This is a genomic window from Chloroflexaceae bacterium, from assembly GCA_025057155.1.
GTDB lineage: Bacteria > Chloroflexota > Chloroflexia > Chloroflexales > Chloroflexaceae > JACAEO01.
This window is the reverse complement of sequence record JANWYD010000010.1, coordinates 172,364-230,034: the sequence shown is the minus strand read 5'-3', so window position 1 is coordinate 230,034 and position 57,671 is coordinate 172,364. Positions and strand designations below refer to the sequence as shown.

Annotated in this window: 42 protein-coding genes and 1 tRNA gene (2 of these 43 running past the window's edge); 40 read left to right on the top strand and 3 right to left on the bottom strand. The window is 61.8% G+C overall.

Annotation, left to right across the window (positions count from 1 at the left end; translation table 11 throughout):
* The 5 genes from NZU74_11510 to NZU74_11490 form a co-directional block, all read left to right on the top strand.
* Positions 1-333: part of an aldehyde ferredoxin oxidoreductase C-terminal domain-containing protein coding region (locus tag NZU74_11510; protein MCS6881951.1), annotated on the top strand (this coding region is incomplete at its 5' end). 26 nt of the annotated region lie to the left of the window's left edge; the window shows 333 of its 359 annotated nt.
* Positions 334-445: 112 nt separating this feature from the next.
* Positions 446-724 carry a MoaD/ThiS family protein gene (locus NZU74_11505; GenBank protein MCS6881950.1) on the top strand — a complete coding sequence of 93 codons (279 nt, stop codon included), beginning with the start codon at positions 446-448 and terminating at the stop codon, positions 722-724.
* Between the two features lie 318 nt (positions 725-1,042).
* Positions 1,043-1,669 carry a DUF998 domain-containing protein gene (locus NZU74_11500; protein ID MCS6881949.1) on the top strand — a complete coding sequence of 209 codons (627 nt, stop codon included), beginning with the start codon at positions 1,043-1,045 and terminating at the stop codon, positions 1,667-1,669.
* 815 nt (positions 1,670-2,484) lie between these two features.
* Entirely contained in the window at positions 2,485-2,874 is a 390-nt protein-coding gene (locus NZU74_11495) for an ATP-binding protein (GenBank protein ID MCS6881948.1), read from the top strand.
* Positions 2,875-3,075: 201 nt separating this feature from the next.
* Positions 3,076-5,241, top strand: a complete 2,166-nt coding sequence (locus tag NZU74_11490; protein MCS6881947.1) for a hypothetical protein — start codon at positions 3,076-3,078, stop codon at positions 5,239-5,241.
* 248 nt (positions 5,242-5,489) lie between these two features.
* On the opposite strand, the gene NZU74_11485 is transcribed toward NZU74_11490, so the two are convergent.
* The 3 genes from NZU74_11485 to NZU74_11475 form a co-directional block, all read right to left on the bottom strand.
* A tRNA-Arg gene (locus tag NZU74_11485) sits at positions 5,490-5,565 on the bottom strand.
* Between the two features lie 271 nt (positions 5,566-5,836).
* Complete coding sequence (locus NZU74_11480; GenBank protein ID MCS6881946.1) at positions 5,837-7,270, bottom strand: DNRLRE domain-containing protein; 1,434 nt, start codon at positions 7,268-7,270, stop codon at positions 5,837-5,839.
* Positions 7,271-8,060: 790 nt separating this feature from the next.
* Positions 8,061-9,083, bottom strand: a complete 1,023-nt coding sequence (locus tag NZU74_11475) for a GHMP kinase (GenBank protein MCS6881945.1) — start codon at positions 9,081-9,083, stop codon at positions 8,061-8,063.
* Between the two features lie 565 nt (positions 9,084-9,648).
* Here NZU74_11475 and NZU74_11470 point away from each other — a divergent pair.
* The 35 genes from NZU74_11470 to NZU74_11300 form a co-directional block, all read left to right on the top strand.
* The gene (locus NZU74_11470; GenBank protein ID MCS6881944.1) at positions 9,649-10,575 is read left to right on the top strand and encodes a hypothetical protein; all 927 of its coding nucleotides are present in this window, start codon (positions 9,649-9,651) and stop codon (positions 10,573-10,575) included.
* 199 nt (positions 10,576-10,774) lie between these two features.
* Positions 10,775-11,416: an HAD family hydrolase gene (locus tag NZU74_11465; GenBank protein ID MCS6881943.1), complete on the top strand. Its 642-nt coding sequence runs from the start codon at positions 10,775-10,777 to the stop codon at positions 11,414-11,416.
* A gap of 18 nt (positions 11,417-11,434) precedes the next feature.
* Positions 11,435-13,483 carry a lipopolysaccharide biosynthesis protein gene (locus NZU74_11460; protein MCS6881942.1) on the top strand — a complete coding sequence of 683 codons (2,049 nt, stop codon included), beginning with the start codon at positions 11,435-11,437 and terminating at the stop codon, positions 13,481-13,483.
* Positions 13,480-15,090, top strand: a complete 1,611-nt coding sequence (locus NZU74_11455; GenBank protein MCS6881941.1) for an exo-alpha-sialidase — start codon at positions 13,480-13,482, stop codon at positions 15,088-15,090. Before NZU74_11460 ends, NZU74_11455 begins: the two co-directional genes overlap by 4 nt.
* A gap of 298 nt (positions 15,091-15,388) precedes the next feature.
* Positions 15,389-16,657, top strand: coding sequence for an exo-alpha-sialidase (locus NZU74_11450; GenBank protein MCS6881940.1), 1,269 nt, complete (start codon positions 15,389-15,391; stop codon positions 16,655-16,657).
* A 116-nt stretch (positions 16,658-16,773) separates the two neighbouring features.
* A complete protein-coding gene (locus NZU74_11445) occupies positions 16,774-18,780 on the top strand; it encodes a hypothetical protein (GenBank protein ID MCS6881939.1) in 2,007 nt (668 codons plus the stop codon).
* Positions 18,781-18,965: 185 nt separating this feature from the next.
* A complete protein-coding gene (locus NZU74_11440) occupies positions 18,966-21,437 on the top strand; it encodes a hypothetical protein (GenBank protein MCS6881938.1) in 2,472 nt (823 codons plus the stop codon).
* A gap of 210 nt (positions 21,438-21,647) precedes the next feature.
* Positions 21,648-22,814: a heparan-alpha-glucosaminide N-acetyltransferase domain-containing protein gene (locus NZU74_11435; protein MCS6881937.1), complete on the top strand. Its 1,167-nt coding sequence runs from the start codon at positions 21,648-21,650 to the stop codon at positions 22,812-22,814.
* Between the two features lie 91 nt (positions 22,815-22,905).
* Positions 22,906-23,649, top strand: a complete 744-nt coding sequence (locus NZU74_11430; protein ID MCS6881936.1) for a class I SAM-dependent methyltransferase — start codon at positions 22,906-22,908, stop codon at positions 23,647-23,649.
* A 476-nt stretch (positions 23,650-24,125) separates the two neighbouring features.
* Positions 24,126-25,121 (top strand): glycosyltransferase, encoded by a 996-nt coding sequence (locus tag NZU74_11425; GenBank protein MCS6881935.1) that lies wholly within the window; start codon positions 24,126-24,128, stop codon positions 25,119-25,121.
* Positions 25,122-25,316: 195 nt separating this feature from the next.
* The gene (locus NZU74_11420) at positions 25,317-26,099 is read left to right on the top strand and encodes an ABC transporter permease (GenBank protein ID MCS6881934.1); all 783 of its coding nucleotides are present in this window, start codon (positions 25,317-25,319) and stop codon (positions 26,097-26,099) included.
* Between the two features lie 12 nt (positions 26,100-26,111).
* Positions 26,112-27,401, top strand: coding sequence for a polysaccharide ABC transporter ATP-binding protein (locus NZU74_11415; GenBank protein ID MCS6881933.1), 1,290 nt, complete (start codon positions 26,112-26,114; stop codon positions 27,399-27,401).
* Positions 27,398-29,050, top strand: a complete 1,653-nt coding sequence (locus NZU74_11410; GenBank protein ID MCS6881932.1) for a glycosyltransferase family 2 protein — start codon at positions 27,398-27,400, stop codon at positions 29,048-29,050. Before NZU74_11415 ends, NZU74_11410 begins: the two co-directional genes overlap by 4 nt.
* Before the next feature lie 12 nt (positions 29,051-29,062).
* Entirely contained in the window at positions 29,063-30,475 is a 1,413-nt protein-coding gene (locus NZU74_11405; protein MCS6881931.1) for a glycosyltransferase, read from the top strand.
* A gap of 91 nt (positions 30,476-30,566) precedes the next feature.
* Positions 30,567-31,697 (top strand): glycosyltransferase, encoded by a 1,131-nt coding sequence (locus NZU74_11400; GenBank protein MCS6881930.1) that lies wholly within the window; start codon positions 30,567-30,569, stop codon positions 31,695-31,697.
* A gap of 367 nt (positions 31,698-32,064) precedes the next feature.
* Positions 32,065-33,132: a glycosyltransferase family 4 protein gene (locus tag NZU74_11395; GenBank protein MCS6881929.1), complete on the top strand. Its 1,068-nt coding sequence runs from the start codon at positions 32,065-32,067 to the stop codon at positions 33,130-33,132.
* Between the two features lie 230 nt (positions 33,133-33,362).
* Positions 33,363-34,838 (top strand): flippase, encoded by a 1,476-nt coding sequence (locus NZU74_11390; GenBank protein MCS6881928.1) that lies wholly within the window; start codon positions 33,363-33,365, stop codon positions 34,836-34,838.
* Between the two features lie 114 nt (positions 34,839-34,952).
* Entirely contained in the window at positions 34,953-36,125 is a 1,173-nt protein-coding gene (gene rffA, locus NZU74_11385; protein MCS6881927.1) for a dTDP-4-amino-4,6-dideoxygalactose transaminase, read from the top strand.
* 113 nt (positions 36,126-36,238) lie between these two features.
* Positions 36,239-37,240, top strand: a complete 1,002-nt coding sequence (locus tag NZU74_11380; GenBank protein MCS6881926.1) for a GNAT family N-acetyltransferase — start codon at positions 36,239-36,241, stop codon at positions 37,238-37,240.
* 56 nt (positions 37,241-37,296) lie between these two features.
* A complete protein-coding gene (locus NZU74_11375; GenBank protein MCS6881925.1) occupies positions 37,297-38,643 on the top strand; it encodes a glycosyltransferase family 4 protein in 1,347 nt (448 codons plus the stop codon).
* Between the two features lie 320 nt (positions 38,644-38,963).
* On the top strand, positions 38,964-40,292 hold the full coding sequence (locus tag NZU74_11370) for a glycosyltransferase family 4 protein (GenBank protein ID MCS6881924.1): 1,329 nt from the start codon (positions 38,964-38,966) through the stop codon (positions 40,290-40,292).
* Complete coding sequence (locus NZU74_11365; protein MCS6881923.1) at positions 40,292-41,203, top strand: glycosyltransferase family 2 protein; 912 nt, start codon at positions 40,292-40,294, stop codon at positions 41,201-41,203. The genes NZU74_11370 and NZU74_11365 overlap by 1 nt, the downstream gene beginning before the upstream one ends.
* A gap of 147 nt (positions 41,204-41,350) precedes the next feature.
* On the top strand, positions 41,351-42,568 hold the full coding sequence (locus tag NZU74_11360; protein ID MCS6881922.1) for a glycosyltransferase family 4 protein: 1,218 nt from the start codon (positions 41,351-41,353) through the stop codon (positions 42,566-42,568).
* A complete protein-coding gene (locus NZU74_11355; protein MCS6881921.1) occupies positions 42,568-43,788 on the top strand; it encodes a glycosyltransferase family 4 protein in 1,221 nt (406 codons plus the stop codon). Before NZU74_11360 ends, NZU74_11355 begins: the two co-directional genes overlap by 1 nt.
* Positions 43,769-44,710 (top strand): glycosyltransferase family 2 protein, encoded by a 942-nt coding sequence (locus NZU74_11350; GenBank protein ID MCS6881920.1) that lies wholly within the window; start codon positions 43,769-43,771, stop codon positions 44,708-44,710. The genes NZU74_11355 and NZU74_11350 overlap by 20 nt, the downstream gene beginning before the upstream one ends.
* 17 nt (positions 44,711-44,727) lie before the next feature.
* Complete coding sequence (locus tag NZU74_11345) at positions 44,728-46,167, top strand: O-antigen ligase family protein (GenBank protein ID MCS6881919.1); 1,440 nt, start codon at positions 44,728-44,730, stop codon at positions 46,165-46,167.
* 114 nt (positions 46,168-46,281) lie between these two features.
* Positions 46,282-47,889, top strand: a complete 1,608-nt coding sequence (locus tag NZU74_11340; protein ID MCS6881918.1) for a hypothetical protein — start codon at positions 46,282-46,284, stop codon at positions 47,887-47,889.
* Positions 47,801-48,631: an alpha/beta hydrolase gene (locus tag NZU74_11335; GenBank protein MCS6881917.1), complete on the top strand. Its 831-nt coding sequence runs from the start codon at positions 47,801-47,803 to the stop codon at positions 48,629-48,631. Before NZU74_11340 ends, NZU74_11335 begins: the two co-directional genes overlap by 89 nt.
* 698 nt (positions 48,632-49,329) lie before the next feature.
* The gene (locus NZU74_11330; GenBank protein MCS6881916.1) at positions 49,330-51,273 is read left to right on the top strand and encodes a hypothetical protein; all 1,944 of its coding nucleotides are present in this window, start codon (positions 49,330-49,332) and stop codon (positions 51,271-51,273) included.
* Positions 51,274-51,577: 304 nt separating this feature from the next.
* A complete protein-coding gene (locus NZU74_11325) occupies positions 51,578-52,804 on the top strand; it encodes a LamG domain-containing protein (GenBank protein MCS6881915.1) in 1,227 nt (408 codons plus the stop codon).
* A gap of 166 nt (positions 52,805-52,970) precedes the next feature.
* Positions 52,971-54,488 carry a polysaccharide deacetylase family protein gene (locus tag NZU74_11320; protein ID MCS6881914.1) on the top strand — a complete coding sequence of 506 codons (1,518 nt, stop codon included), beginning with the start codon at positions 52,971-52,973 and terminating at the stop codon, positions 54,486-54,488.
* A gap of 159 nt (positions 54,489-54,647) precedes the next feature.
* Positions 54,648-55,616 carry an acyltransferase gene (locus tag NZU74_11315; GenBank protein ID MCS6881913.1) on the top strand — a complete coding sequence of 323 codons (969 nt, stop codon included), beginning with the start codon at positions 54,648-54,650 and terminating at the stop codon, positions 55,614-55,616.
* Between the two features lie 4 nt (positions 55,617-55,620).
* Entirely contained in the window at positions 55,621-56,709 is a 1,089-nt protein-coding gene (gene wecB, locus NZU74_11310; GenBank protein MCS6881912.1) for a UDP-N-acetylglucosamine 2-epimerase (non-hydrolyzing), read from the top strand.
* A 141-nt stretch (positions 56,710-56,850) separates the two neighbouring features.
* Positions 56,851-57,582 (top strand): acyltransferase, encoded by a 732-nt coding sequence (locus tag NZU74_11305; protein ID MCS6881911.1) that lies wholly within the window; start codon positions 56,851-56,853, stop codon positions 57,580-57,582.
* Positions 57,583-57,628: 46 nt separating this feature from the next.
* On the top strand, positions 57,629-57,671 hold the beginning of the coding sequence (locus tag NZU74_11300) for a glycosyltransferase family 2 protein (GenBank protein ID MCS6881910.1). 1,187 nt of this gene lie beyond the right edge of the window; 43 of the gene's 1,230 nt are visible here — the first part of the coding sequence; it begins with the start codon at positions 57,629-57,631; its stop codon lies off the right edge, out of view.

The window sequence follows — 57,671 nt, the reverse complement described above, 5'->3', positions numbered from 1 at the left end:
CTGTGCAAGTTCAGCGCCTTTGCGGAGGGGGCGGCGGAGTACGCGGCGCAGTACGCGGCGATGACGGGAGTGCCCTTCACGGCCGAGGACGTGCTGAAGGCGGGGGAGCGGATTTACAACCTGGAGCGCTACTACAACAACCTGGCGGGGTTCCGGGAGGGGAGCGACTACCTGCCGGCGCGCTTCACGCAGGAGCCCTCGACGATGCCGGGGTCCCAGGGGCACGTGTGCGAGCTGGAGCCGATGCTGGAGGAGTACTACCGGGCGCGGGGCTGGGTCAACGGCGTGGTGCCCGAAGCCAAGCTGCGCGAACTGGGCATTCTGGACGATTAAGGTGATTATGGGGTGAGCAGGGCAGCCAGGCCGCCCCGCTCACCTTGCCTGTGGGAAAGTCTGGGAGGGCTTCACCCTCCCAGACCTTTCGATAGTATCCCAAATAAAACCGATGCACATCAACTTTTACGCAACCCTACGCCCCATCGTGGGCGGGCGCACAGTGCAGTTCGACGTCCCCGAAGGCGTCACCGTGCGCGAACTGATTGACATTGTCGTTACACGCTTCCCCCCGTTGCGGCGTGAGTTGCTCAACGAACAGGGCATGCTCTATCCCCACGTGCATGTCTTCGTCAACGGGCGCGACGCGCCCTATCTCCCCGAGGGCGTAGAAACGATCATCTACAACAGCGATACGATTGACATCTTCCCCGCCGTAGCCGGAGGGTGATGGAGACGCGCATCCACGACCTTCACGGCTTGCCGATCCGCCTGCTGAGGGACTGGCCGGTGGATCTGGGCGGGGCGGTACAGGCCCGATAGCGCCAGCCAGCCCGGCGACGCCAGGCCGGCTGGCGCGTCTCAACCACATGCTGCCTCATCTCGCCGGCCAGTTGCGATCCCGGGCGGCAGGAAGCGCCGTTCCGCGGCCACTCCTGACCTTGCGGTATTGCCATTTGTTAGCCGCCATACAGTATTATGGAGTGGTCGTATAATCGAAATCGGACGAGAACATCAGAAATCTCGCATCCCAGGGGAATGAATACGAATGCACAAGCGCCAATTCCATAGTTTTCTTTCCGTCTTAATCATCGCGATATGCATTGACCTCATAGCGCCCGTGGCGCTGGCAACACGGTATCCCGGTTACAGTCATTTACATGACACTATCAGCACATTGGGAACTTCGCGCAGTCCCGTGCAACAGCAGCAAGGCGCCGCCCTGGCGGCGGTTGGCGGCTTGCTGCTTGTATTTGCCGTAGGACAAGCCCTGGCATTTCAGAAGATGCGATGGAGCCATGTCTTATTTCTTCTCGGAATTACTCTGTTTGGAATTGGCTCAATCCTTGCCGGAATTTTCCCCGAAGATCCCTCAGATGTCGAAGAAACAATATCAGGCAAAATCCATGGAATCGCCTCTGGAATTGGTTTTCTCTTTTTGATGTTGAATCCTCTCTGGGCCTTGTGGATTGATGAGTTTGGCCGGCTAAAGGTTCTGAATGCCATACTATTCCCCGCTGCAATACTCCCGTCTGCGGCATTCCTTCTGTCTGAGAGTCGCACTACCGGGATATTACGGTATACAGGGTTGTTTCAACGGCTCAATTTATGCATTTTATACGGCAATCTTCTTCTGAATTATCTCTGGCAACAGAAACGGCCGAACCTGCCGTGACTGAAAAACCCCATTGACCGGACGTGAAGCGGCTAACCATCGCGTGCTGCCGATATATTTCGCTGGCGCTCGGCGTGCGACTGCCGCGCCCCGGCAGGTTGCCCGCTACGGCCAGCAATCCGCCAGAGTCTCTCAAAACACCCTTGCCTCATCTGCTACGGCGATTGATTAGTGTGTAAACAGAGTTTTTAGCTAACCCCCCCCACCCCTCCCCAACCCTCCCCCGCCGGGGGAGGGAATCCGGCTCCTCCCCCCAACGGGGGGAGGTTGGGAGGGGGGCGGAAATGGCAGGAACCTTGCCTGACAGACCAGTGATGATTGTTCAGAAATCCATCCGGTCTGGCCCGCGCAGGCGGGCTTCGCATCGGTAGCCCGCGGCTGATTGGTCTGTAAACGAAGTTTTTCGGCAACCCCGCCCCCTCCCCAACCCTCCCCCGCCGGGGGAGGGAGTCCGGCTCCTCATTCGCTGCCGGGCTACATGGCGGATACCGGTTCATATTCGTAATCCTCATTCGCCACCGAGCTAAACGCATGCACAGCCCGCTCAGGGGCGTGCCACGGGACAGAGGGTGCGGGCCTTCAGCCGGGCCTTCGACGTGGCCCTGCCTCCCGTTCATACCTATGCAAACAGATCAAACTATGCTATGATCAGGGCGCTCCGGACCTTGACCGGCGCGACCCGGTGGCAACCATCGGCGGCGGTGACACCCGGCGGCGCCAGGCGCCGATCCGCATCCTGAACTGCCAGGCGCCATTCCCACCGGCGCGCTGCGCTTGCGGCGGCCTCCGCGAAGCAATCGCTCCATATCAAGCGTATGGGCGACGAACCCGCCACGCAATCCGGCCACGACATCACTCCATCAGGCGGCAACCTCACCCGGCCCGGCGGCGATTACGTCGGCGGCGAAAAGATCACCACTGGCGATGTCAGCGGCAGAGCCATCGCCATCGGTCGTGGCGCCCAGGCCATCTATCAGGAGATCCTGCGCCCCCTGCCGGTCAATCTCAGCTCGCTGGTGCGCCCGCTGATCGAGCACTACGCCGCCGATGTCTTCGGCGGGCGCGACGCGGAACTGGCCGCCCTCGACGCCTTTCTCGCCGACCCGCGCTACCCGTTCGGTCTGCTCGTCGCGCCGACCGGCATCGGCAAGACCGCCCTGCTCGTCCGCTGGATCGCCCGCGTGCAGCGGCAGCAGCCGCAGTAGCGCATCATCTTCGCGCCGGTCAGCATTCGCTACCAGACCGCCGGCGAGCAGACGGCCCTGAGCCTGCTCGCGCAGGGCCTCGCCGACCTGCACCAGGATCTGGAGCAGTTCCGCGCCTACGACCAGGCACCCACCAGCCTGCGCGCCCTGATCGCCGACTACCTGCGCCGCGAGCTGCCCGACGGCGCGCAGGCGCTGGTCGTGCTCGACGGCATTGACGAAGCGATTGGCTGGACGGTCGGCCCGCTCTGCGCCGCACCGCCGCAGACCGGGCTCAAGATCGTCGTCTCGGCGCGGCAACGGGCCAACGCTACCCGTGAGGACTGGCTGCACCATCTGGGTTGGAACGCCGCGGCGGTGCAGCAGCTCGACCTGCGCGCGCTCGACCTGCCCGCGATCGCCGCCCTGCTCCGCCAGAGCGGTCCGGCGCTGGCCGCGCGCGCCGCCGACCCGAACTTCGTCGCCCAGTTCTACCGGGTCAGCGAGGGCGACCCGCTGACCGCCAACCTGCTGATCAAGGCGCTCACCGGCGGCCAGATCGCGCCGGAGTCGTTGACCCGGCGCCCGCCCGGCCTCGAAGCCTTCCTCACGGACTGGGTGGAGACGCTGCGGCAGCGCCGGCAGGCCAGCCGGGCCATCCGCGAACTGCTGGCGCTGTGCGCGGCGGCCTACGGCCCGCTGACCAGCGACGATCTGCAGGCGCTGGCGCCGGAGGTCTTCGTTCAGCAGAGTGACATTGTTGATGCTGTCCACGATGATGAAGTCGCCCGCTTCGTCATCACCGTCGGCGAGCACACCTACGTCTTCAGCCACCAGCGCCTGCGCGAGGTCTTCCTCGAACAGATCTACCCGCCGAAGGATCGCGAGCGGCTCCAGCAGCGGCTGATCGCCTACGGCAATGCGTGGTACGCCGACCGTAGCCGGCCCCTGCCCGACTACCTGCGGCAGTTCTGGATCGCCCACCTGCGCAATGCGGGCGAATGGGAGAGCATACGGCGCGTGTTGACCGAAATGGCGCCAGGCACCGATGGGCAGCGTTACCTCCAACCCTGGCAGGCGGCGCGCCACGCCGCCGAGGGGAGCGACACCGGCTACCTGAGCGACCTCGACGTCCTCTGGCGCCATGCCGCGGAGCAGAACGACCTGGGGTTGATGCTGCGCTGCGCGCTGATCGCGGCGAGCCTGCGCAGCCGGGCCGGCAACCTGTTCCCGGAGTTGCTGGTACAACTGGTGAAGGTGGGCACACCGGAGGCCAAATGGAGCCCCGCGGCAGCCTTGGAGACGATTGCGCAGATGCCGGAGGCGCAGAAGCGGGCGGCGTGCCTCGATGCGCTGCTCGAAGAGGGCATCGCCCTGCCGTGGGAACGGGCGCTGGAGGTGGCGCGGGCGATTGACGATGAACAGTATCGCGCCGAGGCGCTCGCCGCCCTCGCCCCCCATCTCCCAGAACCACTGCTGGGCGCGGCCCTCGCCGCCGCCCGCGCCATCGAAGATGCGGGGAGGCGCGCCGAGGCGCTCGCCGCCCTCGCCCCCCGCCTGCCGGAAGCGCTGCTGGGCGAGGCCCTCGCCGCCGCCCGCGCCATCGAAGATGAGGGGAGGCGCGCCGGGGCGCTGGGCGCCCTCGCCCCCCATCTGCCGGAAGCGCTGCTGGGCGAGGCCCTTGCCGCCGCCCGCGCCCTCAAAGATGAGGAGAGGCGTGCCGGGGCGCTCACCGCGCTCGCCGCCCTCGCCCCCCGCCTGCCGCCTGCCGACCAGGTAGAAGTGCTGGGCGCGGCCCTCGCCGCTGCCCGCGCCCTCAAAGATGAGGAGAGGCGCGCCCGGACGCTGGGCGCCCTCGCCCCCCGCCTGCCGCCTGCCGACCAGGTAGAAGTGCTGGGCGCGGCCCTCGCCGCCGCCCGCGCCATCGAAGATGAGGGGAGGCGCGCCGGGGCGCTCGCCGCCCTCGCCCCCCGCCTGCCGCCCGCCGACCAGGTGCAGGTGCTGGGCGAGGCCCTCGCCGCCGCCCGCGCCATCCAGGATGAGGGGAGGCGCGCCGGGGCGCTGAGCGCCCTCGCCCCCCGCCTTCCCCCTGCCGACCGGGTGCAGGTGCTGGGCGAGGCCCTCGCCGCCGCCCGCGCCGCCGAAGGTGAGGATAACCGCGCCGCGGAGCTGGGCGCCCTCGCCCCCCACCTCGCCGAGGCATGCAGCGAAGCCACCGATCGCTTCGCCGAGATGTTGCGCTGCCTTGCCCGCCGCGGTCGCCCGGCGCTGCTCGATGATCTCACCGCGCTGGCGCCGTGGATCGTGGCGCTCGCCGAGCGCCACGGGCAGCCGGCAGTGGCGGCGCTGGCACGGGCGATCGTGGAGACGGGACGGTGCTGGGAGTGATATCCATTTTGGATTTTGGATTTTGAATTGACGTATACGGCTCATCCTTGCCGTTCCCTGGCACGCTCCGCGCTACATCTTCTCCGGCAGCGAGGCGCTGCGGAGGCGGAGCGACGACCGGGGCGAGGACGGCGACGCGCGCGCCCTCGCCCGGCTGGTACGGAGGGAATGAGCGATGAATTGCATCCTGGGCGAACAAACGACGAACGCGGCAACCGGGCGCGGGCCGGTTTGCCGCGTTCTGCTGCTGGCGCCCCCGAGCCGACTCGAACGGCTGACACGCGGTTTAGGAAACCGCTGCTCTATCCTCTGAGCTACGGGGGCAGGCACCGTGAGTGTACCACAGATGCCCCTGTGGCGCAATGCCGGCTGTTCTCACGGGGCCGCAAACCATGCCGCGCTGACCTGGACCTCTCGCAGGGTGAGGGGCGAAACGCATCCCGGGACAGGCTCAGGATGCGTTCCGCTATGCAAGGTAAACAGGGGTGAGGGAGAAAGCGGGTTTCTCCCTCACCCCCGGCCCGACACGCGACCGTATCCAGACTGTGGCTGCAACCCTGTCGCCTTTCCGATGGCGGGAAACGCTCTCTCCCGTTCACCGCGCCGGCGCGCCGATGGTCACCACCAGCGTCGGACGGGCCACGGCGTTCCAGTCGCCGGTGTCCGAGGATACGAAGTACTTGCCGCTGTGATAGGCGCTATCCGCCGAGTAGAGGGCCAGGCGCAGCGGCGTGCGCGCGGCGTAGGCCTCGGCTACGCCGCGCGTGACATCAATCTCGCGCCGCACCCCCGGCCAGCCTGAGAAGGTCGCCAGTGGTTCAACCCAACCCGCGCCAACGTTCTCCGTCGCCAGCGGCGCGTTGTTCCAGTTCGTGGTCCGCTCGTTCCAGTCGGCGCCAACGGTAAGGGCCTGGATCAGTGACGGCCGCGCCTGGCTCGGTTCTGAATTGCCGAACTGATGCAGCACCAGCCTGGCCGAGACGATTGCCCTGCCCGAGGGCAACTGGTCCAGGGGGAACGTTACGTAATACTTGGCGAAACACGGCCAGTCAGCAATATCCGACTGATTCTGGACGTTGAAATCGGGCTTGCCCGCCTCTCGCGTCGAAACACCCCACTCGCTCCAGAAATCCAGCCCGTCGCCGCATACCGCGCCCCCGCCTACACCCACGTCGGGAACCACGGCCCCGTTCAGGCCGTGACGGATCGTGATCGTCTGCGACGATGCAACCGCCGGAGGCGTATAGGCCGGCAGGCCGAATCTGAGCGTGCCCCACGTGGACGGCGCCTGGAAATCCGCCGCCGGGGGCCAGAACTGATCCGCAATGGGCGTTCCGGCCTGGTCGTCGCGGTCATGAAGGGCCAGCGCCATCCGCCACAGAGCCCCGTCGTCTGGCCGCCTGCTGAGACCAAGACTGCTGAAAGGAATGCGGAAGGTCATAGCCCAGCCGCGATCGTCGGTCTCGTCATTCATCCACTCCCCGCGCCATCCTGGACGGGTGGTGAAGGCCGTAGTGGCGGGGGCCCAGCCTCCGCCACTCGCGCGATACGCGGCCTGGTACTGCGCGCCGCCGCTGCCGCTGAACTGGGCCACAAACCGGTGGCTGTTCCCGCTTACCCTGGCGCCATTCGCAGTGTCCAGATAGAGCGTCACCGCGTCCCAGGCGCTCAGATCGGCGCGCTCCGGGGTCGTGTCGTACCAGAGCCGCCGGTCAAAGACCGCGACATATACATATAACTCTGTGTCGTTGTATCCCAGACGCACATCGGCGTAATTCTGGGTTGGCGTCACGGCGCCAAACCAGAAGATAGCCAGTTCGGAAAAGCGCTCATCAACGTCGGCTACCGCGAAGTACGGCGCATTGACCCGCAGCGCTCCCGCAGTCACGGGAGCGCTGCCCGGCGATCCAACCACGAGGGGCAGATAAACGGTTCGGGACGCCATGAGCGGCGCCGCGACGACGGTAATGATAGTTGCCAGCGTCAACAGCAGTCCAACAATCATCGGACCGGGTCCAAACGAGCGCATTGACACCTCCTGGGACAGGTTGGTTCGCAGGGATGCTGTCCCGTGGTCATATCACCAGGGCCAACTGCTCAGTGCAGGTAGAGCGGAGCCGGGGAGGCGCGCGTCCGATGTCTTCCGACGGAGAAGGGCGACGGCTGATCCGCAGTCTTCAGACATAGCAAGGATGACAGCGAAGATGTCAGGCGCGCACCTCCATAAGTACTCCGCTGGTATGGACCATACCACCGCCAGTTTGCCAGACGAGGGCGCTCGCCGCAATCGGCCAAAGGTCCCGTTTTAACTAATTTTTTACTATTACGCCCCGTGGCAGGGCCGGCAAGCCGCTGGCAACGGGTGACAACAACAAATCGGTACACCAGGTTTCCCCATACCTCTACCCTATCAGGCTCTGGGACGGCCGCACCCTCTGATAAACAAGCTGACTGAAAATAGCCGGTCGGAGGGGTGTGGGCCATTGCGCGGGTTCCCACGCCCTTGCCCCTCAAGAGCATGCCGAGAAAGCCGGCTCTCTGATTAGCATGCCGAGAAAGCCGGCTCTCTGATTAGTCTGTAAAGTAAGTTTCCTGGCATTTCCGCCCCCCTCCCAGCCTCCCCCCCTGGGAGGAGGAGGCGGGCGCCCTCCCCCGGCGGGGGAGGGTTGGGGAGGGGGTGGGGGTTGAGCGCAAGACTTTGTTTACAGACTACTGATCACCGCACCGGCCGGGAAACACAGACCCGCAACCCGGAGGGTTACGCGCGACGGACGCCAGTTTGTCCTCGCCCTGGTCGTGCAGCAGAACAGGAGCGGTCCTTATTTTGCTACGCTGCGGCCATCATGCGGATGGGTCGAGGATTCTTCGACGTAGATAATCTTGCTCCCCTGTGGCTCAAACAGCACCGGCACCTGCCGCAGGCCGGGCAACGCGGCCCGAATGGCCTCGTGGCGCTCCTCGGGAGCGTAGAGTAGCAGGAAGCCCCCGCCGCCGGCGCCGAGGATCTTCCCGCCTATCGCTCCTGCTTCTCGCGCCCGTTCGTACCAGACGTCAATCTGCCCGTTGCTGATCCCCGAGGCCAGGGTGCGTTTACGCATCCAACCCTCGTGCAGGATTTCGCCAAACGCCGTCAGATCATCCGCCACCAGCGCAGCGCGCAGATCGTGGGCCAGCGCCACCATCTCGCGCAGGGCAAGGCGCCGGGAGCTGTCCTGCTCAGTGTTGGCGCGCTGTTCCTTCAGGATCCCTGAGGTCTGTCGCGTTACACCGGTGTAGAGCATCATCAGACGGGCCTCAAGTTGCCGTTTGGTCTCGGGCTTACAGATCACCGGATCAACAAACACGCTTTCGTCAGGATTAAACTGAATAAACTGCAAGCCTCCGTAGGCGGCAATATACTGGTCCTGCTTGCCAATCGGCTCGCCACAGCGCTCGATCTCGATCCAGCAAGCCTCACGGGCCAGCCGCTCGGCCCCGGCATGCCGTCCGTAATAGGCATGCAAGGCATTGAGCAAACCAACGGTGTATGTGCTGGAGGAACCCAGCCCGGTGCCCTGGGAGGGGATGTCGGAGATTGAGGTGATCTCGATGCCACGCTTGCAGCCGACCAGTTTGAGCGCCTCGCGAATAAGCTGGTGCTTCAGGTCGTCAACATGGTCCACAATCTCGGTGACCGAATAGCTCGCGCGGATTTGATGATCAAACTTGGCATTAACCGTGATATAAATGTACTTGTTGATCGCCACGCTGACTACGGCCCCCGGTTCGTGACGGTAGAACGCAGCCAGGTCGCTTCCGCCTCCAACAAAGCTGATCCGCAGGGGGGTGCGCGAGATGATCATCTTGTGCCCTTTTCTTCGTTTATGGTGCGTTGTACTAGTTCAATGCTTCAAGAAGACGCCAGCGGCTCCTTCCCGCCCAACTAACGGACACCCGACGTTCGCATTATAGTCCTTCGTAGCGAAAGTGGAAGGCCTGAAGCGCCTCTGTAACAATATTGTCAATCATGTGATTGCTCTGCTTACATTCGGTTTAGATGCACCTTTGTTGGTTATTCAACCGGAACAAGGGGAAATTCGGTTTTGCCATCTTCGATGAAAGCGCCCCCGGGAGGGCTGCCCCCCTCCGATTCACCAGCCATGCAAGAGGCAGGAGGACTCAGGATGGGCGTGCCACCCGCTGCAGGCGGTTTTCTTCGATGAGGGCGTTCCTGGGAGGCCGCGCCCGCGCCGACTTTCACCATCAGAAGGTTTCCTGGGAAACGCAGGTTTCTTCAACCGACCCTTCAGCGAGGATTATGGGGAAGTGGGGGTTCTCCATTATTTTTTATATAGCAATGCGCTCGCAACGCACCGAGGGCTTGAGGTATAATCTGCCTGTGGCGACTACTAGCCAGGCTTGATGACCATGCGCATACATATCTCCTGGAAAGCGTTGCTGGCGATCATGCTCTTTCTGATGGCCCTCGGATTGCTGCTCCGCTCCGCCTCCCGGCTGTGGACATCGGAGGCGCATATGGTCGTGACTGCTACCCCGACCGCCCCCCAGAACATCGCTCAGACTCGCGTCGCCGAAACCGCGCTCACCGTAACTATTCCGGCCACCGCCACCCGGTCGCCATCGCCCGGCGCCGCTGCGGCGGCCACGCCAACCCTTTCCGGCGCACTTGCCGCCACCCGTACCATCATCGGCACGTCGGTCCCTTCGCCACAGCCGACACTGCCGACCCCGTCGCCGACGCCCGTGCAACCGCCGACCCGCGAACCAACCCCCGCCCCAAATCCGCTAACGGTTGTCTCTCAGGGCTTCGGGCAACGCGCTGGCACGGCAAGCTACGCCTTCGTGGTGAGTAATCCCAATCCCAATCTGCTCGCCCAGAACGTGCGCTACCAGGTTGCCGCCTTCAATGCCGACGGCGTGGTGCTGCTGGCCGACACCGATAGCATCGCCCAGATCGGCCCTGGCCAGCGAATGGGCGTGGCTAAACAGGTGAATTTGCCCGCAAACCTTACTGTTTCCCGTATCGAGGTTTTGATCCGCCCTGGACAGTTCGTACAGGCGCCACCGCTGCAGGAACTCCCCGTGTCCAACGTCGCCTTTATCCAGGGCGATCCGCCGTCTATCACCGGCATTCTCTCCAATCCCTTGAACCGTGATCTCGCCAATATCAGGGTCGTCGGGATCGCCTATGATGATGTCGGGATCATCGGCGGTGGGGCCATCGAGGTGCCCTTCGCGCCCGCTCGTGGCCAGGCCCCTATTAGCATTCCGGTGAGCACAAGCCAGACGGCTACCAGGGTCGAGTTTTTCGCTCAGGTTAGTGCGGCGCCTTAACCGCGCCACCTGTAAACGACGTGCTGTAACAGTTCTGTAAAATCTGCGCCGTTCGTGTTTAGACAATTTTTAGGAACTCTCGCTACCCTGCGTTATGCGCGCTACAGCAGGACCGTCTTTTCTTATCGAGCGTCTCTGGCGCCCTGGATCCAGCTCTGTCCAGGGACCTCGACCCCGGCGCTCGCAGCATTAACACAAAATGAACCGGCAACTCTCGAAGGTACAGCGGAATGTCTTTCTAGATCGCGACGGCGTCATCAATGAGAACCGCGCTGACCACGTGAAGTCCTGGGACGAGTTCCGCTGGTTGCCGGGGGCGCTCGAAGGGTTGCGCTTGTTGACCAAACACGGCTTTCGCATCTTTATCGTCACCAACCAGGCTGCTGTTAACCGTGGACTGATGACGCATTCCGCCCTGGCGGAGATTCACCATCGCATGATGAGCATCGCGGCATCGTACGGCGCGTCCATCACCGATCTGCGTTTCTGCCCGCATCGCCCCGACGAGGCCTGCGGCTGCCGAAAACCTCGGCCGGGGATGCTGCTCGATCTTGCCAGAGAGTACCAGGTGGAGCTTTCCACGGCCTATATGATCGGCGATGCCCCGTCCGATATCGCTACCGGGCAGGCTGCGGGCTGCCAGACGATACTGGTGCTGAGCGGCCGCTCGCAACCTGACCATCCTGAGCTGCATCGCCACCCGCCAACGCATATCGCGGCGAACCTGCTGGACGCGGCCCGCTGGCTTTGCTCGCGACCGGCCCTCGACCCGTTGCCCGCGGAACAACTGGCATCCGAGCACGACGCGCTGCACCACCCGGCGCCTATGCTTAGCCACTGACCGGATAGGAACTGGCCCATGCTTACCTGGCAAGATGTTCTAACATATATACGACTCTTCCTGCGCTGGTGGTTTGTGCTTGCTCTGTCGGTAGCGCTTGCCGTCGGCACGGCCTGGTATATCCTGCGTCAACAACCCGACATCTACCTTTCGCAGGCCACACTGATGGTGGGCAATAACTTCGAGGTCGGCGCGCCGAACCAGGCGCAGGTGGAATTGAGCAACGTCCTCGCCAGTTTTTATGCCGCACTGAGCAAGCGTGAGGTGATTCTTGCTCCTGTCGTTGAACGGCTCCAACTCCCTTTTCCTTGGCCGATCATCAGTGACCGTATGTTGTCCACCCGCGTTGATCGCGGGGCAAATTTGCTCGAAATCAAGATTACTGACACTAATCCAGAGCGCGCGGCTGCCATCGCCAACGCGATAGCGGAGGAGTTGATCGCCTATACCCCCAACGCTCCAGAAAAGGTCGCCGCCCAGCAGGCCGAGATTAGCCGCCGCATCGAGGAAGCGCAGGCCAACCTGCAAGCCGTGGACGCCAGGATCGCCGAGCTTGAGGAACGTCTCAAGAACCTCACGTCGGCGATTGATATCTCGGATGTTCAGCAACAACTCCAGGCGCTCCAATTGACTCGCCAGCGCTACCTTGATGAGTATACGAATCTCATTAATCTCAGTAACCAGACCTCGGCCAATACCCTCTCGCTCTTCGAGGCGGCTCGCCCTCCCTCGGCGCCCCTGCCCCAGAAGCGCGCTCTGACCCTCGCCACCGCCGGCCTCGGCGGGTTGCTGATAGCGATCGTCGCGGCCCTGGCCCTCGACCGCCTCGATGAGCGCTGGCGCACCAGCAGCGAATTGCAGAGCCGCACCGGCGTCAGAAGCCTCGGCGAACTTTCTGAGCTCCCCACCTATGCGACCAAGAACTGGCGGACCGAGAGTAGACGCCAGGAGCAACTCAACCGGCTGTATTCCAACATCGTTCACGCGGCGCGCAGCAAGCTGCCTCGAACGCTCCTGATTAGCAGTCCGCAGAACAGTACGGCCCGTAGCTTCGTCGCGATTGAGATTGCCAGAATGTATGTCCGCACAGGGCACCGCGTGCTGCTGGTCGACACCGAGAGTGATACGACCCACATCCCGCACCTCTTTGATCAGCGGGCGAACGGGCGCAATCGGAGCGACGCCAAAGGCAAGCCGTTCGGCGTTCCTGGCAGTCTGTGGGCCTATATCCGCGAGACGGCTACACCTAACCTGCTGGTGCTGTCGGGCCGAGAAGCCGGCTACTCACGCTTTTCCGAACTGATTCCGATGGTCTTCTGGCCGGATATGCTCGAACATCCGCGCAAGGCAACCGACGTGGTGATCTTCGACGGTCCGGCGGCCCTCGCAGGGCCAGACGCGGGGTTGCTGGCCCCCCTGGTGGATGGGGTCATTCTGGTGGTCAGCAGCCGTTCCGATAGCCGCTCGGTAGTGATCGAATCGCGCAAACAGTTGACCGGCGGGCCTGATACTCGCTTTCTGGGCGCCGTGATCGTCACCCCGGCCTCTCGCGCCGTCCAGGACGCTTCCACCGCGAGCGTGAACGACGGCGGCTTTCGGGTCTCTATTAACCGTAATGGCATAACGATCGCGGTCGGTGATCCGTCCGCCACATCGCCTTCACCCGCCGATTGGGCGCCTGTCCCGGCCTCGCGGCTGCTGACCGTCACCGACACGCCGCCTGAGACCGGCTATGCCAATGGCGCTCTCGACCCTGAGCCGCCGGAAACCATCACGCTGGAGGATCTGCTTGAACTTGAGCACGGCAACGCAACCGCCGCGCCGGATTTCCAGCGCCCCCGGACGCCGCACCCGGAGGTTATCATCACTCCGCCACCTGATGAACCACCCTCGATACGCGTTACCAGCCACAACTACCGAAGCGCCAACGCTCTCCCCCGCCGGCGTCGCGCGCGGATCCCTAACCGTCGTCACCCCACCGACGCGGTCAATCGAGATGATAGGGTTGCCAATGACGACAAGATTGCCAATAATGATGGCAAGAAAGGCACATCATCACACGCATGACAGACCAGCCCAACCGGCGCTTCATCATATTCGCCAGGCCTGGTGCGGCGCCCCGTAATGCTCTACGCTCACTGCGGCCAATCCTGCCGGTCTTTCTGCTCGGCATGCTGTTGCTCGGAGTAGCTGGAGCAGGACGTCCGGCCTTTGCATCCAGCGGCTGGAGCATCCTTTTTGACATCTCCGATGACCGCTTTGGCTGGTTCCCCGATATCGCCGCGGACAACCAGGGCGCCATCCACGTGATCTGGGGCAGTGGCGACCTCGGCGCGTCCCTCGATCCCAACGACCCCGATCTTTCCTCGCGCGATCTGCTACGTTACCGCGTGTTGCGCGACGGGCAATGGTCACCGATGAACGATATCGCCTTTACCTGTGTGGGTGGTTATACGGTTCGAAACAGTATCATCGCCACCTCCGACGGCTATCTGCATGTGCTCTTCCGAGGCTGCACCGACGTAAACGCCGTCCGCGCTCCGGCTGAGCAGGCCTGGTCTGCTGGCGCATGGACCAGGCCATGGCGCCTGGGTAGCAGTTACTACAATGCTATCGCCGCTGATAGTAAGGGGGTGTTGCATGCCTTCTACAACGAGGGTTTGAGCGGCACCGAGGAAGGCAACCGCTTGCTGAGCGAGATCTTCTATCGCCGCTCCACTGATGGTGGACAGACGTGGACGGTGCGCGCCAACCTCTCCCAACTGCCCGGCGGCGATGAGCGGATGCAGGTAAAGGTTGATGGACGTGACCGGGTGCACCTGGTCTGGGACCACGGCAGCGATTGGTACCTCGGTCTAGATCAACCGAACGTTGGCGTCTACCGCCGATCAGACGATGGCGGCAAGACCTGGCGCGATCCGGTGTTTTTTAGCGCCGCTGATGGGCCGGTAGTGCAAACCACCCTGGGACTGGCCGGAGACAATCCAATTGTGGTCTATCGGAGCGCCATTGGGACTACCGTGTATTACCAGAGTTCAAACGATGGAGGTACTACCTGGAACCCGCCGCAAATCATTCCTGGGGTGCGCGCTCGCGATCCCGAGGAACGCGGTCTTGACAGCTATGCCATGGCCACCGACAGCGCCGGCCGCGTTCATCTCGTGATGCCCGGCTTCCTTGAAGAGAGCATCACCCCCATTCCAATGCTGCTCCATCTCTCCTGGAACGGTCAGTCCTGGTCGACGCCGGAGATTGTGTCAGCCACAGCCAACCGGCCGATGTGGCCTCGTCTGGCGATCGCGAGAGGCAATCAACTCCACGCCGTCTGGTTCAGTTACACCGACGCGAGTGGTTGGGGTGAGCGGCGCGTGTTACACAGCAGCATCACGGTTGACGCACCCGCGCTGTCGCCAACGCCCTTCACCACACCTCCCGCGGGGCCGGGCGCGCTCGGTTCACCCCTTCCTGGTTCGCCAGACGGTCCCGCCACTCCCATCCCGCGCCAACCGCCCGCACCATCCGCGTTGCCCGATGAGATCCGTACGATTCCGCCGCCTTCGGTTATTAGCGGCACGAACCCGCTGTTCATTTACGGGCTCGCGCTTGTTCCGGTTATCGGTCTGGTTATCATCTTGGTCACCCTGACGCTCTGGCGACGCTCCCGGAATCGCTGACGATCAGATGGTTCACCTGCGCGTTACACTTCTATGGTGCCTGCTCTGTCTCGCAGCGCTCGTTCCGCTGTCACCAGCACGGGCCCGGCCCGCGGAGGCCTGGGAAGCGCCCGCACGCCTCTCTGACCCCGCCACGAGCGGCGTAGCCTTCGCTCCTGACCTGTCCGTGGATGGCGACGGCCGGCTCCACGTGATCTGGTATAGCGTCCTTACACGGATTTACGAACAGGCCAGATCAGTTGACGCCCTGATGTACCGTGCACGGGTTGACGGTGTGTGGTCCGCTACCGAGCCAATAATGCTACGCGAACGTCGTTCCTCCGGTGACACCTTTTCCCCTCTGGCCAGCGATGCGGCAATAAATAATCCGCGCTTTGCCATACGCGGCAACCTCATCAGCGCGCCCGATGCCAGGCTGCACATTGTCACCAATACTGAGAGCAGATTGCAGTACCTTCATACGCCATGGGACGATGTCGTACGCATGGCCCTGCTTCTCCCTCCGGCTACTCTCGGTGAAGGCAGCGCCGCTTCAATTGCCAGCAGCCCCGACGGAACGCTTCATGTCGTGTTTGCCGCATCCTCGCGCCGTTCCGAGCAGGCCGCCCGGCGCTGCCCCACCTGCCAGGACGTGCGCTATCGCCGCTCAACCGACGGGGGCCTCACCTGGTCGCGTGCTGAGAATCTCTCGCTCCTCGATGGCTTCAATCGCACCCCGCAGGTCGGCGCCGATGAACTGGGGCAGATCCACCTGCTATGGGAACATCAAGGCTCAGGACAACCCGGCGAAGCCGCCTTTCCGATCTACCGTCGTTCCCCCGACGGAGGCCAGAGCTGGGAGGCGCCGGTCCCGCTAGGTCCTCCCGACGACCAGCTCGCTCAAGCCACCCTTGCAGTGGGACGCGGCGGGCAATTACTTGCGCTCTATGCCAGCGCTATCTCCGGCAGTGTGTTCTTCCAGAGCTCGAACGACGGCGGGCGCACCTGGTCGCCACCCGGCCTCGTGCCTGAAGTGATTAGCCCTGGCCTCGCTACTGCCTCTGAACAACGCTTCAGTCTGGCTGCTGATGGCGCGGGACGCATACACGTGCTGATGGTCGGACTGGGAACCATCACCGGCGACAACGAGCAGCGGCTGTGGCACCTGACCTGGGATGGCCTGAACTGGTCGGCGCCGGAAGCCCTGACCGGACCGGGCGCAGCGCCCCGGTATCCGCGCCTGGCAGTAGAACGCGGCAACCGGCTCCATGCCGTCTGGATGACCACAGAAACCGATGGTGTTCAGGGAACACGCCAGACGATCTGGTACACCAGCGCGCTAGTGGCCGCCCCGGAAGTGGCGCCCCAGCCGACCTTTACGCCCATCCCCCAGATGCTTCCTACCGCCACCCCCATCCCCACAGCCGTGCCGACGCCAACCCCGCTGCCAGACGAAAGCCGGGACCGGCCGGTCATCGAGGGGCCGCCTCGCTGGGAAGGCGAGAGTCTCGAGATCCTGTTCATCGCCCTGGCGCCGGTGCTCCTGATTGTTGGCGTGGCTGCATGGTGGTTCAGCCGCAACCGATAACCCTCAGGCGCATAACAATCGTGTTAGTCAAGAGGGCGAGAAGTTTTATGCCTTGATTAGACGCCTCTGGTACCCTATCCTGCGAGATATTTGATCGCTTCTCGCAGGTATGTCGCATGACCCAGCCGCTTGCCACCCGCCGCCTGACTCGTCGCCAGTTGCTCGGTGTTGCCGCGGGCGCCGCGCTTGGCGGCGCCGCGCTCACGTATGGCCTGGAAGAGCGCCGTCTCGCGCCTCCCCTTGCCGGGGCCAGCGGCCTCGCTGATCCCCCGCCCTCGGCTGTTCCCGTCCCTGATGCGCCGCTGCTGGTGCTTACCAATCCGGCCGCCGATCCCGATTTCAGCCCATACCTGATCGAGATCCTGCGCACCGAAGGCCTGACAACCCTGCGCAGCGCGCCCCTGGAGCAAGTCGGTGCGGCGGAACTGGCAGGCTTCTCCGTCGTGGTTCTCGCGCCGGGGCCGGTCCGTAATGACCAGGTCGCTTTGCTGCGCGCCTATGTCGGGCGCGGCGGCGCGCTTGTCGGCATCCGTCCCGATGCGAAGCTCGCCAGCCTGTTCGGGGTACGCCCGCTGGGGGCTGCCGCGCCCGGCGATTATCTCTATATTGTCACCGGCCTGGCGGAACTCGATGGTCTCGAGGAAACCATTCTGCAACTCCATGGCCCCTACGACCGGCTGGCCCTCGACGGCGCGCGCATCGTCGCCCGCAGCGGCAACGGCGATCCGCTTGTGACCCTGAGCCGCTTCGGCGAAGGTATGACCGCCCTGTGGGCCTTCGACCTGGCGCGCTGCGTGGCCCTCATCCGGCAGGGCAACCCGGCTGCCGCGGGCCAGGAACGCGACGACCTGGAAGGGCTCCGCGCCACCGACCTCTTCGTGGATTGGATTGACCTCGATCGCATCGGCATCCCGCAGGCCGATGAGCACCAGCGCCTGCTCGCCCGCGTGATCGAAGAGCTCGCAGCGGCTGGACCGCCGCTGCCCCGGCTCTGGTACTTCCCCGGCGGCGCGCCGGCGCTGATCGTCGCTACCGGCGATGCCCACGGCAGCCGCGTCAGCCACATTGAACAACTGCTCGGCCCCGTCGAGCGACGCGGAGGCACGGTGTCAGTCTACTACACGCCACCCCGCACCAGCACCGTCCGACGGCTGGCCCGCAGAGCCCGCTGGAGCGTTGAGGAGATCCCCGTCCTGAGCAGGCTATTCAAAGACGATGATCCGATCCCCTCGCCGGCGACCCTGGCAAAGTGGCGCGAGCGCGGCCACGAGTTCGGGATGCACCCCTATGTGGAAGACGGTCTCGAAACCGGTTACAACCTGTACTGGAGCGAATTCATCAAGTACGGCTATGGCCCGCTGCCGCCGACCGTGCGCACCCACCGTATTCTCTGGTATGGCTGGGTGGATAATGCCCTCGTGCAGGCGCGCTACGGCGTGCGCATGAACCTCGACCACTACCACGCTGGCGGGGTCGTGCGCCGGGCCGACGGCACGTGGGCCGCCGGTTACCTCAGCGGCACGGGCCTGCCTATGCGCTTCGTCAATGAGCGCGGGACGCTGTTGAGCGTTTATCAGCAACCCACGCACCTGGTTGACGAGCACCTGATGAGCGTCTTTGACACGGGGCACGAGGCCGGATTCGATGGCGCGACCGCGGCCACGGTCACTATCGCTCAGATCGCCGAGAGCGTGCGCCGCTATCCGGCCGCCCTGGGCCTGCAATGCCACGTTGACCCGTTTTTGTTCGGCGGCGAGAAGGCAGCCAACGTCGGATACTGGCTCAACGAGAGCCTGGACTATGCCATTGCCCAGGGAATGCCGATCCTTTCGGCGGAACGCTGGCTGGCCTTCAGCGAGGCCAGGGCCGCCGCCTACGCGGAGCGCATAATCTGGGATGCAACTACTCGACGGCTTGCCTTTGAACTGGGCTTTCCGGCCAATCCCGGCGGCACGGCCGCGGTGCTGCTGCCACTGCGCCACGGCGGAGCAAGCCTGCGCGAAGTGCGCGTTCATGGCAGCGTTTCACGCCAGATGGAACGGCGCCTGGCGGGACGGCGCTACGCTCTGGTGACGGTTCCCGCAGGCCGCTCGCAGATCGAAGCCGACTATGGCGTCCTGTGAAGTGCAGGTTCCCGCCTGATGTGAACGGAGGAGATTTGGAGCATCGCGCAACTGCTTGAACAGGCAGGTCGGAGAGAGTAGAGCCCTCGCGGAAACCCTCTGTCTCGACCACCCATGGAACTTGCCGGACACACAGCGTAGCTATCTTGCAATCATTTTGAACGCATCGCTGAAAGGACGTTTTCATGCGCAGAACGCTCATCGCTGGGGGGAAGTACCTCGCCCTTGCGCTCGTCTCGGGCGGGGTGCTGGCGCTCCAGATCACCTTCACACGCATCTTCTCGCTCATGATCTGGCACCACTTTACCTACCTGGTGATCGGCGTGGCCCTCCTGGGCGGAGGCGCGGCGGGCACGTTCCTGGCTGTGCATCAGTGGGACAGGACCACTCTCAAACGGCGCCTGGGACTGCTGGCGTTGAGCTTCGCTCTGGCCAGCCTGATCAATCTGGTGGCGATCCGCTTCGTCGCCATTGATCCTCTGCGCGCGGCCCAGCTTCCCTGGACCATAGCGGGCCTGGCGATTTACTTCGTCTGCCTTTTCACCACCTTTTTCACCGGCGGTTTGACCATCGCCGCGGCCTTCAGCCAATGGCCCACCTGCTCCCACAAGTTGTACTTTGCTGATATGCTCGGCGCGGGCATGGCCACGATCTGCATCCTGGCGATCATCCAACTACTCGGGGGACCCGCGGCAATTGCGCTGATCGGCCTCCTGGGCGCTCTTGCGGCTGTACTGTTCGGGCTGGAGCTTCCGCGCCACCTGCGCTGGGTCGTTCCAGCTACGCTCCTTGGTCCGCTGGCCCTGGTGGCAATCCTGCCGGTGCGTCCGCTCGTGCTACCGGCACCCGAGTCGAAGGAACTCGGCTGGGCCATCCGCGCCCAGGGCGTTCAACCGGAATATACTCGCTGGAACCCGGTGGGCCGGGTTGACGTGATGCCGGAAATCGTAGTCACTGAGCCGATGATCGTGGGCGCAGTCAGTTCGGCTTACCCGCTCGACGGACGCCCCGAACTGCCGCTGCGCCTGGTGACCATTGACGGCACCTCGATGACCGGCATGTATCAGTTCGATGGCAGCGAGCAGGATCTCCAGCGCTTTCGCTTCCTTGACCATGCGGTGATCAGCGCGGTGTACCATCTGGGCATCGACAAGCCGAAGGCGCTGAAGATCGGCGTCGGAGGCGGTCTCGATATTCTGCTTGCCCGGCTCTACAGCGCCGATTCGATCACGGCAATCGAACTCAACCCGAGCATTGTCGAGCTCCTCACCGGGCCATATGCCGATTATACCGGGCGCCTGGCCGAGCACCCCGGCACCAGGCTGATCGTCGCCGAGGGACGCAGCTTCCTTAGCCGCACCCAGGAAAAGTACGACATCATCCAGGGCATCGGCCTCGACAACCTGGCCGCCCTCTCCGGAGGAGCCTACGTACTGGCGGAGTCGTACATCTATACCGTCGAGGCGCTCGAACAGTCGCTCAACGCCCTGACCCCGCGCGGCGTCTTCTCGTGGACGCGCGATGTTAACGCGCCCCCCCGCGAGATGCTGCGCCTCGCCGGGCTCGCCGCCGAGGCATTGCGCCGGATGGGCGTCGAGCGACCCGGCGACCACATCGCTATCGTGGCCAACGAGAGCGGCCAGAATGCCACACTCCTGGTTTCGCGCGCGCCGTTCACCGCGGCGCAGATGGAGCGGCTGCGCGCCTGGGCGGCGGCAAACAACTTCACTATGCTCCAGGATCCGCTGGTGCGCCTCGACAATACGTTCACCCAGTACCTCTACGCCGACAACCCCCGGGCCTTTGAGCGAGCCTATATCTTCAACATCTTCCCGGTCACCGACGATAATCCGTTCTTCTACAACTACTTTAAGTGGAGCAATCTGCACTTTAACGACGCCTACCAGGGCCGGTTGAACCGCTTCCCTATCGGCAATCTCATTCTGCTTACCCTGTTCACCCTGTCCGTCGCGACCGCAATCCTGTTCATCGTCGCGCCACTGGCGCGCTACCGGCGCAACGGGTTGCGCGCCGCGGGCGCCATGCCGATCCTGGCCTACTTCAGTCTGCTGGGCGCGGGCTACATCTTTGTGCAGATCGTGCTGATCCAGCGCTTTACGCTCTTCATCGGTTATCCCATTCACGCAGTTACCACCACGATTGCGAGCATGCTGGCCTTCTCGGCCCTGGGCAGCCTGCTCGGACGGCGCATCCTGCACAGCGTACAGCACCTCCAGGCAACCCTCGCGCTGATCGGCAGCCTGATCCTGCTGTACATTCTCGCGCTGCCACCGATCTTCGGCGCCTTGCTGCGACTCTCCGATGGAGCGCGCATCCTGGCGAGCGTGCTCTTAATCGCGCCACTGGCAACCGTTATGGGTATGCCCTTCCCAACCGGACTGCGGCAACTGGGTGAACGGGCGCCGCAAATGGTGCCCTGGGCCTGGGGTATGAACGGCGTTTTCTCGGTCGTAGGCTCGGTTGTGGTCATCCTGGTGAGCATGGTCAGCAACTTTACCGTCGCTCTGGCATGCAGCGCCGCATGCTATCTGGTCGCCAGCGGCCTGTGCGCGGCCCTCTGGCAGGCGCATCTGGCTCAGGCCCCTACCCCGGTGCAGGAGGCCCTGCCACTCGATAGCCGGATTGCGACGGATTAGGAGCGCCTATCCCGGATACCTCCTTCGGGAGCGTCCGGGATACCCTGGCCCTCCAGGAACCTTCATCTCTGGCTACGATGGTAAGCGACGTTGCTAAACTTACCGCGGGCAGCCAGTTGAGGGTGGGGAAACCTGGTTTCCCCACACCCCTGCGCCGCGTCAGACCGGCCAGCGAAAATCCGCGACCGGCAATCGTTAAGGAGCAAGGTCATGGCAGCAGGCATTACTACAGCCAACAGGAGCATAGCCATCCCGGGCGAGCGGGCGGCTTCGACCGCGCGCATCGTCGCTCTTGACGCGCTGCGGGGCGCGGCCCTGCTGCTGATGGCCCTCGACCACGCCAGCTTCTTCGTGGGCGCAGGGCTGCAGGCCGAGTCCTACGGCGGCCAGCCGGTGACCCTCCAGAGCGCGCCATACTGGATGAGCGGTCTGCTCACCAATCTGGCCTCGCCGATCTTCTTCCTCCTGGGGGGCTACAGCCTGGCCCTCTACGCCGCCGCGCAGCGGCGCAAGGGCCGTCCAGAACACGCCACCACCCGTTATATCTTGATCCGCGCTGGCCTGATCCTGGCGCTGGATCTGACCATCTGCAACCTGTTCTGGCGCGGAGCTACTCCCTACGTGCACGTGCTTACGGCGATTGCCACAACGATGGTCCTGCTGAGCCTGCTGCGCTTCCTGCCTCCACTTGTCCTGGCCGGGATCAGCCTGACCGTACTGGGGATGCACCAGATCGCCATCGGGGCGCTCGCTGGCGGGCTGGCCGCAGGCGAGCCGCAGCCGTTCTGGCAGGCTTTCTGGCTAACCTATAGCTACGATACCCGCCCGGCGCTGGGCTTTGCAGTGCTGGGCTGGGGACCGCTACTGTGGCTGGGGTACGCCGTCGGGACATTGCAGGGCCATCCGGCGCTGCTGCGACCGCGCACCTGGGTGGCAGCAGGGATCAGCCTGCTGGCATTCTGGCTGGCGCTGCGCCTGACAGGCGGGATCGGCGATCTGGGAGCGTTTGGCGTGGTGGGTAGCAGCGCGGCCCACTTCCTGGTGATGAGCAAGGCCCCGCCCAGCCTGACCTTCTTCGCCTTTAACCTGGGGATAGCCGCGCTCATGCTGGCGGGGTTCTATGCCTGGCCGCACCTGACCAACGAAGGACCCCTGCGCTGGCTGGTTCTCGTCGGTCAGGTTTCGTTATTCTTTTATGTGACGCATATTGTAATCTACAACCTGGTTTCGCAGATGCTGGAGCTTGCCAGCCTGCCCGGCCCGCGGATCATCTGGGGCTACGCCGCCTGGTTGATCGGCCTCGCCGTGCTGCTGCCGCTGGGCGCCTCGTATCGGGGGATCAGGAAGCGCTATCCGCGCGTGCTGGGGTATCTGTAGGCATGAAGCTGCCAGAGCGGCCTGCGCACCGAATTGGTGTCTGGTTGTCCGCGTGTGATAGGATAGCGCTGAACAATACGGAGGACAGCGAATGTCTTTGCAGCAGATCAAGCGGCAGTGGGATGCCCTCGGAAACCTGGACCCCTTCTGGGCGATGACCGGGACGAACAAGTTCAACGCCTGGGATCTTGAGGAGTTCCTCAAGACGGGGGATCATCAGGTTGAGCAGCTTCTTGACCACGTGAAACGATACAACGTGCCTTACGGCCATGAATGGGTGCTCGATTTCGGCTGCGGAGTCGGACGGATGGCTCGTGGCTTTCGCCGGCATTTCTCATACTATGTCGGATTAGACATTTCCCACAGCCTGATTATCAAGGCGTGCAATTTGTATAGATCAGATACAAATTCGTTTTTCTTTGTGAATACAACCCCTAAATTATCGTTACCTCTACACCATAAATTTGACTTCATCCACTGCTGGGGGGTTCTCCATCACATAGCTGATCAAGAGATCGTGCTACAGTATATCGAGGAGTTTGTGCGTCGCCTTGCCGAGAATGGCCTGCTCGTCTTTACGGTGTTGCATGAACTCAAACTTATCTATCGCATTCAGATCCGCCGCAGGTTGTATGCAATACTCAGCAGTCTGGGGATCGCGGATACAACGCTCTACCGGCGACTGAGACTGTATCCTCAGCAGGTTCACGCCATCCCTCAAGCCCGGGTCACTGCGAAGCTCAATACCCTTGGCGCACGAATCCTTGACATTACCCCCAACGGCTCGCCAAAGAGCTCACATCAATTCTGGACCTATTATGTGACGGGAAGATAAAACTGCCAGATGCTGGCGAGCCCTCCCCACGTTCCTCCCCGCCTTACCCTCCTCCGGGAAATATCAACTTATCCGACCGGCTCTGTTTGCCACCCCAGGCAAAGTGCAGGATCTGGTTCTGACGCAGCGGAAGATGGACGCTGCGTTTAGCGGGCTATCCGCCCGGCTGCGCGAACCTCCCCTCCATCGTTCTGGTATTGGACAGGTTCTGAGCAAGTGTAGTATATTAGTGGGCGTATGTACATGACGCGCAGTCGCCTGACCGGATAGTCGCGTGAGCAGCGCTCCGCCAGCCGGTCATTACTAAACTTACCCCTGCCACCTATCATCGCCACGCCTGGACGTACTGATCACGGCAGTGGCGGCAACCACGACAGGCCACGGGCACGTACACGGTTCGAGGAACCGCGCACAGTCGCGCTCCCTGTGAGTCTCAGACAGACTCGATATTCCCCCCCAGAAAGCAAAGCATTTCTATGAGATCACTTCCAAGCATCAGTGTCATTATCGGCGTGTATAACGGCGCCGAGATGATAGGGAAGTGTTTAGAGAGCCTCTTAGAGCAGAATTATCCGCGGCATTTATATGACGTTATCGTAGTAGAAAATGGCTCGCATGACAATACCATAGATGTTGTCCGGCGCTATCCGGTGCGGCTCTACCAGAACCCGGTGCGTGGCCTGGCGGCAGCCCGCAACTATGGCCTGGAGAGAAGCGACGCCGAGATTATCGCCACGACCGACGCTGATTGTGTGGCCCATCCGGCCTGGCTCCAGGAACTGGTCAAGCCATACGCCGACCCGGCGGTGGGTGGAGTTGGAGGTTATATTGGCGCTTACGTCCACAGCGAGCGTACCATTGTCGAGATGTTCCTGGACGAATATGCTCCGCTGGTCAATTTCATTAGCGGGGAGCACGAGTTCTTGCCGCATCTATACGGAGCCAATGCCTCGTATCGCCGGGAACTCTTATTGCAGATCGGCGGGTATAACGAGCGACTGATCACCGCTGAAGACGTTGATGTCTCCTGGCGGATCCAGCTCCAAACAGGGGCGCGTCTGGTATACGCCGAGCAGGCCATCATCTATCACCATCACCGGACGACCGAGCAGGGGCTGGCGCGCCTCTATCAGCACTACGGGTTCGGCGAGATCCTCCTCGACACGCTGTATCGCAAGTACACCGGGTACCCTCGCGATCTACGGTTTCAATGCCAGCGTATTATGGGCCAGATGGCGGCGCTCCCGCGCTACATGCTCTCGATGCTAGTGCGCCAGTGGCGTCTGATGCGCGGAGCCATCAGCCCGTATGAAGCTGAGGTTCCACGTCTCTGGCTGGTGATCGAATGGAGCAATATCCTGGGCAAACTGCGCGCCCTCAGGGCCACGCGCCTGATGCGCACCGCCGAGCCTATCCTGGCGATGGATCGCGGTGCGTTGATCCGTGAGCTTTATGGAACAATCCGCGAATAAGACAAGCTCGGCATCGCAACAGGTCTTCTCCTCAGCGCTGGACGCGGGGCGAGAGGCCCCCGCGGTATCCGTGAAAGGATAAGCGGTTGTCTTGAAGGAACCCAAGGCGATCTGGCTTCCCTCCGCTTCCGCTTGCCTGGAAACAGGCGGCAGCACAACCTTCCCGGTCGCGGTAGGAGATGCTCGACGAAGGCTATGCTGAACCATTTGCGAGAACTCGCCAGCGCCCGCGAACTGCTTTACATCTGGACGCTCCGCGATTTCAAGGTGCGCTACAGCCAGTCGCTGCTTGGCGCGGCATGGGCCATTCTGCAACCTCTGTCGCTGATGATCGTCTTCAGTCTGATCTTCGCCCTGTTTATCCATGTCCCAACCGACGGCGTGCCCTACCCGGCGTTCGCCTATAGCGCCCTGCTGGTCTGGACCTTTTTCGCCAATTCTCTGACTATGGCGATGCCAAGCCTGATAAACAACATCAATCTGGTGAGTAAAATCTATTTTCCGCGCGAAATTCTGCCCATAGCTGCGAATCTCGTCTCAATGGTAGACTTCGCGATCGCCGCGGTGATCTTTGCCCCGCTGATGATCGTATACAAGATTGCAGTCGGCTGGACGATTATCTTCCTGCCACTGTTGCTCACCATTCAGGTGCTCTTTACCGTGGGCATAAGTCTGGCCGCCGCGGCGATCAATGTATTTTACCGTGATGTACGGTTCATTATTCCGCTGGCATTACAGATCTGGATGTATCTCTCGCCCGTTATCTATCCAACGAGCCTTGTACCGGAACGTTTACAGTTCTTCTACTTCTTGAACCCTATGGCAACCCTGATTGAGAGTTACCGCCGGATCATCTTCTTTAATCAACCTCCCGACTGGTTCTACCTGAGCATCACCATCGCGATCACCACCGTAGTCGTCCTGATTTCGTACTGGTATTTTAAGCGAGTAGAGTGTCTGTTTGCGGATCTGATCTAGCCCTGGCAATCTATGCGCCTGATCGAGTTCAACCGGGTTTCAAAGGCCTACCGTCTTGGGATGGGACAAACCACTCTGCGCGAGGCGCTGGCCCGTCAGGCGCAACGCTTGATGCGCAGACACGGCCTCGCGCACGACCAGCACCTGTTCTGGGCGCTCAATGAGGTGAGTTTTCAGGTTGAACAGGGCGAGATTGTGGGGATCATCGGCCACAACGGCGCCGGCAAGAGCACCATCCTGAAGCTCCTCTCGCGCGTTACCTTCCCCACCAGAGGCCAGATCACGACACGTGGACGGATGGCCGCGCTGATCGAACTGGGCGCAGGCTTCCACCCCGATCTCACCGGTCGTGAAAACATCTACCTGAATGGCATCATTATGGGGCTAAAAAGGCGCGAGATTGACGCCCAGTTTGCGAACATCGTCGAGTTTGCCGGTCTGGAACAGTTCATTGATACACCGGTGAAACGCTACTCCTCCGGAATGTATTTGCGCCTGGCCTTTGCCGTGGCAGCCCATGTGCACGCGGATCTGATCCTCGTTGATGAGGTGTTGTCCGTGGGCGACGCAGCCTTCCAACAACGCTGCCTGACCAAGATGCATCAACTGCACCGCGATGGGGCTACCATCGTCTTCGTCTCCCATAACCTGTGGAGCGTCAGCACGTTCTGCACCCGGGCGCTGTTGCTGCGCGGAGGCCAGATCCAGGCCGATGGCCATCCGGTCGAAGTGATCCAGATGTACCGGCAACAGGACCGGGAAGCAGCGCTCTCGCGGCTGCGGAACCAGCTCGCCGACAGCGCCACGGGCAGCGGCACGGAGGACGATGCCCAGAGCATCGGCTTTGTTGTCAAAAGCGAACTGCTGAATGCCTGGGAACAGCCAGAACAGGCTTTTGGTCCTGATGAGGCGTTGATGTTGCGCATCAGCTATGTCGCTCCCCAACCGTTGGAGACACCGGCTTTCGTCGTGCAGATCCGGCGCGCCGATGGGGTGGTCTGCTGCTTTCTCAAAAGCCCCGCAGACGAAATGCGCCAGGGGATATACGGCGAAGGCAGCGTGGTCCTGTGGATCGATCCGCTGCAACTCGCGCCGGATATGTACATGATCGAAGTTCGTCTTGAAGACCACCGGCGGGCGCTGGTGTACGCCACCGATACAAGCGGCATCTTTTACGTGAAGGGCTACCTTCACGGCGCCGAAGTTGCCGGCGTGTTCCAGCCCCACGTTCGATGGTCACACTCGAGCCACGCAAGCCATTCACTATCGGCAGGTCCCCATGCGCTCGGAGAAGAGCAATGACCAGCGTGACGCCCCTTGTGTCGGTCATTATTCCCACCTTCAATCGCGCCGACCTGCTTCCACAAACGATCGAGAGTTGCCTGGCGCAGACGTATCGCAACCTCGAGGTGATTGTCGTGGATGATGGCTCTACCGATGCGACCGCTGAGGTCGTGGCTCGCTATGGCCCGAAGGTTATCTATGTAAAGCAAGACCGGCAGGGTGTGGGGCGCGCCCGCCGGCGCGGGGTGCAACAGGCATCGGGCGAGTACATCACCTTTCTCGACAGCGATGACCTGATGTTGCCGACCAAGATCGAACGGCAGGCTCAGGTGCTCGCCGAACACCCTGAGGTGGGCCTGTGTCATGGGTGGTACTATGCCATTGATGAACACGGCCGGAAACTAGACCTCATGACCGACATTCCAGAGACCGATGTGCTTACCGAACTGATCTGCCGGTGCTTCATCTGGTCCGGAGCGCCCCTGGTGCGCCGGGCGTCGCTTGAGGCACTGGGTGTCTGCGGCGCCGCCTGGGAGCGGGGAATCTACGACTGGGATCTCTGGTTGCACATAGCCCTGGCAGGGCACCGGTTCTTCTGCATTCGCGCGCCGCTCGGCGCGTACCGGATCCATGCCAGCGCCCTCTCGTCAAATATCCAGGTCGTGGCCCGGCGCATCTTCGGCATCCTGGACAGAGTATACGACGACCCTCGTACTCCAGCCGCGTTGCACCCCGTTAAGGAGCGCGCCTATGCGACATGGCACACCTGGTTCGCTTTCCGCTCCTACGCCGCCTGCGCCTGGGAAGCAGCGCAACGCCACCTGACGCTGGCGCTGGCTTCCGCAGAATCGCCGATAGCGCACCCAGCCGCGCTTGCCCGGCAGATCGCTTATCACGCCGTGAATGGACGGAGCGCCGATCCGCTCAAGTATCTCGATGACGTATTCGCCCATCTTCCCCCGCAGGTCGAAGGGGTGCAGGCGTACCACAGGCAGGTCCGGGCGTATGTCCACCAGGTCCTTGCCCTGCGCCTGTATCGCTTTGGCAACTGTATTGCCGCCAGTGAACATCTGGCGCAGGCCATAAAACTGGACCCCGATTTGATTACGCAGCCTGATCGTTTCATGGATCAGGTTATATATCATGCTGTGCATCTGTCAGATGATGCAGCAGAGGCGTATATCAACCGGGTGATGCAGAATCTGCCTCCTGAAGCCAATGCGCTGCACTCTCTGCATGTGCCGTTGTTGGAACGGCTGGGCGGCTGGGCGTATCTGGAGCAGGCGCGCGGAGATTATGTCGCTGGCGTTTTTCCTGCTGCCAGAGCTTACTTTATGCATACGCTGGCTCGCGAACCAACCCTCGCCGCCAATCCTGAGGCGTTCGCCCATGCCCTGGTTCAACAGGCCCTTCGCCTGCCCGACCCCGAAGGCTATGCACGATGGGTCCTGGCCAACCTGCCGCCATCCCTGGCCGGTTTGAGCGCCTGTCAGGCGCGGATTCTGGGCATCCTCAGCCTGAAACGCGCCTTCGATAGCTATGCCCTCGGACAACGCGCCGAAACGCTCGCCAACGCCTTCAGAGCGATACGTTACCTTCCGTCGAGCATTGCCAACCGCGGGGTCATCGCCATCATCGCGCGGTCGCTCCTGCCAGAATTACGATAAGGGACAACGCCTATGCCTCAGACATCAAACACTCCCCTTGTCTCGGTCGTTATTCCCACCTTCAACCGCTCCGGCTTGCTGCGCCTCGCCATCGAGAGCGTACTGGCGCAGACGTACCCGGCAATTGAGATTATCGTCGTTGATGACGGTTCCAGCGATGACACTCCCGCCGTCGCTGAGACCTTCGGCAACCGGATCACCTACATCCGGCAGACCAACCAGGGCGGCGCGGCGGCGCGCAATGCCGGTCTCAGGGTAGCGCGGGGCGCTTATATCAACGTTCTGGATGATGACGATCTCATGCTGCCAGCCAAGATTGAGCGTCAGGTGCGAGTGCTTGAGCAGCGACCGGAGATCGGATTGGTGCATTGCGGCTACTACATGATAGACCGCCATGGCCAGAAGTTGGAGAGAGTCACTTTTCTGCCTGACGGCACCCTGGAAGAGTTGATCGTCCTGAACCCGATCTGGTCAGGGGCGCCGCTGATGCGACGGAAATGTATCGAGCGCGTCGGCGGCTACCGCCCCCTGATCGTCGAAGACTGGGACCTGTGGCTGCGGATCAGTCTCGCTGGCTACAGGTTTGCCTGTGTCCAGGAACCACTGGGCGCCTACCGGATGACGCCGGGCAGTAATATGTCAAATGTGGCCCGGGTTGAGCGCGACGCCATGGCCATGCTCGACGACCTGTTCGCCGATCCGGCTATGCCAGCCTCGGCGCAGGCGCGCCGGAACGACGCCTATGGCACCACCTGCCTCTGGTTGAGCTGGCGCTACTATGATAGCAAGCAGTGGGACGCCGCGCAGCGGTGTCTGGAACGGGCGCTCAGCTTTATTCCCCAGCTCGCCAGCGACGAAAGGTTTCTGGTCAACCTGCTGGTGGAAGGCGCTTTCGGGGCAAACATCGCCGACCCGCTGGGGTTCATTGATAATATGCTCGCGCACCTGCCGCCCTCGTTACGCCATCTTGAGCGCTACGCGCCACAGATGCGCGCGCAGACGCGCGTAGTGGTCGCCCTTCGTCTCTACGCCCAGGAGCGCTTTCGCGATGCCCGGCATCATCTGCGCGAAGCCCTGAGGTTGCACCCGGCCATTCTCGAACAACCTGAGGAGTTCATGGCGCAGATGCGTCGCGTCGCGCCCAGGCAACCCCAGCTCGATCCCGACCAGTTTATCGAAACGGTTCTCCGACATCTCCCGGACGAAGCCCGACCGCTGTTCCGGCTTCGTACCAGGCTGGTCAGCGCCGCGCGTTTCGCCGCAGCGTTTGACGACTACCACGCCGGACGCCGGCATCGCGTCATTCCCCACCTCGCCACGGCCCTGCGCTACGACCCCTCCGGGATCCTGAACCGCGGCGTCGTGGCGATTATGGTGAAATCACTGCCCGCCTTCCTGGAACACCGGCTGGCGGTCAGGCGCTGAGGCGTCCGGCGCGAGCGGCGAGGCGCCCTCCACAGGTTTATTTGGTCAAGGGCAGCCTCAGGTATGCTTTCGTTGCGCCTGTCTTACCACTATGTCATCTCTCGTCTCGGTGATTATTCCCAGTTACAATAGCGCGCGGTATATCGCCTCGACAGTAGAGAGCGCGCTTGCCCAGACCTATCCCGCGGTCGAGGTGATCGTGGTGGACGACGGATCTACCGACGCGACACAGGCGGTGCTGGCGCCATACCGGTCGCGGATCACCATTCTGCACCAGACCAACCGGGGACCGGCAGCGGCGCGCAATACGGGTCTGCGCGCCGCCGCGGGCGCGTACCTGCTTTTCCTCGACAGTGACGACCTGCTGGTTCCTACAAGCGTGGCCGCCAAAGTAGCTTTCCTGGAACAGCATCCGCAGTACGGGCTGGTCTATTCGGCCTGGACGCAAATCAGCGATGACGGCGCCCGCGTGCTTGGCGAGGTGCGTCCAAGCCGCCAGGGTGACGTGCTCGCGGCGCTTGTGCGCCGCGAGTTCTTTTTCTTCCCCGGCGCGGCGCTAATCCGGCGCACCTGCCTCGATACCGTCGGCGCCTTCGACGAGAACGCTTACGGCGCCGAAGATGCCGACCTCTGGATCCGCCTTGCCCGCGCCGGCTACGCCTTCGGCTACATTGATGAGCCGTTGTTCATGTATCGCTATCACGCAACCAGCATCACCGGCCGCGTTGATCCTCGCCAGATCGCGAGCTGGCAGATGCACCTCGCCCGGTTTTTTGCCGACACGACCCTGCCATCAGCTATCAAAGCGCTTGAAGACGAGGCCTATGCCATTCTGCACTACGAAACTGCCATGCGCTACTTCCGCATCTGCCAGATCGACAAAGCTCAGGAGCATCTGCGGCAGGCGTGGCGACGCTGCCCGACACTGGCGCAGCAGCGAATTCTGGATTGTATCGTCGGCGCAGCTCTCGATCCCCGGACCGACGACGCCAGAGCTTTGCTCGACCGCGTGTTCGCTCACCTTCCGGAGGAGGTTTTGCACCTGCGTCGCCTCCGCGATCGGGTGTACGGGCGTTACCATGTGGGGATGGTCTTTCTTTATCACCAGCGCCGGCAACGCCGCCACGCGCGCCGGCACCTCGTGGCAGCACTGCGAGGCGAACCACAGATTGTTTGGAACCGCGGGTTCCTCAGCATCGCACTACGTTCCCTGCTACCGTAGAAGTAACGAACTGTCATTTTTCGGAAACCAGACTGTTATCAACATGTTAGCCCGGCTCCGTACACTACCATTGTCAAGCATATACCAGGCTTGCGATGCTAACTGCGCTGGACTAAAGAACGTATGGCCCGCTCCCGCTGATCGCTCGCACCGAACGCATGTACGAACCGCATCGATACGGTGGTCAGCCACTGGCAGACCGGCACCCCGCTTGTAACAATCTGTTTGTTTCCCGCGGAGAGGCCCCCCATTCCTGCGCCTCTCCTGACCGAACGCATCAGATTCGTGGTGTCAGGCCGTTCACTTGCGCCCCTGACGGTCGCCTGTGGCGGCAGCGCCGGCCAATGTGCCGAAAGTGAGCACCAGTATGCGGGTTCTGACAATTGCTACCAATGCCACTCCCGCCGGTCTGGCAGCGGAGGTGGGCACCGGTCAGCACCAGCGTGTTGACTACCTGGAACTGGCGGAACGCTTCAATTCGGAATACATCGACTACAATCGTCTGCGCAACCTTCCTCTTGCCCAGAAGTTTGAAGATCTCCTGCGCAGCGACCTGCGTCTTGCGGCCGCCGCTACCCGCCTGGTTCGTCGGAAGGGCTATGATTGTGTTATCAGCCTCTCGGAGCGTGTCGGCATACCACTGGCATTGCTGCTCAACCGGCGGGTGCGCCATATCGTCATTTTCCATCACGGGATGTCGCCAAAGAAGTTGCGGCTCATAAAAGCCCTCAGACTGCAGCGGCGCTGGGATCTGATCGCGGCAATCAGCAGGGCTGAGGCCGAAGGCATGCGCGCGGCGCTGGACCTGGCGCCAGAACGTGTCGTCGCGCTGCACACCCCGGTAGACACAAACTTCTACCGGCCGAGAGCGCCTTCTAGTGGCGATGAAGGGTTGATCCAGAGTCTTGGCCTCTCTTACCGCGACTACCCGACGCTCATCCGCGCCATGCGCCGGTTGCCGCATATTCCTTGTCAGTTACGCGTGGGGAGCACGTGGGTCTCCCGGCGCGGCGGGCACGAGCGGGAGGAATTACCGCCGAACGTTAGTCTGGAACCCTTCGTACATCCGAGTCATCTGCGCGAATACTATGCTGCCAGCCGCTTCATTATTGTGCCGATCCGCGCAACAACGCAGTGGAGCGCCGGGTGCACATCGGTGCAGATAGCACAGGCGATGGGCAAACCGGTCGTTGCGACTCGCATGCCCGGCCTGAGCGAATACGTCGTCGAAGGAGAAACGGGGTTACTGGTCGATCCAGGCGATGACCAGAGGATGGCCGCAGCTATTGACACACTCTGGAACGAACCGCAGCGGGTGGCGCGGATGGGTCGCCAGGCCCGGCAGTGGATGCAGGAGCGCTTTTCGCTCGATGCCTGGCTCCAACGTGTCGAGTCAATCGCCTGGCAGGTTGCAGAGCAAGGAGTAAACATCTGAGCCTATCGGGATGGGTCATAAGCGCGGCAACGGACCGGGCCTGAGCCAGCATGACCCTGCCGGTCATTGGTTTTGGAGAGCAGGAACAACCCATACTTCCGGCATGAATACAGGCCTTGCACGGGAGAGGTTGGGAAGGCTGCGATCTCCCAAGAGACCCTTTGTGCACCCTGCTCACCCCGTCATTGTGCGGCGCAGCCGCACCGGGCCTGACAAGAAATCGTTAAGCTATGCACCAGCTTGCCAACACCGTCTTACGCAATTCAATTGCCGGTCTCTTTGCTCAGATCACGATTAAACTACTCTCATTTGCCTTCTCGGTGCTGATCATCCGCCAGCTCGGGGCCAGCGACTTCGGCCAGTACGCGGCGGTGATCGGCTTCGGCACGGTCTTCCTGTTCATCGCCGATCTGGGGCTGGCGCCCTACACGGTGCGCGAGGTGGCCCGCCTGCGCGATCAACCCGACGGTCAGGAGCGCATCAGCGATCTCTACGCCAATGTGCTGGCCCTGCGGCTCATCCTGGCGCTGGTTGCCGGCGTGCTGGTGGTTAGCGCGGCCATCCTCACCGGGCGCCCTGCAATGATGATCGGCGCCCTTGCCCTGAACGCGCTCACCGTGCTGATCTACGCCTTCCACGGAAGCACCGAGGCCGTGCTGGCCGGTCACGAGCGCCTCGATCTGACCGCCGGGATGCAGGTGGTTAACCAGTTGATCTTCGTCTGTCTGGGTGGCCTGGCTCTCTGGCTGGGCCTGGGCTACTACGGCTTGATTATGGCCACGATGGCCGGTGTTGCCGTGATGACGGCGCTGGTGATGCGCGCGGTCTGGAATCTTGGTATTCGTCCGGGCCGGCTGGGTCTGCAGACCTGGGTTCCGCTGCTGCGAGCCGCCTTCCCCTTTGGGATCGTGGGCCTGACTCTGGGGATTTCGTATCGTTTCGATACCGTGTTGCTCAACATCTACAGCGGCGACGTGCCCACCGGTCACTATAACGCGGCCTACAATCTAGTGTTCGCCCTGGTGACTCTGTCAAACGTGCTCAACACGGCGCTTTACCCCTCACTATCGCGCGAGGCGGTAAATAACCCGGCCCGTTTGCCGCGGATCTATGAGCGTTTGCTGCGCTACCTGTTGCTGGTGGCACTGCCACTTGCCGTCGGCGGTTTCATCCTTGCTGAGCCGCTGGTAGACTTTCTCTTTGGTGCGGAGTACAAGCCCTCGGCGCAACTCCTGGCAATTTTGATCTGGACCGTGCCGCTGATGTTTATCTCAGAATTTCTCGGCTATGTGATTACGATTGCTGGACGCGAGGCATCAGCAGCAAGGGCGATTGTTGTCAGTAGCAGCGTCAGCGTCATCGCCAATCTCATCCTGATACCTCACTACGGTGTTCTAGCAGCAGCAATTATCACTCTGGTCACAGAGATGGTGCTGGTTAGCCAGTATCTCTGGATGCTGCGCGAACTGCTGAGAAACATGCAATGGAGCATCCTCCTGATCACACGCTTCTTTGCCGCGCTACTTTCAATGGCCATCGTCGCATATTTATGCCGCTATTTGCCAGCGCCATTGACCATTGGCATTGGCGGGGCGCTCTATGGTGGATTGCTGCTGGCAATGGGGGTGATTGGTCAGGAAGAAACTCGCTTTGTGCGTGAGATGCTCGCGGCGCGTTTCCAGAAAAACAATGTAGGCACAACATGAGACAAAGAATTTCTGTTAGCGTTCATTATTCTGCTACCTGTGGGCGTCAAAAGCGATATTTCATCGCTACTCTAGCATCATTTAACCGAAAGCACTAGAGAGGCTTCTAGAAAAATGCGCAAGTACATCCCCTTTAATCAGGCCTCAATCGGTGAAGAGGAGCGCACAGCCGTGTTACGCGCTCTAGATAGCGGAGCGCTCGGTGGAAATGGACCAATCAGTGCGCAGGCGCAGGAACGGTTACGGACTGTTCTTGGTGCGCGGCACGTATTGCTGACCACTTCGTGCAGTCATGCGCTAGAAATGGCGGCGATGGTGCTCCAGCTTGGACCTGGTGACGAGGTAATTATGCCAAGTTTTACGTTTGTCACCACGGCAAGTTCGGTCGTGCGACAGGGCGCTCGGCCCGTATTCGTCGATATTGATGAACGGACGTTCAATCTCGATCCAGAACAGATTGAACGGCATATCACTCCATCCACGCGGGCCATCGTGCCGGTTCACTATGCCGGGCAAAGTTGCGACATGGATGCGATCCTCAATATAGCTCGCCGTCATCAACTCTACGTTATCGAAGACGCCGCCCAGGGGATCGGGGCGCGTTATGGCGGGAGATTCCTGGGAACTATTGGTGATATCGGATGCTTCAGTTTTCACGTCACCAAGAATATCGTCGCTGGAGAAGGCGGGGCCTTTATCACCAACGACGATCACATCGCCGAGAAAGCAGAAATCATTCGTGAGAAGGGAACCAATCGCTCCAAATATCTTCGCGGAGAAGTGGACAAGTACACCTGGGTTGAGATAGGCTCGAGTTTCATACCCTCTGACCTTCTTGCCGCAATCATTATTGCCCAGATTAACAAGATGGAGAAAATTCATCAACAGCGGCGAGCCATCTGGCAACGTTACCGGGAAGGATTATGCGAACTAGAGCAGCGAGGAGACATCATTCTTCCCTATGTGCAACCCGCAGCCGAGCCCAACTGGCATATATTCGCATTTCGTGTAACTGATGTGGAACGCCGAGACGCAGTGCTTGATGAACTCAAACATCGTGGCATAGGCGCCACATTCCACTTTGTGCCGTTGCATTCTGCACCATACGCTCGTGCCAGGTGGGGGTATCAGCCTGAAGATCTACCGATTACTGAACGTGTTGCGGCATCTCTGATTCGGCTTCCAATCTATCCTGATCTCAGCGCGGAAGACCAGGAATACATTATTGAGACAATCTACGACATTTTCGCAACCCGTCAGCGGGAAAGATGTTGTGGGGGATGCTGAGGATTGTCAGAATTGCACGCGTCCGGTCGCGGTGGCCCATAGGCGTTTCGGAGGCGATCCGCTAACAACTTTTCACTTGGCCTATGGACTTAGCGAGAGCGAGGCTATCCTCTATGAAGATCATCGATCACCCATCACGTGAACTCTGGAGCCAGGTTGTCGCTCGATCGCCATATGCCACGTTTTTCCACACGCCGACGTGGGCTGATATTCTTGTCTCCACTTTTCCTGAGATGCATATCGCCACTAAAGCGTTTTGTCTGGACGACAACACGGTGGCGCTAGTGCCGATCATCGGCACGATGGAGCGAAATGGTTTCTTCGGATGGTTCGAGTCGATGTATCCTGGCGCCTATGGCGGACCGGTAGCGGAAAGACCCCTGACGCCATTCGAGATGAAGGCCATTTCTCATCACCTGACGAGTCGCCATACCGCCTATGTGCAAATAATGGGCAACCCGTTCCTCGGTTCGGAGAAGGATTTTCACGTAGATGCAGCGTTTACGCCCTCGCTACAGTATACACATTTCCTGTACCTGGAGGATGGATTTCATAGCGTCCACGATCGTTTCTCAGCCGAGAAACGTCGGTATGCTCGCAAGGCCGTCAAACTTGGCGTGGTTGTCTCCGTAGCCGAAACGTGGGAGGAATACGAGCAGTATTATCAAGCCTATCTGGATACGCTGGAGCGCTGGGGAGCATCAACACTCGTGCGTTACCCGCGTAGTTTGTTTGAGCACCTGTTCCGTCATCGTTCTGATGCAATCAGGCTCTGGATCGCAAAGAAGAATGGTCAGGTTATCTCTGGGAAACTTGTATTTTATCACCAACGCCAGGCGCTGTACTGGCATGGAGCGACCATTCAACGTTACTTCGATCATCATCCAGCGCCGCTCCTGATGACAGAAGTGGTGCGAGATGCGTGTCGCCAGGGGTTGCAGTATCTCGACCTTGGGCCAAGTGGCGGCTTGTCGGGAGTCGAATTTTACAAAGAGACCTTCGGCGCCCAGAAACGCTTCTTCGGAAGTTACGTCTGGAACGCGAACAGGCTGTACCGTCTCTATAAGCGCCTGCGCGGCCTTGGTCGCAGGATAGCATCGAAGACTGCCGCATAGCAGCGGCTGTACTTTATAGATGGCGAGTTACACATCAACTGCGAAGGATACGTTGTATGCGCATTGTACTTATTACTCACTTTTTCCCACCCGGTCATCTCGGCGGCACAGAAGTTCTGACGACAAATCTGGCCACCAGTCTTCACATGGCCGGACATGCTGTACAGGTGATCTGTGCTGAAGACTGGACAACGGCGGAAAGTCATATAATCCATCCGGTAGATGATGTATACCAGGGCGTGCCTGTGCAACGGCTGCGGTTTAACTGGATGAAAGCGCCCGACGTGTTTGGCTATCTGTATAATAACCCCGAGGTCGAGCGATACCTCACCAGGTTCTTTGAGCGCTTCAAGCCAGATGTTGTCCATATTACGTCGTGCTATTCACTGTCTGCCAGTGTCATTTCCGCCGCATACAGACTCGGTTTGCCGATTGTACTCACAGCGACCGACTTCTGGTTCCTCTGCGCACGTAATACGCTCTTGCAGCCGGACGGCTCGCTATGCGACGGTCCAACTGACTCATGGAAATGTAACCGCTGCATGGCTTCACAGACCAAAATCTATCGCTGGTCGGGCAAGCTATTACCAGCAGCCGCAACTGCTGCGTTCATCCGTACGGTGAGTCGCAATGCCTGGTTGACATCTCAGCGTGGTTTACGCGGCATGATCGGAGATTGGGAGGCCCGCACCCATTTTCTGCTACAGTCACTCGAAAAAGTAGATCAGATCGTCACAGCTTCCAGCTTCGTGCGCGAATTGTTCATCACCTATGGTGTAGCGCCCGAGAAGATCGAAGTTTCGGCCTACGGTCTGGATACGACCTGGGCAAGAGGGTATGAGACCAAAACGCCGTCGCATCAGTTGCGCATAGGTTTCATTGGTCAGATCATCCCATCGAAAGGCCCCGACATCCTCCTGCAAGCCGTGAAGAGCCTGCCGGATCACCTGCCTGTCCAGGTGGTGATCTATGGCAACCTCGATAAGGAGCCAGCGTATGGCAATACGCTGCGCCAATTGGCGGCTAATGATCCAAGAATACGCTTCGCTGGCACATTCGAGAATAGTCGCATGGGCGATGTCCTTACTGAGATTGACGTACTGGTGGTTCCTTCAATATGGTATGATTTTCCTCTAGTCGTTTCTTCGGCTCTAGCTACGAAGACGCCGGTTCTGGCAACCGATCTTCCGGGAATGAATGAATTGATAGAGCACGAGCGAAATGGATTGCTATTTCCGCGCGGCAACTGGCGAGAGCTCGCTGCACGGATCACACGTCTGATTGTGGAACCTGAGCTGCTTCCACGGCTTCGACTGGGAATTGATCCGGTAAAGACGGTCGACGAGATGCGTGAAGAGTACGAAGCCCGCTACACGGAACTGGTCCATTCGAACGTTGCCTGACTGTTTCGATTAATTGGCCGGTAGCCGTGATTTCGCTACTGAGTCGCTGGCGTTACCGCTTTCTAAGATTTCAGTGCTTTGTGAGTTGCCCTCGGTGACAGGACCTTCTTCGCCAGGCTTTACATCTGCGCCGAGTTATACCGCCGCTTAGCAAGTGACGATAAGCTTATGAGCCAGCCGATGAGATGAGTTGAGTAGAGAAAAAGCAGTAGCTCTATAACCATAACAATAACAATAACAATGAAGGCTGCGATTTTCCCGTAGACGATGCCAGGCGACCTCCCACTCCGGCTAATGGCGACAAGGAGATCCTCTTGAAGGTGCTGCTTGCCATCCATCATTTCCCGCCGCGCTACAGCGCCGGCGCCGAACTGTACACTTTCCGCCTGGCACGCTGGCTGCTGGCTCACGGGCATGAGGCTGAGGTGGTCTGCGTTGAGACGCTCAACGCGGACCGGCCTGCCGGGGTCGAGGCCGAGCGTGACAGCTACGAGGGCGTGCCGGTCTGGCGGCTGCACCTGGGTCTGCGGGGCGCCCCGGCGAACTGGACCTACGCCAACCCCATGGTTGCCAAGTGGATCGCCGGGCATATGCAGACCAACCGCCCAGACCTGTTGCACCTGCATAGCGGCTACCTGATCGGCGTGGGCACACTGGAGGAGGCCCGCCATCTCGGTGTGCCGAGCGTGGTGACCCTGCACGATTACTGGTTCCTCTGCCCGCGCTTTACCCTGCTGCGCGGCGACGGCCACGTCTGCGCCGAGATCCCCGCCGATCCGGCCGGCTGCGCCTGGTGTCTCAACCTCGACCGGCGCCGCTATCGCCTGCCCGAGCAGATTAGCCAGGGAGCCGCAGGCTGGCTCTGGATCACCCTGGCCGGCAGCGCAGGACGTGAGGCGCAGGCCGCGCGGCGCACGTACCTGCGCGAGACCCTGGCGCGGGTCGATCTGGTGATTGCCCCCTCGCGGTTCCTGGCAGGAATGTTTGCCAACCATCTGCCTTATAGCAAACTGCGAATGCTACGCTGTGGCCTCGATACGGACCTGCTGGCTGCCGTGCCGCCACCGTCACTGAGCGACACGCTACGCCTCGGCTATCTCGGCCAGATTGCACCGCATAAGGGAGTTCACGTGCTTGTGCAAGCAGTGCGCCAACTACCATCTGATGGACGTCCCATCCAGTTGCGGGTCTTCGGCGACCTTGAGCGGAACCCGGACTATACGCGCCAGTTGCGGACACTGATAGACGCCGATCCTCGCATTACGCTGGCAGGTCCATACAATCGCACGCAGTTGCCTGCGGTGCTTGGCGATCTGGATCTGACTGTTGTTCCATCGATCTGGTACGAGAATAGTCCGCTGGCGATTATGGAGGCCCACGCTGCGGGCCGACCGGTGATCACCTCTCGCCTTGGCGGTATGGCCGAACTGGTGCGCGACGGGGTAGACGGGCTGCACTTCCAGCCCGGCGACGCCGACGACCTGGCGCGGCAGATCCAGCGCCTGCGCGACGATCCAGGATTGCTGGAACGGCTGCGCGCCGGGGTGCGTCCGCCACCTAGCATTGACGACGAGATGGCAGAACTGATGCAGGCCTATCGCCTGGTGATCGAGCAGCGCCGGGTGACGCGACCGGTGGAGGTGGGTTGATGTCGCCAAGCGTCGCCATCATTGTGCTGACCTACAACGGCCTTGCCGACACCCTGGCCTGCCTGGCGTCGCTCGAAGGTCTCGAGTACCCCCGCGAGCGGTATCGCGTTGTGGTGGTAGACAATGCCTCGCAAGACGGCACCCCCGCGGCGGTGCGGGAAGCCTGTCCCCGGGTGGTGGTGATTGAGAATGGTGCGAACCTCGGCTTCGCAGCGGGAAACAACGTCGGGCTGCGCTATGCGCTGGCGCAGGGTTGCGACTATGCTCTGTTGCTCAACAACGACACCGAAGCGGCGCCGGATATGCTCACGGAACTGGTGAACGCCGCCGAGTCCGACCCGCGCATCGGCGCGGTCGGGCCGATCATCTACTACCACGCCGCGCCGATGCGCGTCTGGTCGGCGGGCGGCTGGATCGACTGGGAACGGGGCATCAGCCGCATGGACGGCGAGGTTGAGGATCGGGGACAATTTACGGCAACCCGCGAGGTAGACTTCGTTACCGGGTGTGCGATGCTGCTGCGGCGCGCCGCCCTGGAGCGCGCCGGCCTGCTCGATGAACGCTTCTTCATGTACTTCGAGGAGACCGAGTGGTGCGTGCGCGCCAGCCGGGCGGGCTTTCGCATCCTCTTCGCGCCGCGGGCAAAGCTGTGGCACAAGATTCCCCTGAATGCCCGGTTTGATAAAGAGTACCTGGCTTACTACATGACGCGCAACCGGCTACTGTTCCTGCGGGCCACAGGCGCCCGACCGCGGACCTGGTTCAACGCCCTGGTGCTGCAGGATCTGCGCACCTACCTGAGCCTGTGCCTGCGCCCGAAGTGGCGCTCCCGCCGGGGGCGAGTAGGGATGCGCCTGGCATGGATTGACTTCTGGCGCGGGCGGTTCGGGCGACTGGAGACAGCGATTTAGTGTGGAGGTGTGGAGGTGTAGAGGCGTAGAGGCGTGGAGGCGTGGAGGTGATTTCGTCAGAAGCCGCCAACCCCGCCTCCCGATAGGCCGAAGCCTTGCGGTACACCAACCTGACCACCCCACAGCCCTATACCGATAAAGGTGCTAATGATGCGCATTGGAATTGACGTTCGCTACCTCTCCCACGGCCTGGTGGGCGGTGTGCATACGTATGTCAAGCACCTGGTTCCGGCCTTGCTTGCGGCAGGTCCGGAGCACGAGTTTATCCTGTATGCCGACACGAAGGCGCCCTTTGAACTGCGCGATCTGCCCGCACACGCGACCGTGCGCTACCTTCCGTACCGCGGGGCGCCCTCGAGTGTGGTCAACGATCTGCTCCTCCTCCGGCGAGCCATGGCCAGTGACCGGCTCGACGTGGCCCACTTCCCGGCCAACTATGGTTTCGGGCCTCAGGGGACGACAACGGTAATTACGCTACACGACGCAATTAATGTCATGCCTCTCAGGGAGATTATCGCTGGCCATCGCAAAGATGCGCGGACCATTGGGATGATGACCTACCTGCACCTGATGAGCCGCGCGGCGGTGCGACGATCCCACGGCATTCTCACTATCTCCGAGCACGCGCGCCGGGACATTCTGCGCTACTGCCGGATCGATCCGGAGCGGATCACAGCGATTTACCTCGCGCCTACCCCCGACCTGCGCCTGGTGCGCGATCCCGAGATCCAGGCGGCGGTGCGAGAGCGCTACGACCTGCGGCTGCCCTTCGTGCTCGCCGATGGTCTGAAGAACCCTGCGGTGATCGTGCGCGCCTGGCGGCGCCTGCCGGACAAGATACGTTCGAAGTACGTGATCGTCTTCTTCGCACGACATCAGCCGCTCCCCATCGTTCAGGAAGCCGTGGCAGCCGGATATGCCCGCTTGCTCCTGCGGCCGCCCCGTGAGGACCTGATCACCCTCTTCAGTATGGCGGAGGCGTTTGTCTTTCCTTCGTGGATCGAAGGCTTTGGCATCCCTATCCTGGAGGCGATGACCTGTGGCGCGCCGGTGATTGCCTCGGATCGCGGATCGATCCCCGAAGTCGCCGGGGGCGCTGCGCTGATCTGCGATGCCGAGGACGACTGCACCCTGGCAGCATTGATTACTCGGGTGCTAAGCGACCCGGAGGAAGCCGAACGGCTGCGCACCCTCGGCTACGCCCGAGCCGGACAGTTTTCGTGGCACTCCACGGCTGAACGCACGCTGGCAAGTTACGCCCGCTTCCAGACGATGCAGAATGTCCATGCCCGGATAGCGGCAGGGGTTACGCCGACCCGTCCTGCCACACCTGATTCTCATCACAGCCACAAGGAAACACCCTGATGCGCATCCTCGCTCTCTCAACCTGGTGGCCTGAGCCTGCTGATAATGGCTCACGCATGCGGATCATGCAACTGGTGCGTCACCTGGCCAAGCGCCACGAAGTGCATCTGATTGCCTGTACGCAGGGTCCGGCTACACTGGCTCGACGCGAAGCCTTGCAACAGATGTGCGCTTCGATTACCGCTGTCGAACGCCCAGGGCGCCCGCTACGGCTGACGGACCATCTGACCAGTCTGGTGGTGCCAGAGCCGGCCTCGGTACGCGCCACGTGGAGCGCAGAACTGGCCAGGGCCGTCGAGACCGCGACACGACAGTGGCAGCCCGATGTCGTCATCGCGTTTCAAATCGATATGGCCCCATACGCGCTCAGAGTCGCGAGGGCGCCCCGTATCCTGGAAGAGCTGGAACTGGCCTATCTGCTCGAGCATTACCGCAAGCAGCGCAGCCCGCACCGACGCCTGCGCTACCTGCTCACTGCGCTGCAACACCAGCGCTATGTACGCCATCTGCTGCGCGGCTTCAGCGCGGTAACCGTGGTGTCCGAGCGCGAAGCGGCACTGGCCCGCCGGCTAACAGGCAACACGCCGGTCGAAATCAGCATTGTTCCCAACGGTGCTGATCTGATTGGCTGTCAGGGCTACCGGTACGATCCAGAGCCCGACACGCTGATCTACCCCGGTGCATTGACCTATGCCGCCAACTTCGATGCCGTGCGCTTCTTTTTGACGGAGATCTTTCCGCAGATCCAGCGCCAGCGCCCTGCGGCAACCTTCCGGGTTACTGGACACAACACGGTCGAACAGCGAACGGCTTTACCAGTGTCGAAGGGGGTCGTTTTCACCGGTTATGTTGAAGATGTGCGCGCCCTGATCGCCCGCAGCGCAGTCGAAGTCGTGCCTCTGCGCGAGGGTGGGGGCACACGCTTGAAAATCCTTGAAGCCCTGGCCCTGGGCACACCGGTAGTCAGCACCACAAAAGGCGCCGAGGGGCTTGACCTCGTGCCTGGACAGGATCTCATGATCGCCGACACCCCCGCGGCCTTTGCTGAAACTACCGTGCGTTTGCTCACCCATCCCGTGGAGCGCGCGCGATTAAGTGCAAATGGTCGTCGCGCAGCGGCTGAACGGTACGACTGGCGAACTATTGGAACCCGCTTCGTTGACCTCATCGAAGCCATCGTTGCCCAGAGGAGCCTGGCCTATGTCGCGCCACACGCCTGATCTGGCCATCATCATTGTCAACTGGAACACGCGCCAGCTCTTGCTGGACTGCCTGGCCTCACTGCCGGCGGCGACCGCCGGGATTGCCGCCGAAACGTGGGTAGTGGACAACGCCTCCCGCGATGGAAGCGTCGAGGCAGTGCGAGAGCAATACCCCGAGGTGCGTATCATCGCTAATAAGGAGAATCTGGGCTTCGCGGTTGCGAACAACCAGGCCATCCGGGCCAGCGACAGCCGGCACGTGCTGTTGTTAAACAGCGACACGATCGCGCGCCCCGGCTCACTGGCAGCGCTGGTGCACTTTCTCGATGCTCACCCGGACGTGGGAATCGTCGGTTCGCGCCTCCTCAATTCCGACGGCTCTCTGCAACCGTCGTGGGCATTGTTTCCCAGCTTGTTCACCGAACTGCTCGGCAAGAAACTACGCCTGCGCTGGCGCTATCCGACAACGGACGGAACACTGGCCTACAGCACCGATTGGATTGATGGCGCAGTGCTGATGATCCGGCGCAGCATCCTGCCCCAGGTCGGGCTGATGGACGAACGCTACTTTATGTACACCGAGGAAGTTGACTGGTGCTATCGCACGCGTCAGGCCGGCTGGAAGGTGTGCTACCTGCCGGGGTCGGAAGTGATCCACTTCGGCGGGCAGAGCAGCAAACAGGCAGCGACACGGATGAAGTTTGAACTGTATCGGAGCAAGCTGCGCTTCTTTCGCAAACACTACGGTCGCCCGGCTGCTGTACTGCTAGGTCTGGGACTGCAGTTTATCTTTCTCGGCAAGGCTACCATTGGCGGTCTGATGCTGATGGCAACCGCAGCGCGCCATCCCACAGGACACGCCTTCGCACGCGACGGGGGATTGCTGCTGATGGCGCTCAGCCGCCATATCTGGCAAGCGCCGCTTCCCGAGCAGTGCTGAGATGGCAGGAGCGATCCATGTGGCGATGGCTTGATATGCTTGAACGACCGGAGGAGCTGCCCTCACTCCCCCGGCGGCTCATTATGTCTGCCGTCATCGTGGCCATGATCGCCTACAGCGTTCTGATCGGGATGATCCTCGCCCGCGGGACCTCGCGTCTGGCGCTGATGCTTGTCGTGCTCCCGCTGCTACCGATCGCCATAAGCTTCGCCTCGCGCTATTTCGCGACCATTGTTCTGATCCTGCCCCTGACAGCGCTCGCGATGCGCACGGCCAATATGCCGGTAGGCAATGCCAGCGAAATGCCTATCAGCATGGTCATTACGCTCGGGCTGACCGGGTTGTGGCTGGTCGGCATGCTGACCCGGCGCAAATGGGAGGTGACACCCACACCATTCAACCGGGTGTTGCTGGCGTTCATGGTCGTTTGCATTATTTCCCTGCCCTGGGGCATCCTGTGGGCCGACCCGATCCTGAACTGGAGCGTCATGGGCAACTTCCGCCTGGTCCAGATCGCCTCGTTATTGTCGTTGCTGGCCCTGATGTGGGTTCCGTTCCTGGTTGCACGTTTCATTGACCAGACCTGGCAGATCTGGTTTTACCTATGGTCATTCATCGTCGCTGGCGCAATGATGACTTTCACCCAGTTTTTCGGGATACGCCAGCCATTTCTGAGCGATCAAGGACTGTGGGGACTGTGGTTTGCAGTGCCGCTGGCCGGACTGGCGCTTGTCTATCCGCACACGCCGTGGTATGGAAGACTGCTGGGCGTGACGCTCCTCGGCTGGCATCTGTACCTGGCAGCGATTAAGAACTCCCTCTGGGTCTCTGGCTGGCTCCCGACCCTGGCGGGGTTGTTTGCGCTAAGCTTTCTGCACTCGCGCAAAATCTTCGTGATGCTGCTAATCATAACTATCCCCTTTGCGGTCCTCGGACCGGGGCGGACCTACCTGGATAGAGTAACTGCTGCAAACATCGAAGAAGGCAGCAGCGGACGCCTGGAGATCTGGGAGCGTAACCTGGGGATCGTGCGCGAGCACTGGCTCTTCGGCACCGGACCGGGGGGCTACGCACCCTATAACATGACCTACTTTCCCTGGGATGCCCGCTCGACCCATAATAACTACTTCGACATTCTGGCCCAGTTCGGGGTGGTTGGCTTAGGGCTCTGGCTCTGGTTCGTGGGCGCCAGTTTGTGGTATGGCTGGCGCACAGTGCAGATCGCGCCGCCCGGACTGCTACACACGGTGGCCATTGTCGCCACGGCCGGCTGGGCCGCTGCGCAGGTCTCAATGATGCTGGGTGACTGGGTATTGCCCTTTGTCTACAACCAGAGCATCGCGGGCTTTCGCTACGCGATCTATAGCTGGCTCTTTCTCGGATTGCTCATTGTGGTGAGGCGGATGGTTGATCGGCAAAGCGTTGCCGCCTCAAGAGCACCCGCGCAGGAGGTCTGAAGTATGTCGCTCCATCCATCTCTGCCAGACCGGTTGGCTGTCGCGGATCAGGCCGCAAGAAAATACTCGGCAGGTTTCGGCTGGCGTTTCTGCGCTTTTGTCATAACGGTTGTTTTGATTCTGACCAGCCTGCCATTCATCTTTGCCTACACCACCGCGCCGCCAGGCCGCCATTTTACTGGTGTAATGTTCAATATCCCCGACCATAACCAGTACTTCGCATGGATGCGTGATCTGAGCCGCCAGAACCTCGCGGCCAACCGGCTTACCCCCGAACCGAACGAGCCAGCGCTCTTCCACTTACTCTGGTGGAGCGCCGGTCGCGCTGGCGCGCTATTTGGTCTGGAGTTCGGCACGGTGTTTGGGATCTTACGAATCTTTGCCACAATCCTGTTCCTGGCATGTGCATATGCCTCTTTCTGCATTGCCGTGCCCGATCATGTTCAGCGACGTCTGGCGTTCGTATTGTTCGCCTTTGGCGGAGGGCTTGGCGTCATCTGGATTTTCGTCAAGTACATGCGGGGTCTGCCTGATGCGCCGTTCCCTTTCGACATCTATACTTCCGAGCCGAATAGCTTCTTCATCGCCCTGGCCTTTCCCCACTTCGGCGTGGCCCTGGCACTGATTATTGCCCTGATCGGCCTGACGCTCTATGCCCAGCAGCGCCAGCAACTGCGCTACGCCGTGCTGGCCGGGATCGTAGGGGCGTTGATCGGCCTGCAGCATGCCTACGACCTGCTCACTGTCGGGGCCGTGCTTGGCCTGTGGTGGCTTTTGATCTGGTGGCGTGATCGCCGCTTCCCGGCTTTCCTGTTCAAGGCTGGCCTGATCATCGTGGCCTTCGCTCTTCCGCCGGCCGCCTACCTTTCCTACCTGGTGCTGACGGATGCCACCTGGGGCGGTAAGCTGGCGCAGTTCGACAATGCCGGGGCGTGGACGCCGGGACCCCTGCATCTGCCGATCCTGATGGGTCTGCCCCTGCTGCTGGCCCTGCTCGCCTTCCGCCCGCGGATGCTCCGCAGCCGCGACGACGCCGAACTGCTGGTGGCGGTATGGTTCCTCGCCCACTTCGTGCTTATCTACTTACCGCTCAGCTTCCAGATCCACCTGCTCCTGGGCTGGCAGGCGCCGATTGCCATCCTCGCTGCCCGTGCCATCCAGCGGAGCATCTGGCCATGGCTGCGCGCGCACACGCCACGCCTGGCGCGGCCTGCTCTGGCAACCATCCTGGGGCTGTGCGTCGTGACCAATGTCTATATTTTGTTCTGGCGCTTCTACGACCTCTCACGCTACAGCCAGCCTTACTTCCTGAGTCAGGATGAGGTGGCCGCATTGCGCTGGCTGGGAAGCCATGCGACCAATCAGGATGTGGTGCTGGGCGTGCTGGAAATCAACCAGCATGTCCCCGTCTGGTCCGACGCACGGGCCTATGTGGCGCACTGGGCCGGGACGCTGGACTTTTTTACTAAACGTGAGAATGCGGAACGGGTGGTCAATCCCGCCACATCCCGGCCTGAGCGTCGAGCGCTGCTCAACGAGTTCGGGGTAACGTATGTGATCGTGCGCGAGCAGGATCACCCGCGCATCGCCTTTGAGACCAGTTCAGGGCCAGAACTAGTTCCAGTATATACAAATGCAACGGTCACGATTTATCGCGTGCAGCCTGCTGATCATCCTGCTGTATCTCAGCGCCTGTTTGTCACCACCGCCGTCCCTGCCTGAGGTGACCATCTCGCCTCTGCCCGACGCCCTCCCCACCCCCCAACTGGAGGGCATTGCCCGCGAGCGGCGCGAGGTGCAATTTCAGAGCGACGAGGCAACCCTCGCCGGGGAACTCGATCTCCCCGCAGGTGACAGGCTCGCGCCGCTGGTCTTTATCATCCACCACTCCGGCCCGGTAACGCGGGATGCTTACGGGTACCTGGCCGAGATCCTCCTGCCTGCAGGCTTTGCCGTGTTCCGCTTCGACAAGCGCGGCGCCGGGCAGAGCACAGGAGTCTACGGTTGCTGCGAAGCCGATGACGCGCTGGCCGCCTACCGCGCCGCTGCGAGCCAGCCGGGGATCGACCCTGAACGGGTGTTTATCGTGGCTCAGAGCATTGGCACCCGGCACCTGGCCGCGCAATTCGCCGCGTTCCGGGCCATCCAGCCGCCACGGGGCGTTGCGCTGATTTCCAATCTGCTTGGCCCGGAGGAGATTACCGCTGTCGCTGCGCCGATCCTCGTCATCGTCGCCGATAGCGAGCCGGAACTGGCCCGCATCGGCCTGGACGCAGTGACCGCCCATCGAGAGAAGCTGCCCTTCGGCGCGGATCTATACATTGCTGAGGGGGCTGAGCATACACTGTTCGACATTACTAATGGCCCCATAGATTGGAGCGATCCAGGTTGGACGAAGCGCTATCATCGGGGAGCAATGGCGCATCTGGTAGGCTGGTTGCGCGCAGCGACGATCAGTTTTTAGGACTTATTGACTATGCACCTGATTCGGGGAAGCAGTCAGAGCGCGCTAGACTGGCAGGCGCCTGGCAATGGCGCACGCCAGCCAACGAAGCAGGTGCGCTGACCAACGCCAGCGATGTCCTGTTTCACTTCCATCGGATGGCTATGGCCAGCCTCTGGATTGGCGATCGCTCACAGGGGATTAACATACAGTAATCCACTCCAGACTCCCAGAACAGCAGCTATTGTCAATTCGCTCGAGGTCAGCAACTGCAACCGCTGTAACCTGGTTAATTGTTATAACCCGACTTTTACGATGAGTACGATGGCGGCAGTGTTTTCGATTGATGCCCCACTGATGCGAATATGGCCGTGGATGAGCACGTCGAGGAGGATGCAGCGAACTCCAATCTTTTTTCCCCTGTCCCTGTGTCGTACAGACACTTCGGTATCGAGGCATTCAATGACAACCCGCTCACGAAAAGCAAAAGCCTGCTCAGCCAGCATTCACGATGATGTGATACTATGCTTTGCACGTAGATGCTACAAGCTGCCGACAAGTCCTGTGTTGCCTGCATCTTCGGCGGTGCATTCAATACTGATAGGCGGCGTTTCTAGCAGCTTTGCTGACGCTTCTCTGCATGTGATTACTGGCCAGAATTCGCTGGATCAAACTTGTATCTGTATACCAGATGCAACAATCCAGGGGAGCAACGCATCGTGGCACTACGTCCTGGCACCCTCCTGCTCGTGTCTGGCGCTTTAGCAAGCGCCTTTATCTTCCTTTCGGTCCTCTTCGCTCCGAAACAGGCGGTGGCGACCATTTCGAGACCCCACCATTCACACGCGGAGCAGGTTACGATTCGTAACCGCATCCTCGCCCAACCCTCCGAGCCGAACAACCAGCTCTGGCAGCAGGTAGTCGGGCCTTGCGCAGGCGGCGCGGTGTTTGGCCGCGCGGGTGATGGGTGCGGCGGTGCAGGCACCTTCTTCGATGTCACCGAGATCTTCCCCCCACAGGTCCTGCGCGATGCCGCCTCTCCCGCCGCCCCCTGCGAGAACGGACGGACCAGCGGCCTCTGCTATCGCATGTGGTACGTTGGCACCGGCCCCGCCCCCCTCTACGAGCGCCGCATCGGCTATGCCGTCTCCCCCGATGGCATCGCCTGGAGCCGCGTCCCTGGCAACGCCTACGGCGGCGCCGTCTTCGAGGGCTCCGGCGTGCCCGGCGCCTTCGACCGGGCTGGGGTCTCTACTATGAACATCATTCGGGTTGGCAGCATCTTTCGCATGTACTACAGCGGCTTCAGCGATCCCAACACCATCGCTGGCATCGGTCTGGCCGAGTCGGTGGACGGGCGGACCTGGACCCGCGTCCCCGGCAACGCGGGCAGCGGCGCCGTCCTGCGCCACTCCGGCGACCCTGCGCAGTTCGACGCCTCCTACGTTGTCGCGCCCAGCGTCCTCCTCGACCAGGCCAGCCCCGCTGCGCCCTGCGAGGGCGGACGCGCCAGCGGCCCCTGCTACCGCATGTGGTTCGAGGGCGTGCGCACCAGCCCGGCCTATAGCTTTGCCATCGGCTATGCCCTCTCCCCCGACGGGGTGAACTGGACCCGGGTGAGCAATTACAGCGATGGTTCAATCTTCCGCGCCGGGCCGTTCGGCACCTTCGACGATAACAGCGTCGGCGTTCCCTTCGTCATCAAAGACGGCGCCATCTACCGGATGTGGTACGAGGCCAAAGGCTTTACTGCCGGCTTCACCACCGGCCACGTCGTCTCCACCGACGGGCGCGCGTGGGTGCGGCCCACGCCGAATGCGCCGGTGTACACGGGCGCCAGCGACGCGATCGTGGCCGGCGCGCCAGACGAGGTCTGGGCGGTGCGGGGGTTGAAGGAGGGGCCGCGCTACCGGCTCTACTACGCCACCAGCACGCGCCCGAACTCCTTCCGCTTCGGGTTAGCTGAGATGACTCCGGGGACGCCGCTTACTGGCGTCAGTATCGAGCGCGCTGGAATGCTCTATAACCTCCGCTTTACCACCGGAGCCATCCCTAATGGGGGCAGCGTACTGGTAACCCTGCCTCCGGAGGTAGACATCGCAACGGTTGTCCCGCAAACCCTTGGCGGCTTCGGCGTCGAGGCGACTCTGGCTGCGGATCCGGCGGCGGTGACCGATGCATGGTCAGGCGGAACGGCGCGAGGAGCGCTGCTGGCGCGGTTGCCGCAAGGCGCGCCAGCGGGTCAAAAGACGATCAGCTTCACGCTCGGCGGCGCGTTGCCAGACGACGCAGCGGCGCTTATCCAGATCTTTAACCGTCGGGAAGTGATCGGGTACGCCGAGGTGTCTTTCAGCGAGGCGCCTCCTACTCCCACCAGCACCCCGACGCCAACGAATACGTCGGCGCCAACGGCCACTCCGACGCCGACGAATACGTCGGCGCCAACGGCCACTCCGACGCCGACGAATACGTCGGCGCCAACGGCCACTCCGACGCCGACGGACATCCGGGCGCCTCTTGTTACACCCACAAGCACCGTCGCGCCAACTCAACCGCCAGGTTCCAATGGCGATCCAAGCAGCACTCCAACGCCTAACGCCACACCATCCAGTTCGGCAATTAGCAGTCCATTCCGGGTGTACGTGCCGCTTCTGCGTCATTGAGAAATTATCTCAGAACCACATGGGATTGTACAAACTGTAAGGTCATTTAGGATTATGATGGCTTCGGGAAGGGCAGAGCTTTCCCGAAGCCATTCCATCGAGCCCAACAGCGGCGCGACGGATTCATCGTACTTCTGTCCTCGAAAATCGCTCGGCGTGAGAAGAGCATCAGGTTTACGTTCAACCGGTTCTGGTGCTTGCACGGATAGCTGCAGCGGTTATGATTACTATCGCCGTCATCGCCCGACTATGCGAGCAGATGCAGCGTAAGTAAATAACTTCTAGAATCCTGATGAGAGAGCTCATGCGGCAATTTCGTTTCGCGCGCAGCGCCATGCTCACGGTCCTGACACTTCTCATCCTCTGTAGCTGGCAGATGGCCCGACCCTTGCCGGTGCCGGCCTCTCAGGGCAACTCGCTGCGCTTCTTCGGCACGGGCTCAGGCGATCTGGATCGGGTCAAGATTCCCCTGGGGCCGATCAGCAATGGGCAAATCACCGCCTCGCGCCCGGTAAATGTCAGTGGTGATTTCACCATCGAGTTCTGGATGCGAGCGGCCGCTGCTGATAACTCGGCCCCGGCATGTCCTGACGGCTGGTACGTCGGCAATATCGTGATCGATCGAGATGTGTTTGGGGCGGGCGATCGCGGCGACTACGGGATCGCCATCTGTAACGGGCGGATCGTCTTCGGCGTCGCGGTGGGCAATGACGATCGCCTGCTCGTCGGCAACACCGTCGTCACAACGAACACCTGGCGCCATATCGCCGTCACGCGCTCGAATAACGGCCCGATGCGCATCTTCGTTGATGGCGCGCTTGACGCAAGCCGGGACGGCCCGACAGGACCGATCGACTACCGGCTCAACCGCGGCACAAGCTGGCCGAACAGCGACCCCTACCTCGTGCTGGCCGCCGAGAAGCACGACTACCCGGGCAGCCGCTACTACGCTGGCCTGCTCGACGACCTGCGGATCTCAAACATCGTGCGTTATAGCGCCTCGTTCACGCGCCCGAACGCCCCGCATCCTGTTGACGCCAACACTGTGGCGCTCTACCGCTTCGACGAGGGCGCCGGCGCCACCATCGGCGATAGCTCGGGCGCAGCGGGCGGCCCCAGCAATGGCACGCTGAACCCGCGCGCGGGCGGCACCGCTCAGCACTGGTCCAGCGATACACCCTTCAGCAGTTCGCTGCCGCCACCGCCGAGCCCTGGTCCCAGCCCGAGCCCCGGTCTCAGCCCGAGCCCCGGTCTCAGCCCGAGCCCCGGTCCCAGCCCGAGCCCCGGTCCCAGCCCGAGCCCCGGTTCCAGCCCGAGCCCCGGTTCCAGCCCGAGCCCCGGTCCCAGCCCGAGCCCCGGTTCCAGCCCTACGCCGTCGTTGGCACCCTCAGCCGGCCCGCCCGGCGGTTGCTCGACCGGCCGAACCAATGTCACGTCAGCAGGCGAACCCCGGGTCATTCCGGCCCGGGCAGAGAGAGCCAATTTCCCGTTCCGGATCTATCTGCCACTGGTGACGTGCCCAACAGACTGAGCGCGCTCTCAGCGCGTGACATAAAGATAGGCGGTCAGACGGTTACAGGTAATCGGGTTTCCTAATTGCAGGAAGATGTTCAACATCCGAACGCCAGTTGGAATAAGGTTGGACGCGTGGAATTACCCCGCTTATGCCGTGGAGAAAGTAGAAGTCAGGCAGGTTTATGGTTCCGAGACTCATAATCGCGCTCGATCCAATCCTCGAGCCATTCCGGCCAGAAATAACCTACACCTGGCGCACCTTACTTACGGGTACGGGGTACGCCTGGATCGAGGAGTCCTGGAACAGCGTCCTGGTGGACATTGCATACACGGTACAACCGGAGCTAGCGCCGCCAGCGCGCCTGCTGATACGGGCCAGCCCTGAGCGATGGGCGCATCCTACACGACCGGTGCTCCAGGGAATAGAAGCGAGGTCGGGATGGATCCGGCCACACTTTGCCAGCTCGAGCGAACAGCGCCCTCTGGTTGCCCTGCAGGAGGGTCAGGTAATCATCGAGCGCGATGTGGTGTTCGATGTCTTCTGGCTCCTTACGGGGCAAGAGGAATACCAGCGTCCTCGGAGGCGGCACGGTTACACTGACCTGAGCGGCACGGCAACCCTGGAGCTGGGCGTGCTTCGCCAGGCTCTGGCTTCAGCCATCGGGCAACGCATCGAGACACAGCTCGCCGAACTGGGCTACAGGCCAGGAATAGCGCGCTGGCCCTACGGCGCGCGCATGGCGGCGGCCTGCGGCCACGATGTAGACTACCCGGAGCTTATTCGCTGGATCGAGCCGCTACGCATCCTTGCTCGCCAGCGCCTCGCCGGTCTGGGAGCAGCCGCGTCCGTCGCCCTGGGCTGGCACACTCACTGGCACTTTCGCTCGTGGATGGAACTGGAGCGCCGCTTCGGGGCGCGTTCGGCCTTCTACTTTATGGCGCGCAAGGGATCGCTGTACCAGTATGCCACCGGCCTGCCCGACGGCTTCTACGACATCAGAGCGCCACACTTTCGCGCGCTGTTCCGCGAACTGGCGGCCGAGGGCTGGGAGATCGGTCTCCACGCCAGTTACCTGGCCTACACCAGCGCCGAGAAGCTCGCCGCCGAGCGGGCCCTGCTTGCCGAAGTCAGCGGCCAGCCAATCAAGGGTAACCGCCACCACTACTGGCACCTCGATCCGCGCAATCCGGAGGATACTCTGCTGCTCCACGAGCAGGTGGGCTTTGCCTACGACGCCTCGCTGACCCATAACCGCTACCTGGGCTGGCGGCGCGGCTCAAGCTGGCCATTCTACCCCTGGCATCAGGGGCAGCGCCGGCCCCTGCGCACCCTGCAACTCCCCACGGCCTGGATGGATGATCACCTGTTTGGCCACCAGGCCGACAATCCCGGCGATCGGCGCTCTCTGTTGCGCGGCCTGGTCGAGACCGCCGCTCGGCAGGGCGGTCTGCTACTGGTAAACGTTCATGAGTACGTCTATGACGACACGCTGTTCCCTGGCTGGGCAGCGGCGTACCGGGAGCTGTGGGAGGAACTATTCGCCCGCGGTGATGTCTGGTTCGCCACGCCAGAGGCAATCGCGACCCACTGGGCGGACCGCCAGGCCATGCTTGAGCGGGCCAGCACGGGGCTCGACCCGGTTGCAATGCCGGTGATGTCGCATATCCAGACGCGGCGAGGCTCCGATCTGTTCAGATGACCAGGTTATCTGCTTACACTCCGGGAAAACCTCGCTTTGCTGAACCGTCTTATCAGGCAGGAGGGCGGGGAAACCAGGTTTCCCTCCTCTAACCGGCGCTCAGCCGCAGATGCAATGCCTTCGCACACGCCCCGGTGAGAAGAGCCTTCCCTAACATTTATGAGCTTTCGCACCTTCATCTTCGCGCTGCTCTTCGTCCTGCCGCCGGCGCTCAAACCGTGGGTGCTGCGGGTGTGCTGCGGCGCGCGGATCGGGCGCAACGTGCAGATCGGCTGGTTCGCCAGCGTGATGGGCCGTCACATCAGCCTGGGGGATCATTGCGCGATTCGGGCGCTTACCCTCATTCGCTGCGACGGCGATGTAGTGATTGGCCCCTATACGCTGGTGAGCAGCTTTACGCTGGTTTATGGGGCCAGGGGCCTACGCCTGGGCGCTCACAGTTACGTAGGCCCGCAATGTCTGATTAACACCGAAGAGGAGGTGCGCATCGGCAACTGGAGCGCGCTGGGGGCGCGCTGCGTGGTCTATACGCACGGCTCGTTTCTGCCCTATACCGAGGGCTACTGGGTGCGCTTCGGGCGGGTAACCGTGGGCGATTACGTGTGGTGCGCGGCGGGGGTCTTTTTTCAGCCCGGCGCCGAGGTTGGCGACAACAGTTTTGTCAACTCGCGCACGGTGGTGAGCGGCGCGCTGCCCCCCGGCAGCGTCGCCGAGGGCAGCCCTGCCCGCGTTGTCAGCTCGATGGAACGGATGCGTCGCACGTTGAACCCGCGCCAGCGGGATGCAGCGGTGACACAGATGCTGCGTCATTTTGGCGAACTGATCCTTGCCGACGGTATGGGACTGGCGCCGCGGGAGGAGCCGGGTGCGCTCCGGTTCACCCATCACCGGCGAGCGTACCGCATCGCTATCGCTCCCGCTCAGGGGCCGCTGCCAGCGCCGAGCGCCCCCAGCGAGCGCACCATCTGGCTGGTGAACCGCCCCGACTGGCGCCCCCCGGCCCCGGATCTCTGGCTGGATCTGGATCGTAAACAGATGACCGGCGCACGTGACCATATTTATGTCGAACTGATGCTGTTTCTCAAACGCTACTATGGCGTGCAACTTGAGTATGCAGAAAGGTGTTAATTGTATGCCGACCGTTCTCACCATCCTGGGCACGCGACCTGAGATTATCAAGCTCTCGCCGGTGATTCCGTTGCTGGAGCAGCGTTTCGACCACGTGCTCGTCCATTCGGGGCAGCACTACTCATATGAGGTAGACGCGATCTTCTTCGAGGAACTGGGCCTGCCGACGCCGAAGCATACCCTGGGGGTGGGTTCGGCGAGTCACGGGGAACAGACGGCGCGCATCCTGGCCCGTCTGGAGCCAATCCTGCTCGAACGGCGCCCCGACGCAGTCCTGGTTCAGGGCGACACGAATACAACCATGGCCGGCGCGCTCTGCGCGGCCAAGCTGGGTATACCGCTGGTGCATCTGGAAGCAGGCGGGCGTTCGTTCAACCGGGCCATGCCAGAAGAACTAAACCGGATCATCGTTGATCACATCGCCGACCTGCTCCTCGCCGCCGACGATATCGCCGCTGAGAACCTGCGTCGCGAAGGGCTGCCGGAGGAACGTATCCGGATCATCGGCTCCACGGCTATTGACGCCGCCCAGCGCAACCGAAGCCGCGCCGAACTGTCGCCAATCCTTGAACAACTCGAACTGCAACCCCGGAGCTACCTGGCGCTAACCATTCATCGGGCTGAGAACACCACTCCCGACGTCCTTCCCGGCATCGTGCGAGCGATTAACGCGGTGGCTGAAGAGCATATCATCGTCTTCCCGGTGCATCCGCGCACCCAGGCGGCCCTGGATCAGCAGCGGCTGGTTCTGTCGCCGCGCGTGCGCGTCTGCCGCCCCCTGGGCTACCTCGACACCCTGCGGCTCGTCGGCGCCGCCCGCGCCTTGCTGACCGACTCGGGCGGGTTGCAAGAAGAAGCGGCGGTGCTGGGAACGCCGCTGCTGATTGTACGCAACGAAACCGAGTGGCGTTACCTGGTGGATGCCGGGGTAGCCGTGCTCATCGGCAATACGTTTGAGTCTATCACGACCGGCGCCCGCGCCTGGCTTGCGCCACAGGCCCTCGCCCGCCTGCGCGAAACGCCCGCTCCGGTGCGCGCCGGGGCAGCAGAACGGGCCGTTGACGCCATAGCCGACCTCCTCAGCAGTTCGTAGGAAGCTGGCGTCGTGTAACAGAACTGTCAGCGCTGATAAGCGCCTGATTTAGCTAATCGTTAGAAGCCTTCTGTATCGTATCTTGCGGTACAACGCACCACGGCATCCATGTTGCAATAACGGCCTGGGAGTTGCTCTCCGATGCTCGACCAGCTCAAACTCTACCTGTCACGACAGGCCACGTCGCTGCCACGCTACGTGCTTGAGCAAGCAGTCCAGGCAACGCTGGCGTGGGTTCCGGGGCTGCCCGGCATCGGCCTGCGCGCACTGGCCTACCGCACAATTCTCCGTATGGACGGGGTTGCCGCCATCGAAGATGGCGTGCGCATCCGCTTCGCCAACAACGTGCGGCTGGGTCGAGGCGCTTACCTGGACCACGGAGTGTATCTGCACGCCTGTCCTGGCGGGATCAGCATCGGCCCCGACAGTCTGGTGATGAAGAACGCCATTCTGCACGTCTACAATTTTCGCAATCTGCCCCACAGCCACATTACCATCGGGGCGCGCTCGCTGATCGGCGAGAGTTGCATCCTGCGGGGGCAGGGGGGGATCACCATTGGCGATGACGTCTATCTCGGCACCCTGGTGCAACTCCTGGCCGTCAACCATGTATTCAGCGATCCCAACCGGCCCATCAGCCACCAGGGGATCACCGCCCAGGGCATCAGCATCGCCGACGGCGCATGGATCGGCAGCGGCGCCATCGTCCTCGACGGAGTGAAGATTGGACGCAACGCCGTGATCGGGGCCGGCGCCGTGGTCACTAAAGACGTGCCTGACTACTGTGTTGCAGTGGGCAATCCTGCCCGTGTGGTGCGCGACCTGCGTCGCGATCCGCTGCCCGCGCCTGAGCCTGAGCTTGTCGTGTATTAACCGTCACCCCGACCGTCCCGGTCGGGCGTACAGAGGAGCGGCTTGTATGCCCACGCTCTCCGTAGTGATACCCGCCTATAACGAAGAAG

Bases quoted from the DNA above. Each gene is read 5' to 3' on its own strand.
- NZU74_11505 (MCS6881950.1), top strand. From the start codon at position 446: ATGCACATCAACTTTTACGCAACCCTACGCCCCATCGTGGGCGGGCGC.
- NZU74_11500 (MCS6881949.1), top strand. From the start codon at position 1,043: ATGCACAAGCGCCAATTCCATAGTTTTCTTTCCGTCTTAATCATCGCG.
- NZU74_11495 (MCS6881948.1), top strand. From the start codon at position 2,485: ATGGGCGACGAACCCGCCACGCAATCCGGCCACGACATCACTCCATCA.
- NZU74_11480 (MCS6881946.1), bottom strand. From the start codon at position 7,270: ATGCGCTCGTTTGGACCCGGTCCGATGATTGTTGGACTGCTGTTGACG.
- NZU74_11475 (MCS6881945.1), bottom strand. From the start codon at position 9,083: ATGATCATCTCGCGCACCCCCCTGCGGATCAGCTTTGTTGGAGGCGGA.
- NZU74_11470 (MCS6881944.1), top strand. From the start codon at position 9,649: ATGCGCATACATATCTCCTGGAAAGCGTTGCTGGCGATCATGCTCTTT.
- NZU74_11465 (MCS6881943.1), top strand. From the start codon at position 10,775: ATGAACCGGCAACTCTCGAAGGTACAGCGGAATGTCTTTCTAGATCGC.
- NZU74_11460 (MCS6881942.1), top strand. From the start codon at position 11,435: ATGCTTACCTGGCAAGATGTTCTAACATATATACGACTCTTCCTGCGC.
- NZU74_11455 (MCS6881941.1), top strand. From the start codon at position 13,480: ATGACAGACCAGCCCAACCGGCGCTTCATCATATTCGCCAGGCCTGGT.
- NZU74_11450 (MCS6881940.1), top strand. From the start codon at position 15,389: ATGCTACGCGAACGTCGTTCCTCCGGTGACACCTTTTCCCCTCTGGCC.
- NZU74_11445 (MCS6881939.1), top strand. From the start codon at position 16,774: ATGACCCAGCCGCTTGCCACCCGCCGCCTGACTCGTCGCCAGTTGCTC.
- NZU74_11440 (MCS6881938.1), top strand. From the start codon at position 18,966: ATGCGCAGAACGCTCATCGCTGGGGGGAAGTACCTCGCCCTTGCGCTC.
- NZU74_11435 (MCS6881937.1), top strand. From the start codon at position 21,648: ATGGCAGCAGGCATTACTACAGCCAACAGGAGCATAGCCATCCCGGGC.
- NZU74_11430 (MCS6881936.1), top strand. From the start codon at position 22,906: ATGTCTTTGCAGCAGATCAAGCGGCAGTGGGATGCCCTCGGAAACCTG.
- NZU74_11425 (MCS6881935.1), top strand. From the start codon at position 24,126: ATGAGATCACTTCCAAGCATCAGTGTCATTATCGGCGTGTATAACGGC.
- NZU74_11420 (MCS6881934.1), top strand. From the start codon at position 25,317: ATGCTGAACCATTTGCGAGAACTCGCCAGCGCCCGCGAACTGCTTTAC.
- NZU74_11415 (MCS6881933.1), top strand. From the start codon at position 26,112: ATGCGCCTGATCGAGTTCAACCGGGTTTCAAAGGCCTACCGTCTTGGG.
- NZU74_11410 (MCS6881932.1), top strand. From the start codon at position 27,398: ATGACCAGCGTGACGCCCCTTGTGTCGGTCATTATTCCCACCTTCAAT.
- NZU74_11405 (MCS6881931.1), top strand. From the start codon at position 29,063: ATGCCTCAGACATCAAACACTCCCCTTGTCTCGGTCGTTATTCCCACC.
- NZU74_11400 (MCS6881930.1), top strand. From the start codon at position 30,567: ATGTCATCTCTCGTCTCGGTGATTATTCCCAGTTACAATAGCGCGCGG.
- NZU74_11395 (MCS6881929.1), top strand. From the start codon at position 32,065: ATGCGGGTTCTGACAATTGCTACCAATGCCACTCCCGCCGGTCTGGCA.
- NZU74_11390 (MCS6881928.1), top strand. From the start codon at position 33,363: ATGCACCAGCTTGCCAACACCGTCTTACGCAATTCAATTGCCGGTCTC.
- rffA (MCS6881927.1), top strand. From the start codon at position 34,953: ATGCGCAAGTACATCCCCTTTAATCAGGCCTCAATCGGTGAAGAGGAG.
- NZU74_11380 (MCS6881926.1), top strand. From the start codon at position 36,239: ATGAAGATCATCGATCACCCATCACGTGAACTCTGGAGCCAGGTTGTC.
- NZU74_11375 (MCS6881925.1), top strand. From the start codon at position 37,297: ATGCGCATTGTACTTATTACTCACTTTTTCCCACCCGGTCATCTCGGC.
- NZU74_11365 (MCS6881923.1), top strand. From the start codon at position 40,292: ATGTCGCCAAGCGTCGCCATCATTGTGCTGACCTACAACGGCCTTGCC.
- NZU74_11360 (MCS6881922.1), top strand. From the start codon at position 41,351: ATGATGCGCATTGGAATTGACGTTCGCTACCTCTCCCACGGCCTGGTG.
- NZU74_11355 (MCS6881921.1), top strand. From the start codon at position 42,568: ATGCGCATCCTCGCTCTCTCAACCTGGTGGCCTGAGCCTGCTGATAAT.
- NZU74_11350 (MCS6881920.1), top strand. From the start codon at position 43,769: ATGTCGCGCCACACGCCTGATCTGGCCATCATCATTGTCAACTGGAAC.
- NZU74_11345 (MCS6881919.1), top strand. From the start codon at position 44,728: ATGTGGCGATGGCTTGATATGCTTGAACGACCGGAGGAGCTGCCCTCA.
- NZU74_11335 (MCS6881917.1), top strand. From the start codon at position 47,801: ATGCAACGGTCACGATTTATCGCGTGCAGCCTGCTGATCATCCTGCTG.
- NZU74_11325 (MCS6881915.1), top strand. From the start codon at position 51,578: ATGCGGCAATTTCGTTTCGCGCGCAGCGCCATGCTCACGGTCCTGACA.
- NZU74_11320 (MCS6881914.1), top strand. From the start codon at position 52,971: ATGGTTCCGAGACTCATAATCGCGCTCGATCCAATCCTCGAGCCATTC.
- NZU74_11315 (MCS6881913.1), top strand. From the start codon at position 54,648: ATGAGCTTTCGCACCTTCATCTTCGCGCTGCTCTTCGTCCTGCCGCCG.
- wecB (MCS6881912.1), top strand. From the start codon at position 55,621: ATGCCGACCGTTCTCACCATCCTGGGCACGCGACCTGAGATTATCAAG.
- NZU74_11305 (MCS6881911.1), top strand. From the start codon at position 56,851: ATGCTCGACCAGCTCAAACTCTACCTGTCACGACAGGCCACGTCGCTG.